The following is a 45,143-nucleotide window of genomic DNA, read 5'->3' as shown; positions in this document are numbered from 1 at the left end:
TCGGGCGGGATCATCGAGTTGTCGCAGCGGCCGATGATGACGCGCTTCAACGGATCCCAGTCGTTCCAAGAATTGACTATCTTCGCCATGACAGTCTCCTTTCTCCGGCAGCGCATCCTGCGTTGCCTAAAATGGGTGGCACACTATTGTGTACTGCAGCTCAGCCGGCAAAAGTGCCGCGGCTGCAGGAGAACTTTGGAGACAGATGGTTCATGAAAGCTCCTCGGAATCCTACCGTGGCGTGTTTGCCAGATTTGCCGATGAGCAAGTTATACCATCTTTTTTGTTCACCTGCAACATGAAATTTACGAATAGTTTTAACCATTTTGAAATCATTATTGTTCAACTGCACAATAATTGAGAACACGCCATTTCGGGCCATTATGCAATTTTTGCCCCTATATTGGATATTTCCCGATTATATTCAGAAGCGCTCGTATAAAACGTGAAAAAATCGAAGGGGCATGCACAACGATGCGGCTCTAAAATGCCCCTCAAACCGTCCCCGCCTGCACAATATCGAAGCAAAAAAATTATTGCCAGCTTTAAGCGGCGTGCAAGAAAAAACACGGCGTTGAGCACCTTGCCAAAACGAATCGGTTTTGGGCGCGCGGTTGAGCGCCACGCCGCACGGCGCAGCGCACCGCAAAATCCTCGAACAAAGGCGCGCCCTGCTGCAAGCACCGGGGCGCGCCCTTGCACGCTAGTAGTATCGGTAATAAGCGGCGCAGCTGCCTTCGCTTGAAACCATGCACGGACCCACAGGGTTTTCGGGCGTGCATACCGTACGAAACAACGGGCACTCGTCAGGCGCCATGATACCGCGCAGCACGTCGCCGCAACGACAGCCCTTCGGGTCCTGCGTGGGCTCCACGAGCGGCTGGAATCGCCTTACCGCGTCGAACCGCGCGAACTGCTCTCGAATGCGATACCCCGACCCGGGAATCTCCCCCAGCCCGCGCCACGTGGCAGGACAGGTTTCGAACACCTCGTCGATGGCCGCCAGCGCAACGGGGTTGCCCTGAGGCATCACGCCGCGCGCATACGCTATCTCGATGTCAGCGCGGCCCTCGTGAAGCTGGCGCATGATCATGGCGATACCTTGCAGCACGTCAACGGGCTCGAACCCGGTAATAACCCCCGGAATGCCATACTTCTCAGCCAGGAAGCGGTACGGCTCCACGCCGATGATGGTACTTACGTGGCCAGGAAGGATAAGCGCGTCCACCGAAAGGCGGGGATCGTTGATGATAGCCTCCAGAGCGCCCGGCATGTTTTTGTGCGCGGCGAATACGCTGAAGTTCTTTAGGTCCAGCGCAGCCGCTCGCTTGATGGCCATAGCCACCAAGGGCGTTGTGGTTTCAAAGCCCACTCCCACGAACACGATTTGACGCTCGGGTTGCTGCTGAGCCAATGCAATGGCATCAAGCGGCGAGTACACGATCTGCACGGAACGTCCCGACGCCTGCTCTTTGAGCAGGCTTGACGTTGAGCCAGGCACGCGCGTCATGTCGCCGAAAGTAGCAATGGTGACGTTCGGGACATGCGTGAGCGCGATCACCGTGTCGATATCCTTGTTCGAGGTCACGCACACCGGGCAACCGGGGCCTGATGCCAACCGCACGCTTTCGGGCATGAGATTTCGAATGCCGTTGCGCGCGATAGCCACCGTATGGGTGCCGCACACCTCCATAAGCGTGGCGCCCTGCACAGGCGCCAGCTTGCCTATGGAGTCGATCAAACCGCGCGCCAGTTTCGGATCCTTGAACGCTGCCAGCTCTTGTTCAAGATTGGCCATAACTCCCCCTAGGCAGGAATCTCGTCGCCAGCAAGATCAGGAAACTCCCTGATCAGGTCAATGGTTTCCTGAGCAAAATCGGGATCGACCACCTCGATGGAAAACCCTGCATGCACCAGCACGAAATCGCCGACGGCCGCCTGCGGCGTCAAATCAAGGGATATGTCGCGCGTCACGCCCAAGATGTCGACCGTTGCCAGACGATCGTCTTTGAGCTCGATCACTTTCGCGGGTATTGCCAAGCACATGGTCATGCCTTCTTTCTTGTATATGCGAGCGCTACGCTTGCCCGCCCTCGTCGTTCGAGGCCCATGCTACCACAGCCTGACCGAAGGAAACGCAGCCGTCGTTGGGCGGCAGATCGCGGTTGACGGCAACCGTGAAGCCGGCGGACTCCAAGGACGCCAGCGCATGCTCGGTCAGGTATCGGTTCATGAAAACGCCTCCCGACAAAGCCACGGCACCAATGCCGTACAGACCGCGCACCAGCTCGGCGGCAGCAAGGATGGCCTGCGCGAACGCATCGTGGAAGCGGCGCGCGATAAGCGCAACGGGCACGCCGGCGGCCTTATCGTCAAGCAACGCCTCGAACGTAGGGGCCGCGTCGAACAGGACGACCGACGTGTCCTGCGCCGTGCTGTTCTCGGTTGCCGTATTCTTGATCACCGCGATGGCGTAACGATCGCCCGCATCGGAATCGGATGCCTCGCCGTTCGCATCGCGCGAAGCCGGCGCAGAAAGGGCTCCTTCGAGCAAGATGGCCGGCTCACCCTCGTAGCGCGACTCCGCGCACACCCCCAAAAGAGCGCTCGCTGCATCGAACAAGCGGCCGACCGACGAGGTCATGGGCGTGTTTATCCCTTGCTCGATCATTTGCTCGCACAGGGCGGCCTGCGGCCCCAACGCCTCGATCATGCTTGCGGCCGCCGGATGTTCCAGCAGGTCGAACGCCCAAAGCACACCATAGGCCATGCGAAGCGGATGCTTCACCGCGGCCGCGCCGCCCGGCATGGGAACGTACGCGAAGTTCGCAAAGCGCTCGAACGCCTGCATGTTGGCCAGCAGGACCTCGCCGCCCCATATAGCCCCGTCAACGCCATAACCCGTGCCATCGAACGCGATGCCGCACACGGGACCGAACAGCCCGTGCTCGCCGAGCACCGATGCCACGTGCGCATGATGATGCTGGACCTCGAGAAGCGGCAGATCCCGCGTGCGGCTTTCTTCGTGCGCCCACTTCGACGTCAGGTATTCGGGGTGCAGATCGCAAGCCAAACGCGTAGGCTGCAATTCGAACAGCTGCTGGTAGCGATCCTTTGCCGCCAGCCAGGCATCGTAGGTTTCGGCGTTTTCCATGTCGCCGATATGCTGCGACACGAACGCTTCGGCGTCGCGCGTCAGGGTGAAGGTGTTCTTCTGCTCCGGGCCGACCGCTAGGATGGACGAGGCCGCACGGGATGCGGAGCCGTCGGCATCGAGATCCTCCGACTGCCGACCGGCAAGCGGGAGCGGCAAGGGGGCGAAGCCGCGGGCCCGGCGTATGAACTGGACGGCATCTCCCGAACTGCCAGCGCCGATGACGCGCACGACCGAATCGTCGTAGCGCGTGCGGATGGCGCGGTCGTGACCCAAAAACGCATCCGCGACCGAGAACAGCCTGTCGTACGCATCCTCGTCATCGGTGACGATAGGCTCGTCGTGAATGTTGCCCGATGTCATGACGAGCAGCGGAATGAGACATTGACCCCGTCCCTTTGTCTCATGCAGCAGCAGGTGCTGGAGGGGGGTGTAGGGCAGCATGACGCCCAGTTCGGAGAGGCCGTCAGCAAGACCGGACGCCAATTGCACGTCGGCGCGCTTGCGCAGCAAGACGATGGGGCGAGACGTCGATTCGAGCACGCCCGCCTCGGCCTCGTCGACCTCGCACAAAGCGCGCACGGATTCGACGCCGTCCGTCATCACCGCGAACGCCTTTCCTTCGCGGTGCTTGCGAGAGCGCAACAGCGCAACCGCGTCCGCGTTGTTGGCGTCGCACACCAAGTGAAACCCGCCCAGGCCCTTCACGGCGATGATCTTGCCTGCCAGCAGCAGCTCGACGGCACGCGCGAGAATCGCATCGCTCTGCTCGCGCGTCGATCCCCACAGCGTCTCGGTTAACGGAGCGTCGATAACCCCGCCGTCGTGCTCGCGCCAACTAATATGAGGGCCGCATTCGAAGCACGCGTCGGGCTGCGCGTGAAAACGACGATCGAGGGGATCGGCATATTCCGACGAGCAGCGCTCGCACATCGGGAAATCCTTCATGGACGTGCTCTTGCGATCGTAGGGAAGCTTCTCGATGATAGTGAAACGAGGCCCGCAGTTCGTGCAGTTTATAAAGGGATAGCGATAGCGGCGGTCGTTGGGGTTGAACAGCTCGCGCACGCAATCGTCGCACGTCGCAAGGTCGGGCGAGACAAGCGTGGTCCGCTCGACTTCGCCCGCATCGGAAAAGCGAATGTCGAACGACTCGAAATCCTCCAGCGGAACTTCCTTGAGTTCGATCTCGTTCACCTGCGACGCCGCCGGCGGATTCTCCGACAGCTCGATCACAAATTCGTCAAGCAGCTTCGATTCGCCTTCGGCATGGATGAAAACGCCGTCGGTGGCATTCAAAACCCAGCCGTTGATCAGATATTTTTTAGCCAAACGATAGACGAAGGGGCGGAAACCCACCCCTTGTACGATACCTTTGACTTGTATGTTGAGCGCTTCTTTCATGAATACGCCTCCCAAAGATTATCGCGCGTCAAGTTCCTCCAAGATGCTGGTGACCACTTCGGCCAACGCCCGCAAGGTAACGCCCGAGTTGTCGGGCAGATGCAGGTGCACCACGCGGCGGCCCCGATCGGCGAGCGTGAGCAGGTCGCCCGATGCCTGCGCCTTAGCCAACGAGCCCAAGCTCTCGGCTTCCTGGCCCAGAGGAATATCCTTGAGCTCGTCGGCCGAAAGAATCAGGAACACGCCGCAGTTCGGACCGCCCTTGTGAAGCTGACCTGTGGAATGCAAGTAACGAGGTCCCACTTCCAAGCACGATACCACGCCGCGCTTGTCGGCTACGCCATGACGAATGGTCTCGAGCGCTTCGCGCCGACCTTCGCCGGTAAACGGCAAAAACGCATTGAGGGCGAAGAAATCGCCCGGCTGGATGCTGCTCAGCAGCGCACGCAAAGCGCCGCGAATGTCGGTGCAGTCTTTGAAGCAGGGCGCCAAGCGCACCTCTGCTTCGCCCATGAGCACGTCCCCGATGAAGTCCTGTACGAAATCGGGCTCAGGCTGGCCGTCCCGCAGAATGTCGAGCACAACCGCCTTGGCCGATGCAACGTCGGGCTGATCGAAGGGACACACGCGCATCAGGTAGCCGCACATGGCGATGGCGCATTCCCACATCACGAAATGCTCGGCCAGCTCCTCGACGGAGTCGATCCGATAGTTCTGGCGGGGGATGGCGGGATCGATGTAGGACAGGCTCATCTCGAAGTTGCGACGCTCGTCCCATAGGTCGGTTTTAGTCAGGTACGTGATAACGCTGCGGTCGCCCGGATCCTTCTTGAGAAGCAGCGTGTCAACCTCGATGTTCGGCAGGATGCCCTGGCCTTCCTTGCCCAGGCTCTCGGCAACCAGCTGCTCGATCCACAAGCCAAGCACGCGGCCGCGCTTTTGCGTGAGGAACGAGAACTTGTTGCGGCCCTGCAGGTAGTTGTCGTACAAGAACGCCGCAAGCACGATGGCCGGATTGTCGATGGCGTCTTCGCTGCATTGATGCTCGGCTTCAACCGCGTGCCGCATGAACTCCTGGAGATCGATGCCCACAAGCGCTGCGGGAAGCAGGCCGAACACCGACAGCGCCGAGAAGCGCCCGCCCACCGTGGGTTCGCCGGAGAACACCGCAGCCCAACCCTCTTCGCGCGCTTGGCGCTCAAGCTGAGAGCCGGGATCGGTGATGGCAACCAGATGCTGCACCAGCTCTTCCTCGCCAATACGATCCGCCACGGCGTCGCGCACGGCGCGCAGAGCCAGGCGCGGCTCGATGGTGCCGCCGCTTTTCGAGGAGATGATGAACAGCGTGGTATGCGGGTCGGCTTCAGCGAGCATCGCGCGCACGCGCACCGGGGAATCGGAGTCGAGCGTGCGGAACGTGACCGCAGACGAGTCCGGCTTGTTGTACTTGGTAATGGTCATGGGAGCCTGCGTGGAACCGCCTTGCCCAATGAGCACGACCGTCTCGAGGCCCTGCGCGATGATCGAGTCGGCAAACGACTGGATCTCGGACAGGGGGCAAGGCGGATTGCTTGCAAGATCCGTCCACCCCATATAGTTCTCGGCGCATGCGCGCGCTTCTTCGGAAAAGCCGTACAGAGTAGCATCCTTCGCGTGCAGCCTGCTGGCTACGCACTCTTTCACGAGTATCTTTGCGGAAGGATACAGTTTTTCCATGTCACCGGACAGCATGATACCTTCTTTCACGTAAGTCTTTTCATTCTAGCAAACGCAGGAGGTCAGCGCGTATAAGAGGGGATCTCTTGTGGTGGACTTGTGAACGATCATCTAGTTCTTTTGTATCAATTTTATTGATTTTTATTTTTAATTAATATAAAGTATCGTTTAAGAAACGGGCGTTACGCCCGTTCAAAACAAGAGGGAGGAAGCACCATGTCCGAGATCACCAGACGAGATCTTTTGAAGGGCGCCGCTGTGGGAGCAGCATCGGTTTCGACGTTGGGACTGCTTGCGGCATGCGCCAACGAAAGCCAGCCCGCCAGCACGGATCAGCCCGCCGCCTCGACCGATTCAGCAGCCGAGCAGTACGTAGCCGAGGTGCTGGACCCCGCCTCGATCCCCGAGGCAAGCACTGCCAGCAACTTCAACATCGTGCCGGACAGCAAGACCGTCGTGGGCACCACCTACGAGAACCTGCTAGCCGCCATCGAAGGCGAAACCGGAGCCACCACAAAATATGAAGCGTATGCCGAAGTTGCTAAAAAAGAGGGCTTCGAGGTGCTGTCGCGCCTGTTCCAGTGCACGGCCGATGCCGAAAAAATTCACATTGATCTGGAATACAACCTTGCCAAAGAGCTGGATCCCAGCACGGAAAAGCCCCAACCTCCCACCGTGGAAGGCCACGAGAGCGACGTCAACCTGATCTCCGGCGCAAACGGCGAGATCTACGAAACCTCCGACATGTACCCTTCGTTCATCAAGAAGGCCCAAGAGGAGGGCAACAACAAGGCCGTGCAGGTGTTCACGCGCGCCAAGCTTGCGGAAGCCTACCATGCCAAGCTGTACATGGACGCTTACACCACCATCGACACGCCCTTCGACGGGAAATACTACCTGTGCCCCATCTGCGGCTATATCCACAAGGGCGAGAACTTCACCGCCTGCCCCATCTGCTTGGCACCGAAGAGCTCGTTCACGGCGTACTAGGCTGCTGCCGAGCGCGCTTGCAGCGGTCGCCTGTTAACAAGTGACAACGTGTGCATGCCGGGCACCCCTGCTGCATCACAGGAAAAAGCGCCTCCGTTCGTTTCATGCGAGCGGGGGCTCTCGCTTATTGCGCCTCACAATATGTTTCGAGTGAACATTTTCAGACGAGTGCGAGAAGGGGTTGTGGCTAAAGATGTTTTGCCCCATGGCAAGGGGCAAGCCGTGTCCCTTGAAACGCTTGCAAAGCTGAACGACAACGAGAGACTCGCTCTTCGGCTCGTTGCTGAGGAGGGTCGAATAACCACGTCGAACCTCGTTGAGAAGGCGGGAGTGTCCAAACCAACGGCATCTCGCGTGCTGAAGAGCTTAGTTGATGAGGGACTGCTGGTCTGGCATGGCAAAAACAGAACCGATCCTTTCCAATACTACGGCCCACCTGCCAAGCTGTAAAGAGCTGTAAAGAGTGTTGGGTTGACCCTGATTTCCCTAAACCCTTCCCACGCCCTGTCCAGGTCGACGGCGCAGGCTTCCACGATGCAGCGGACGACGACGCGAGGCAGCCGGCACAGATGGCAGATCGACGACCATGCGGCGACGATCCACGTGCTGTTGTTCGCAGGAGACGTGTGCTAGCAGCTCAGGACGTGCCAAGGCGCCGCCGTCAATCCACGCGGTTGTCGGCGACGCCTTGTTGAGTATAGCTAAAACACCTGCTCAAACGAGCATCGAGAGCGGCGCTATAGGCCGAGCGCCTTCTTGAGCGCCGAAACGCGGCGACGGGATACGGGAATCTTCTCCTCAACGGCGTTGAGCGTCAGCAGCAGCGTGCCGCCCGAAACCGATTCGATCTCTTCCACCATCGACAGGTTCACCAGATAGCCGCGATGCACGCGGAAGAAGCCATGCCCGTCCAGACGCTTCTCCAACTGGGCCAAGCTGACCGTCGAAAAGTAGCGATCCGTATCGGTCTGCAGGTACGCGTAGTCATCGCGTGCCATGACGAAGCGGATCTTATCGATGCCGATGAGAATCTTCTTGCCGCCCTTTTCAACCGGAATGCGCTCGGACTTCTGGGCCTGCAAATGCAGGGACACATGCTCGCGAACACGCGAGATAGCCTGAGACAGACGCTCGGTCTCAACCGGCTTCACCAGGTAGTCGATCGCGCTGACCTTGAACGCGTCCAACGCATATTCGCTGTACGCGGTCACGAACACGACCGCCGGGGGGAACTTGAGATGCTGCAAGGCCTCCGCCAACTGCAATCCCGTAGCCTCGGGCATGTTGACATCAAGAAACATCACGTCAACGGGATACTCCTTGAGCTTTTCAATGGCCTCGCGCACGCTGGCGGCTTCGGCCACGACCTCGGTCTGCCCAAGCTCGTCCAACAGGAACTTGAGTTCAGAACGTGCGGGGGCCTCGTCGTCGACAATCATGGCTTTCAACACTAATACCTCCTAGATTCCGAACAAATGCTTAAAGATTCCTTCATTATAAGTCATGGTAAGCCTAAACCACGCAAAAGCAGAAATATAGGGGCAACCAATTCAACAAGGGCCGCAATCGGCGGCGAAAGGCCTTTGCGCATGCACGCGCCTCGCGATGGGCGGTGGGCAACTGCGAATGCGCAGGGATGCCTTAGCCCTGCGGGCTGTCCGTCAGGTACCGGTGCCGCAAAGCGTCGCGCTGATCGTCCGCCACGCCAAGCGCAACGCGCACGTACTCATCCAGACTTCCGTACTCCCGATCCACCGCATCGAACGCCGCCTGCAAAAAACGAGGGTCGGCCGAGTTGAGCACTTTAAGGCTTGCATCTAGCTTGTCCGCCAAACCGTAGGCGGCCAGCGCGTCCATGATGTCTTGCGAGCGCGCCTCCACGTAACGGTTCGTGGCTTCGTAGTCTTTCACTATAACGTCGCGAGGCACGCCTAAAACGTGGAGCATCAGCATGGTGGCCAAACCGGCGCGATCCTTGCCGATAGTGCAATGCCACAACACCGCCCCCTGATCAGCAGTCAAAACGCCCTGGAAGAACTGGGAGAACCCGCGCTGACTCCGCTCGTCGAGCACCATGCGAGCGTACACGTCCATCATCATGCCGGCCGGGTTCTTCTGAACCGCCCGAAGCGCCTTGAGGGCCGAAAGAACCCCGCCTTCATGCGTCACCCCGAACGTTGCGGCCGAAAGGACCGGCGCGCAGAAAAACCGCACGCCAAGCAGGGCATCCTCGGGGTCCGGGTGCTCGCGGCGCTCTTCTTCGGTGCGCAGGTCCACAACCGTGCGCACGTCGAACTCGTCCGCAAGCGTTTCCAAATCGCGCTGGGTGGCGCGGTCGAGAGCACCCGAGCGAAGCAGGCGCGCATGCCTGACGAACAATCCGCCGGCCGCGGGGATGCCGCCCAGATCCCGCGTGTTCGGAAGACCCTCGAACTCGATGCGGCCATCGGAGGCGCTTTCGAAGCCCTCGGTGTCCACGATGTCGAGAGCCGGGTAAAAATCATTCGGAACCGTATCGACCATCGACCTTTCTCTCCCCTGCACACTAAAAGAGCCCCGACGCCTTCGAAGCGTCGGGGCTCGAACGACATTGCTACTCCAGATCGAGCTTCATGAGCTTGTCGAGCGTAAGCGCGTAAATCCTGAAAGACTGCTTGAGCAACTCTTCGCTGACACCCTCGTCGGGGCCGTGCATCATGCCCACCCATACGGGATCCTTGATCCACGGTTTTTCGGGACCGAAGCTCGCGCCGCTTTTGAACTCGCGCGCATAGGTGCCGCCGCCCATGGTGAACGGCTTGGCATCCTCTCCGGTCGCCTCGTTGTACGCATTGAGCAGCGCCTGGATGACCGGGGTGTCCGGCTTCACCAAAAACGGCTCCATGAGCAGGGTGTTCTCGAACGAACCGCCAATTTGATCGGTAAGTTGGCGCAGACGGGCGCTTATCTCGTCCGCCGTGATGGACGTGGGGAAACGGCTGTCCAGCGTCTGGACGAAGCAATCGCCCTCCAACTTGATGGTGCCGCCGACCACGGTGAGCGGGCCGAAGTACTCATCCGAGCTCTTGATGCCCACGCCGCTGCCATCGGTGTGGTTCAGAAGCTTTTGATCGAGCTCCAAGAAGGCACGCTCGTCCGCACCGCACAACCCGTGCTCCAGCAGATAGTCCACGATAAGGCCGATGGCGTTGATGCCTTCGTCGGGCATCGAGGCGTGGGCTCCCTTGCCCGATGCCTCAAGGCGCGCAAGCCCTTCTCCCGCTTCGCTCACCGTGATGCGATCGGTGCCCGGAAGCTCGTTCGCGTTGGCTTTCACGACCGCATGCGCGATGCCCGGCACCGCGTTCGTGGCCGCGCCGCCCTCGAACTCCACGATAACGCGCGCGCATTCTTCGATAGGCTTGCTCTTGATGGTTCCGTCAAAGCCGCCCTTTTCGCCATAGCACACGGGAAATTCGGCATCGGGCGTGAACAAGAACGCCGGATCCTCGTAATGCTTGTGGTAGTACGCCACGTCGGCCATGCCCGATTCTTCGTTCGCGCCGAACAGGAAGCGGACGGTGTAGGGAAACTCCACGCCCTGGTCTTTCCAGAACTTCACCGCATGCAGCGCGACCACGCTGGGCCCCTTATCGTCCAAAGTGCCGCGGCCGATCAGATAGCCCTCTTTGCGCGTCACGGCATAGGGCTCGAACGTCCAGCCGGGACCGGCGGGCACGACGTCCATGTGGCCGATGATTCCAATTTGGGTCGTGCTCTTACCGGGGAAATCAGCGAACCCGATATAGCCTTCGGCATCATGGGTTTCGAATCCCATGCCGGCAGCCAGGTCAAGCGCCGCAGCAAGGGCTTTTTTGGGACCAGGGCCGAACGGGGAGCCGTCGGCCTTCTTGTCCAGCTCCTCGAAACTGGGAATGCGCACGAGCGTTTCGATGTCGCCGACCATCGTTTCCCAGTTGTCTTCAAGATACGCGTCGATCTTCTTGATAAGCTCCGCTTGTTCCATAAGGACTCCGCCTCTCTGTCGAGTGCGCACGTTCAAGGCGTCGGCTACTGCAGCCATCCGCCTTGAGGGCAGTTGCCTTCATTATGCGCGTTGACAAGATGCCGCGCCAGACGGTCATCTATCTGTTAACCGATTTTCGCATGACGGCGTTTGGGCGCACAACTCCAGAACGCTGTTTTTTCTTCTCGACGGCGCGCTTTGCTTCGGGTATACTTTCGTGTTGCGCCCGAGTGGCGGAATGGCAGACGCGGCGGTCTCAAAAACCGTTGTCTAACGACGTGCGAGTTCGACTCTCGCCTCGGGCACCATCTCGCTCATCAAGTATCCCCGCAAAGCCTTGGGCTTCGCGGGGATACTTTCTTTCCGGCTGACCGCAGCGCGCATGCCGCGACCCTCGAATCGGGCTAGCGGCGCCTGCGATGGACGGTCGCAAGCGCACCGCAGGCGATTGCGACCGCGCCCAAAACCATGATCGACGCGAACGGCACGGCATCGCCCGTGCGAACGAGCGGCTTCGAATCCCCGGCATCGCTCGTGGGCGACGCGGACGGCATGGAGGGTGCAGGCGGCATGGGAGGCTGAGGCGCTGGAGCCGCATCAAGCACCAGGCGCTTGAACACGGTGGAGCCCGACAGCACGTCCTCGCCCACCACGTAGAGGGCGTTGTCCAGCACCGTGGCGCCGCCGTAGACCACCTTCCCCACCGAAAGACGCTCCCGAACCGTCTGCCACGACCCCGTCGCCGGGTCGAACACGTACGTGTCGGCGCCCGCGCTGCCTGCGCCTTCCGCGGCGCCCGCGCTGCCCGCATCGCCCGCCCCGATGAGCCCCGCAAGAACAAGCCGCTCGCCCTCGGTCGCGATGCCGTTCACGCCCACGCCGCCCGGAAGCACCGCCGAAGCAACGGCCCCGCTCTGCGAAGGATCGACGGCATCAGGGAGGCTCGCCCGCGTCCACTCGTCCGCGCGCAGCTGCTCGACCGAATTCACCGCTTCGCCGAACTCGACTGACGAATTGCCCGCCGCCACCGTCAACGTCCCGTCGAGCATCTGCACGGAGGGCGTCGCGCGCCCGTTCGCCAGAAGAGGCAGGGCGGTCGCTTCGCCCGTTCGCACGTCAACGCGCGCGGCGAGCGACGAGCCGGTGCCGTCCGACAGCGTTCCGCCGCACAGCCACAACGATGATCCGTCGCACGTTGCACCGCTGAACGAAAGATTGGTCTCCTCGTCCCCGCAGCCCGCCAACGAAGAGCAGTCGAGCGGGTCGCTCAACGTGCGGGAAGCCGTATCGTATCGATACAGCAGATACCTGCTCAGGTCGAACAGATAGAGCACGTCATCGTGCGCCGCCATAAGAAACGACGAATCGAACACGCCGTCGAGGGCGTGTTCGATCGACCACGCCCTGCTAGACGGATCGTAGGCCAACAACGCGTAGAACGCCCCGCCCGCTTGCTCCACGCGCGCTTTGTCGCTGGTCGCGTACACAGTCGCATGCGCGGACGCCACCTGCCACGATGCGCCCTGATCAACGTCCGCCATTCCCAGGCCCTGCAAGTCAGGAGCCGGCAGGCTCTCGTAGCAAGCGGGCGGCGCCTCCTGCCCCGTAAGAAAAAGGCGCCTTCCCGATTCGCCGTCGGCGCGCACCACCTGCACGTAACGCATCTTCGCCTCGAGTTGTTGGGGCAGCTCGACGACGATGCCCTGCGCGCTCCACGAGGCAACGGGAAGCTCTTCGCCGTCGAGAAGCACGCGCCCCGCAACGTCGCCGAACCAGCTTCCCCGAACGATCGCCGAAGAGCGCGCGCCCGCATCGGCCCTCGCAGCAGGCTCCAAGGCGTCCACAACGGGATACGGATCGCTTGCCGCCCGCGCCAGATCGAGCCGGCCGTCCGAAGTGCAGGTGCCGGCAAGCGCCTCGGTACGCTCGACACCGCCCAGCACGCGGGCGCGCAGCACCGATGCGTCCTCATGAGGGAACGCCCCGGCCAGCAAAGCGAGCGCGCCCGTCACCACCGGCGCGGCCATCGAAGTTCCGCTCAGGTAGGCATAGGGGATGGTCGAGGTTACCAGGGAGACGTTGTCGATATTAAACCGCAGGTCAAGCCCGTTATCGAACGGCACAAGATTGCGAGTGACCTTGATGGAAAGGTTCTGCCAATCCACCGATCCCCGCCGATCGTCGGGTATGGCCGCAACCACCGTCGACCACGAACCGTAGGTGGTGGCCGGGTTCTTGCCCGGCTCGTCCGACAACAGCTCTATCCACGGGTTGTTCGGATCGGTCGACGAGAGGAACAGGTGCAGAACGCGGCCGTAGCCCGATGCAGCGGAATCCGTCAGTTTCACATCGAAGCCCAGGAAGCGCACGTCATCAACTGACATGCCCGCCTGCTCGATTGCCGCCGCCGCATCAATGGGCGCCGAAACCAGGCTTGCCTCCTGGCCCTCCTTCGCCGCATGCACGCCCCATTGCAGGCTGTGCCCCGATGCAGCGGATCCGGCCCAGTCCTCGTCGGTGCGCGCAACCGATGCCGAGACGTCGCCGGCTGTGGCGAACTCAAAAGGACCCGCAGCCTGCTCGAAGTCATCCTGCAAGGCGACAAGGCTGGCGTTCTCGAGATCGACCATTCCCCCCGACGCCGGCACGGTTGACAAAATAGCGTCGCCAGGCGCGGCAAGATCGGTCGTCGCCGCACCGTAGCAGGAAAAGCCCGCCAGCGCACCCGTGCGGTCGGCGGCGTTCACGGCAATGACTCCTTCCGAAGGACCGTTGGAGGGATTGATGGGAGACAGGTCGTTGTCCAGGGAGCTGTTTCCCGATGCGCACACGGACACGACGTTGGCGCTGCGATACGCATCATCCATCACGCTGTTCAAAAGACCGGAGACTCCCATTCCGCCCCAAGAATTGTTCGCAGCCACAACCGGCACGCCGGCCAACGCCGCTCGCTTCAGATAATCGTAAGCTCCCACCCCGGAAGAATTGTACATCTGGCCTGCCTTATCGGCGATGCGCAGCGCCATGATCCGGACGTTGGGCGCCACTCCGGAGCCTCCCTCGGCGTTGTTGTTCGCAGCGGCGATGATGCCCGCCACGTGCGTGCCGTGCTCATCGAAATCCATGGGATCGTCGGTGCCTTCGCCGAAGTTGTAGCCAACGCTCCCTACGGCGCCGGGCAGCCCCAGATTTCCAGGGTTGCTCCACATGACGCCTTGAAGATCGGGGTGCGTGTAATCCACCCCGGAGTCGATCACGGCCACCACGACGCTTTTCAGTCCAGCCGATGCCTGGGGGATGCCCAGCTCCTGCCACAGTTCGCGCGCATTCGAGCCGCCCGCCGCCTCGGCGGTTGAGGACAGCTGCCATTGCTTGTCGAGCAGCGGGTCGTTCGTGGCGGCTTCAGCGGGAACGACCACGCGCGCCGCGGCGGCGGCGGCGGAAGCATCCTGCTCCGGTTCCAGCCCGACGGAGGGCTTTGCCTCGGGATCGCCGATCGTGCGCACGTAATCGGGCTCGGCAGCCACCACGCCGGGGGCGCCCGCCAGCTGGCGCAGAAGCTCTTCGGTGGTCATCGTGCTTGACTCGATCAGCAGTACCCGGTCGGCTACGGAATTATTACCCGACAACGAACGCGCGGCAGGCTCGGAGGCACTGGAAGCGTACGTGAACAGCGGCTCCATCGACCATGCAGCCGCGTCGTTCGAGAAGGGGGCGATGGGAGCGAACTCGTCCGTCACGCGCGCGAGCACCCGCCCCGGCGCGTAGTCGCCCGCCTGCAGCAGGCTGTCGATCGACCGCGCTTCGTCGCCAACGCCCACCACCGGATCGTCGCGCTGCGGAGGAAGGGGCTCGGCGAACGCGGGGACGGCCGCGAACGCGAGCGTCGCAGCCAAAACGAGTGAAAAAAGTCGTCTCATGGTTTCTCATTCCTCTGCGAACGGCATCGACCGACGATGCCATAGTAGCAAGAGAAACGAATGCCGGTAAGGGAATGTGCGCAAATGGCCGAAAGCTGCTTCGCGCGGGGCACGGCGCGCGCGGGAAGCGCCGCGAACAGGCGCATCCCCTTGGGTCAGGGGATGCGCCCTCGCGCTAAGCACGCGCCTCGCCGCCGATCTTTCGAGCCGGAACCTGTTGGCCGGTGGCGGCCATGCGCTCCTCGTGCGTCATCGCAGCCAGCTGGTGCACGTGCGCAGCATCCACGCCGAGCGCCTCGGCCAGGCGATCGCCGTACTCGGGATCGGCCTTGTAGCAGTGGGCGGCATGGCGCAGGCGGATGTTCTCGGTCACGCCCTGCATGTTCGCGGCCGTGTTCGCGATAAGCGCCGCACGCTGCGCCTCGTCCATCAGGCGATACAGGTCTCCCGGCTGATAGAAGGCGTCGTCGGTCGGATCATCGGCGGGATCCCATGCGTCCATCGGCCCGAACAGGTCCAGCGGCGGCTCGGCCGCATCCGCCTGCTGCTGCCACTGGCCGTAGCTGTTGGGCTCGTAGCCAATGGTTCCGCCGAAGTTGCCGTCCGTGCGCATGGCGCCGTCGCGATGGAACTCGGCGTACGGGCAGCGCGGCTTGTTCACCGGGATGTGATTGTGGTTGACGCCCAGGCGATAGCGCTGCGCATCGCCGTAGGCGAACAGGCGGCCCTGCAGCAGCTTGTCGGGCGACAGGCCGATGCCCGGCACTAAATGCGTCGGCGCGAACGCAGCCTGCTCCACCTCGGCAAAATAGTTCTGCGGGTTGCGGTTCAGCTCGAGCGTGCCCACCTCGATAAGCGGGAACTCCTTCTGGCTCCACGTCTTCGTGATGTCGAAGGGGTTCTCCTTGTAGCTCTTCGCCGTAGCCTCGTCCATGATCTGGACGCAGAAGCGCCAGCTGGGGAACTCGCCGCGCTCGATGGCGTTGAACAGATCGCGCTGGTGGCTCTCGCGATCCCCCGCGATGATCTGACCGGCTTCGGCATCGGTCAGATTCTTGATGCCCTGGTTGGTTTTGAGGTGAAACTTCACCCACACGCGTTCGTTCTGCTCGTTGATCAGGCTGAACGTATGGCTGCCAAAGCCGTGCATGTGACGATAGCTGGCCGGTATACCGCGATCGGACATGACGATGGTCACCTGATGCAACGCCTCGGGCAAGCTGGACCAGAAATCCCAATTGCTTTGCGCGGAGTGCATGTTGGTGCGCGGATCGCGCTTCACCACATGGTTGAGATCGATGAACTTTTTGGGGTCGCGCAGGAAGAACACCGGGGTGTTGTTGCCCACCAGATCCCAGTTGCCATCGGGCGTGTAGAACTTCATGGCAAAGCCGCGGATGTCGCGTTCGGCGTCGGCCGCGCCGCGCTCGCCGGCCACCGTGGAGAAGCGCACGAACACTTCGGTTTCAGCGCCGGGCTGAAGCACCTTGGCCTTCGTGTAGCGCGAGATGTCGCCGGTCACCTTGAACGTGCCGTACGCGCCCGATCCCTTCGCGTGCATGCGACGCTCGGGAATAACCTCGCGATCGAAGTGCGCCAACTTCTCGATCATCCAGTTGTCCTGGAGCATCATGGGGCCGCGCTCGCCTGCCGTGAGCGTATGGTTGTTGTCGGCAACGGGGTTGCCGACCTCGTTGGTAAGCCTGGTGGTATCGAACTGATCGGTCATGGGAGGGCTCCTTCTTGCGGTAGGGAATCGCCTTGTCTGCTGTGGCGATCATACCAAGAGGGACCCCTCCTTGGAGCATTATTGATACTTATTCTTATTTACTACACAGTATTGTTTATTTGGCACGCCTGCTCGCTACTTCGCTGCAGACGGATCTCCGCACACGCCTACGAACAAGACGACTCCTTGCTTCGAGCGGATCTCGTACAAAAACGGGCGGTTCAAGTTGAAGTCAAGCTCTCCCACCAACGCCGGATCAGGAAGAGCCGACATCTCCATGATGTCCACCTTCGTGTAAGCGCTCGCCTCCACCCCGTTCTCATCCAAGCCGATATGGCTTTCCTGCTTCACGCTGGATACGAACGCAGGAGTATCCGTCAGGTTAGAGAAATCGGCTCGATCGCTGAAAGCCGTGCGCACGCCCAGCTTCTCGAGCGAGGGGATCAGGTCGTAAGAGCTGTCGAAAGCAAACTTCGGCACGCGATACGTCACGAACGCCTCGCCCGTTGATTCGGCGGTAAACGCCTCTTTGAGCGCAGCCGAATCGCCAAGCAGGGCGGGCGCGCTCGAACCCTCGGAAGGAAGCACGAACGTCATCTTGCTGCCGTCTGCAAAATCCAGGCTCGCGCGCGTGTAGGCGTCGGTCACGCGAATCTCCTGCGGCTTGTCCAGGCGTTGGACCATGAAGTCCGCTGCGAGGTCGCCGGACTTCGCAGAGAAAGTGCCCGATTCCGTCGTTTTCTCGTCGAAAGCCTTGGCCCACTCGCTTTTGAAATACACCGTGTTGATGAGCGAGATCAATTGCTGCTCCTGCGTCTTGAATACAGGAGCGATCGTGCCCTGGGTGTTGTCAGCGATCCATTGCCCCATGGCCCGATCCGCTTCAGGGGTTCCGAAGTCGGTCTGGAACAGCGATGCGTAGAACTGATCCCGCATCGCATCGACGAACCCCTGCTTGAACTGCTCGTCCGGACGCATCCATACGGAATTCGCCAACGTTACGTTGGAGTGCTGATCTGCGGCGAACAGACGAAGCAGGTTGCCGCACTGACGGGCAGTCCCAGCGACGTCGGGCGAACCGAGCAAAGCCGCGATTTCATCCTGCGTGCTGCCCGCAGCGCCCGCCTGGGTCATCGCCAGGGCATAATAAAGGCTCACGGGGGAATAATTCTCGTTAGGCTTGGAGTCGTCCGCAAGCACGACCGGCGCGCTGTCATAGGAAAACGCGCTCAATCGATCAAGAAACGACTGGTCGAGCCTATTCTCATCAAGAACAGCATTCTGGGCTTCGTAATCGTCCACCGACGGCTTTTGCGGGAGCGAAGCTTGCAGGACCGTCGCCACGCCATCGTACGAAGCCACAACGTCGCCAGCCGGCTTCGCGCAAGCCGCCAACGTCATCCCCGCCGCCAGGGCCAGCGCCAACGCGCATGCGCCCCTGCGAAGCAGCCTGTCCTTCATCATGCAACCTCCTCGTATGCGAATTTCACACGCGACCTGCCGATGGCCGAGGCGCGTGGATGCCATCCCGCACCGTGCGCCCTTGAAAGGGCGGCGTATCGTCGCTTCGAACCATAACACGATCATGCATCGAACTATGTCGGCGTTCGGCCAAAGAAATGCATCTGGGGTTTCGACCGCCACGGTGGACGCAGGCGGACGGGGGCGGGCGGCGAACGCGCACCTGTTCGCAAAAAAGCAGCCGCGCACGATCTGCGTGCGCGGCTGCCCAGCAAAGAAGATCTGGAAAAGCAGACCTCTTCGCCAAAGGGAGGGAGGAGGGTAATTAGCTCTGAATATACGAAGCGGCACTCTGCCCGCCGATACGCCCCCAGGTAAAGCAATTGGAAAGCGTGAATCCCATGTAGGCGGAATTGCAGCTTGCCTCGCCACCTACGAACAATCCGGGAATAATCTGTTCGTCAGCACGCAGGACCTCGGCTTTTTCGCTTCGAGCAACGCCACCATATGTAATGATTTCGCACGGAACCACGGGAACAGCCACATACGGCGCAACCAGCTTAGTCGTGGGGAAGCCGCCAAACTCCTTGTCTACGCCAGCGTCAACCGCGGCATTGTATGCATCGATCGTAGCGGCAAGGGCAGTCGGATCGACGCCCATGCTCTTCGCAAGCTCTGCAGCATCGGAGCCCTTCACGTACTCAAGACCTTCGCCGCGAACCACCTTGCCACCAGCAGCTGCAACCGTGGCCTCGTCGGATATCTCCCACACATACCCCGCGCCGTCACGATGCATCTTGTCAAAAATAGGGCTGTTGAGATCTTGGCTCATGTACCCCTTGCTGGTCTCGTCAACAAATCGATTGCCGTCGGAGCCAACCAAAATCATGTTCGGGAGATTCGTGAACCCATTCAAGTTCGCACTGGCCGAGGTTCCCTCGTGTTCGCTCATGATAGTGTAATCCTTGAGGATGCACATCATATGGTTTATGTGCGACAGAAGTGCCCCGGAATTTGATGCCGCCACCAAGCCATCGCCTTCGCAGTTAGGATGCCCTATGCCGAAAGTGCCGGCTTTTTCGGGATCGAACCGAGCAGCCAGCTCGGCGTTGTGAGCAAACCCGCCCGTTGCCAGCATAACCGCCTTTGCCTTGATGCGCCGCTGCTTGCCCTTGGACTCCACAACCGCGCCTTCAACGCGTCCTTCGGCATCCAGAAGCACTTCCACCAGCTTCGTGCCCTTCTTAACCTGCACGCCCAAATCGTCAAGACAAGCCGAGAAGGCAATCGCGAAACCGCCGCCCGCGCCGTCCACGTTATGCATCATCTGCAACGGCCCGTAGTAAATGTCTATCCTGTCAAGGAAAGAGACGCCCACGCGATCCGCCAACCAGTCGATGGTCTTACCGCAATTCTCGACGGTGATTTTGGTCAACGCGGGATCCAGACGATACGACGCATTGTTCATCAGGTTCGCGTACATCTGGTCGAACGTCAACTCGATACCTTGTTCTTTCTGAAACTTGGTATCGTAGCCAGCGATCATGCCTTGAGACATGGCCGTAGTGCCGCCGATCATATCGCTCTTTTCGACAACAAGAACGTTTTCTACTCCGTTGTCCTTCGCCTCTACCGCACACGCCAATCCGCACCCACCGGCACCACACACCAAAAGATCAACCTCCTGATCCCAGGCAGCCGACGTGCTGGAACCTCCTTGATCCGCCTGTGGAGCGCAGCCGGCCAACGCCCCCAAAGCCAAGACCGCGCTTCCAACGGCAGCACTTCCAATGAAACTGCGTCGTGAAATCCCCTGCTGCATGATGCCCTCCATTCCGATCAAGACCAAGCGAGAAGCACTTCGTCTGCAAACCGCCGTCCTGACCACACCAATTCGTCTGTCGAAAACAAGCACGCACGGCCCTTCGACAAACTCAGGGTAAAGCGCCCTCGAAGCTCGCACATCTCCTATTCTGGGTCGAATACGCCGCTCAACCCCTCCCTCATTTTGGGTTGAATACGCCCTCGCCCAACCTTTTCGGCCAAAACAGGGTTGGCACGAGCTCGTTCCTGCCGCACAATGGATCGCGATCCAACAACACGACCAGGGAGGGGAGCGGTTGATGGACGACGTGCGTTCTAAACAGCGCCACCTTCTTGTCATGCAGTGCGCCCTTGGATTCTCGGCATTCAAAGCGGCCCAATCGGTCCTGTATTCAACGGCCGTGTTAACGTCCGACACAACCACCGTGCTTATTGCCGGCTTTGATTTCAGTGTTGCGTCGGCCCTGTTTGTGCTATTGGCCGATACTCTCATCGTCATAGCTGCGCTGCGCGGGAGGTTGTCCGCAATGTCTATACCGACCGTCGTTCCCTCGGCGATTCTCGCAGCCGCAGCATGCTTTTCGTTTGCCGGTAGTTTTTCCATGATGAATCCAACGATCTCTCTTCTGGTTCTTGCGCTGGCCCAAGGGGCCTCCACCGCCATGCTGACCCTGGCCTGGGCAGAACTGTTCACCACCATGAAACCCGCCGACAGCATGAAGGCGCTTGCTTTCGCCATGCTGCTTGCATCTTTGGTTTCCTACGCTCTCCGGCACGCCCCCTCTCCTGTCATCCTGATCGCTGTTCTTGTTTTGCTGCTAGCGAACGTGGCTCTTTGTCGAAAGGCGAAATGCGAAGCGAATACGGCGCCGCAAAACGAGCCTTCCCGCGGATCGGCGCCGCAGCTTGGAGCCAACGCGACGCGCTCGTACCTGAAGGGGTTTCTCTCGATCGGAGAGGGATTGCTGTCGCTTTTGGTGCTGGGATGCACCGTCGGAATCATCAACGGGTTCATGGTTGCGCAGCATTACAACTTCGAAGGATCGTCCCTTGCCTCCTCCTTGGGAGTCATCGCCGCATCGGTCGCTTTCTTTATCATGGCGTACGGATTCCCCAAGACGTTCAGCGCGTCGCGCGCGTACCGCGCGCTCTTCCCCCTTCTGACCGGAGTGCTGATTGCGTGGCCGTTCGCGAACTTCCAATACGGCTACTTCGTAAGCGCCACGTTCGTAGCCGGCCATAGCCTGATATCGACGAGCGTCATGTTCCTGATCGTCCGCGAGTCTCACGAAAGCCGGTTGAACCCGTACGTGTTTATGGGAACGTCGGTCGTGCTTATTCGACTGGCATCGATGCTGGGGATCGTGGGCGGCTCGGCCATAGCGGGACTGGACATAAACCCGCCGTTCAAGACCATGCTCGTATTCTGCATCGCCGTATATCTCCTTTCCCTTGCACTGTTATTCATGCTGCGCATCAGAAAACGCTCCGCCGCAACAACCAGCAGCAACGATACGGAAGGAAGCGCGCCCTCTTCTGCCGAGAACGGCTCGTTTTGCGCGACGGGACAAGAGATTTCCGTTCGCTGCAAGCTAACGGATAGAGAGTCGGAAATACTGCTGCTACTTGCTCGCGGAAGAAGCAGCACGTACATCGGCGAGGCTCTGTACTTGTCCCCCAACACCGTTCGCGGACATATCAAGAACATCTATGCGAAACTGGAAGTGCACTCGAAGCAAGAGATCATCGACCTGTTCACCGATCAGGCGGGGTGAGCCCATCCCCGCACGGACGCAGGCGGGACGGCGGATGCAGGCGGGACGGCGGATGCAGAGCGGGGTGGTAGTTGCGGGCCGCCTCGCAGCGGCTGCGCTGCGGAAGCGGGCGCGAATCGGGGCCCCTGTGACAATTTCACGAGCGCACGAAGCCGCCAATCGGCTGCATCCCAAAACGCGACCAGACCTTTTGCCGACAAGGCGCTGCCGAAACCTGCATTCGGCAACCCGTTCTCTGTCACGGGTCCCGATTCGCGCCCAAAAAATCGAGACGCTGCCGCAACCTGTCCGCAGAGGGCTCGAAGATGGCAGAGATTCCGAGGTTTGTGGCTTTCGGTTCGCGACGGCGCGCACGAAAAGGGAAGACGTAATCTGCGACCAGGCATTATGCGACCACTTGTTCGCTATAGGTGAAACCCCTCGCGTTCAGGAGCCACAAACCTCCCAATCTCTGCCAAAAAGCGTATGTCCGCTGTTAAACCGCGGCTTTTCCACGTTTAAAATTGTCACAGGTCCCGATTCGCGCCCAGATTTGGGGGGGGGGCTCCCCACGAGGTGCGCGGTCCACGCGAGCAAAGCGATGCCGCCGTGCGCCCCGCACGCCCCACACGCGATCCGCAACCTGCGCGTCCCGTACGCCAAGAGCGCCATGCCCGGCACACCAAAACGGGCCCCTCGAAAGGGGCCCGTCGGCATACTCTATGCAGTGAAACCTATAGCGAGAAATCCTCGTCGCCGTTGAAGACGTCGAGCGCATCCTCCACGGAGTAGTCAGCCAGCGTGATAGCGCTGATGGCCTTCGTCAAACGCACAGCCTCCGCCAGCGAGCGCTGGTGGATGTTGCGGCCGGTTGCGTTGCCGCAGGCACCGCCGATATGGATCTGGTCATGCAGCTGGGTCAGGAACGTCTCGGCGTCAACCGTCGAACCGCCCGCGCACACAAGGCCTGTGCGGCCAGCAGCCATGGCGGCGATCTTCAGAGCCTCGGCCGGCGTACGACCGTCCTCGGGCTTCGGCGGGTTCACCTTCACGAAGTCGGCACCCAGGCACAGCGCCACGCCAGCGGCGCCAGCGATGAGGTCCGGATCCTTCTCTGCCGCAACAGCCTTGCCGCGCGGGTAGATCCACAGCACCACCAGCAGGCCGTTCGCATGCGCCTGAGCGATGAGCTCGCCGGCCTCGGCCATCATGGTGGACTCGTACTCGCTGCCCAGATACAGCGTGTAGCCCAGACCCACGATGTTCACGCCAGCCTCGCGCATGGCCAGAACAGCGTCCAAATCGTACAGCTGCGGCGAATAGGGATCGTCCTGCTTGACGCCTACGATGTTGGTCTTGGAGTTCATCTTGACCAGATAGTTGATCTCGGGATAGTCGGCAGCATACTGCGCGATCAGGCCACGCTGGCCAGCCAGCACGCCGCACACGCCCTGACGACCGATCTCGAAGAGGTGCTCCGGCTGAGCGTCGGCGATGTCGATGCCCTCGCCGTAGAAGTCGGCATTGAGATGCTCGACCTTCTGATCGCACGCGAACAGCATGAGGCGACCCGTGCCACGGGTGGCCTTCATGTAGTTCTCAATGTACTCGTCACGGGATTCCGGCATGACGTCAGCCGGAACTCTCACCTGGTCACGAGTGATTTTGGGCATGATTTCCTCCTTATAGGATCCTTATTCGGGAAGGCTGCGCGCGAATTCCTGCGCTTAGGCCTTATCGATACCGCCATTCTAGCGAAAAAGAAAAGCCGCCCGCCCCTATTCATGGAAAAACCCCTGAACATTTGGACGAGCGGCGAAGCAATGCAACCGCGAGCAAACAGCTGGTTGCCGATGCGCTAAAACCACTCCTTCTTATTGAGGACGTAGATCTGCTCAAACTGGGATTGCGATTTCGTCAAGTAAATGATGCCCTCGATGATAGCGATGACCCAGATCACCCAGCACGCAAGCGACAGCGTAAGGATTCCGCCCAAAATAGAAACTCCCAGCATGACGAAACCGGAAGTGTTGTACCCCAGGTAGAACTTGTGAATGCCCAGCCATCCCAAGAAGATGGCCAGCAAACCGGCAGCCACATGATCCTTCGTAGCCACAACCGGCTGCGCGTACGGCTGCTGGTAGTACGGCTGCTGATACCCATAATAGGGCTGCTGCGGCGGCACGGCGCCAGGACCGGCATGCGGCGTCTGGGGCGCGGCGTAACTAGGCTGCTGAGATGTGGAGGGCCCACCATAAGAACCGCTCGCGGGCACCTGCGGTGCGGTTTGCGGCGCGCCGTAAGAAGGCTGCTGTGCGGGAGCCCCGTACGAGGGGACCTGCGCGCTCGAATACGGAACCCACTGGGGGTTCCCAGACGCCGAGGACGCAGGAGGCTCCGGAGCGAACGGGGCGCTCTCCCGCTCGGCCGTCCCTGTCGACTCGGCCGTCTCGGCTTCCTCGATCACCTCGACTTCCTCGGCTAAGACCACGGATTCGATATCGGCCGAACCGGTCGAAGTATCATCAGGGGCGCAGGCAGAAGCTTCCACTGCAACCACGTCCGCAATCTCGTCCACTTCGGCTTCCTGCTCAACAGGCTCTTCGACGAGCTCCCCGGTGGACTCCCCCACGGCATCCGCCGTTTCCGCGTCGTTCGCTTCGTTCGCTTCGGCAGCCAGCCTCGCTTTTGCCGCCTCGAGTTTTTCCTGGGCCGCCTTCAACTCGGCTTCCGCAGCAGCAACCGCGTCCTCGGCGCTGTTCAAAGGTTTTTTCTTGGTCATAGCGACCTCTTTCGTCCTGCGTTTCAACATCGTTGTTCTTCAGCGTCATAGTAGAGCGCGACGTAACGTCGCAGAGGGTTCCGTCATAATATCGTTAACGTCCTCATAGTTTCTTAAGGTATGCGAAGCAGCCCGCGCCGTAGACTCGAAAAGCGCCCGCAGCGCAGCGCAAGAGAACCGCTAGCGATTGCCCTTCGAATGCTTCTCCAGAAAACGCATGATGGGATCGCGCAAAACGATGCCCAGCACGGCGATGACGCCGGCCACCACAAAGATGATGGCGCTCTCCATGAAGCGCCCGTCCACCAGGCCGTCAGCCGCATACGTAGACACGATGATTCCGGGAATACGCCCTATATTCGAAAGAACGAGAAACGTGCGCATGCGCATATCCGTCAGCGGCACCAGATACGTGAACACGTCTTTCGGCAAACCGGGGATCAGGAACAGGATGAACACCACGATGTTCAATTTGCCGGTCAACTCGAACCTGCGAAACTTATCCAAATACTGCGTGGGCACCATGCTTTGCACGAACGGCGCACCCAGCTTGTGCACGAGCGAGAAAATGAAAGCGCTCGATATGACGCAGCCCGTCAGGATGATCAGCCCGCCAATCCAAGGGCCATACAGCATGCCAGCCGCAATCTGAACAACCTCGCCGGGGATGAACGCCACCACTATCTGAAGGAACTGCAGCCCCAGCAGGATAAGAAACCCGACCGGGCCCGCGCCGCGCACGTCGTTTATAATGCGATCGATGCCGCCGGGTTCGAACACATCGTGAACGTACGGCCACAGAAGCACGCAGATCAAAACCATGATCGCGAAGAACCCGATCAGGCCGACGAACTTGAAGATGTCGCCCTTCTCCATTTTGTGGCCGCGCACAGTAACTTCCTGCTCGGCCTTCTCATGCAGCTCCTGCTTGCGCTCGGCCGCTTTCTGCTTCAGCTTTCCCGTATCAAACCGAGAGTCGTGATCTTCTGTATGATTGCCCATTTAATCCTCGTGACGTGCTTTGTCGAATTCGTCCTTGAACGCCGCGAACATGTTCTTCTTGGACGCGGGCTTCTTCGCAGACTGCTTGGCCGGCTGCTTTTCGGCAGCTGACGAGGAGGGGCTTGCCGTCTTTTCGATGGCGTTCTCCTGCTTGCTCGGCTTCGGGCCGCGAGCCTTGTCGTATTCATCCTTGAAATCGGAGAACATCGTTTTGGATTTCGCAATTTGCTTCCCAGTGGCGTAGGCGCCCTTGTTCACGGCTTCGCCCGTTTTCTTAGCCGCCTCGGAAGCAACCGGCTTCACCTTGTCGACGGTCGTATGAACCTTGTCCATCGCAACAGCCGTAGCCTGACCTGCCTTTTCGGCCACCCCGCCCTCAGCTGCAAGGTCTTTCACCTCGTCGGAAACCATGATGGCCCCCAGCACGACGTCGTCGGAAGCCACGCCTTCCTGCCCAACCTGCGCAAGGGCTGCCCCCATGCCACGACGAAAGCCTTTGATAAGGTCCGCCGAAACGGTTCGCTTGCCCAAGAGCGCGTTTGCAGTAGCACCGGAATCGGTGTCGAACGAAACAACCTCTCCCGTAATGCGGTTGAACGTGACGTTGCCCACCGTTCCGAACGCGTCGCCGCCTTCAGTCATCACGGGCAGGCCAACCCAGAGCACGCATTCGTCCCAATCGACGCCAAGCGCCTTGCAAGCAGCGCGATCCGTCGCCTCGGGGACGTTGCGAATAGAAATACGGCCATCTACCAGGTCGTATCCCTCTATGGACACGAACTTGTCCTTCCGTCGGAACATCCATAGAAGGTCGGGGCGCTTCACGATGAAGCCGACGCAACGCTTTTCTTTCGGGTGAAACACGAAACGACGCACCTTGCCAATACGCTTCGTGCCGTTCTTCCCGCCAATAACGCGAACCCCCGTGAGTTCGTCGGTCGTGATAAGTTTGCTTGCCATAACCTTCTTCTCCGCAACGATCGGGCACACCGCACGGCTTCTCCTCCGCAGTCCCGGTGCCTTCACTACCACCTCTACGTAAAAAGCGGCGCGCGGCGCGACCGTTTCCGACCGCTTGAACCGCGCAACCGCTTCACCTCGCCTATATCTCGCGTCGCTTTATTCGCCGGCAACCTTGTCGGCAGCGTCCTGCGCCTTGTCAGCAGCGGCATCAACGGCCTCTTCTGCGGCGTCCTGCGCGGCGTCGACCACGTCATGGGCGGTATCCGCTGCAACCGGAATAGTCTCGGCGGCAGTTGCCTGAGCCTCTTCCGCATTCTTTGCTACCTGGGATGCAATGCGCTGACGAGCAGCTTCGATCTTGTCGCGAAGCTCGTCGTTTTTCTGAGAGAACGCGGGCTTGATGTTGTCGGCAGCCTCCTGCACGCGAGCGCTGGCCTGGCCGTACAGCTCCTGGCTTTTCGCCTGCGCGTCCTGAGCGAACTGCTGGCCCTTGCTGGCAACATCCTGGTACACATGCTGAACGTTGCCGGCAGCCTGGGTGCCGAACTCCTGAGCCTCGCCCCATGCGGCGTTCATCTTGTCAGTCACAAGAGCACGCGTCTCCTGACCCGAACGGGGAGCGTACAGCAGCGCGATCACAGCGCCGGCAAGTCCGCCAGCGAGAAAAACTCCGAATTTGTTGCCCATAACGGCCTCCTTTTGGACGTTTGTCTGTGCAACTATTATAGGCGCACCCTTACCCGCCCGGATAGGAAAACATCAGCGCTCTATTATTCGGTTGCCGGTTTGTTGAGTGACGAAGGCAGATGCAGCAAAAGAGCAGGCCGACAACCGGTGAGACAAAGGGACGGGGTCAATGACTCATTTTCTGGCCTGCAGCCGAAAATGAGTCATTGACCCCGTCCCTTTGTCTCACCTTGCTTGCGTGCCCTGTTCCGCGCTATCGAGCAAGCGCGTTGTTGACCAGCTCGTCAAGCACAGCCGGAAGCGAAAGCCCCGCTGCGGCGCACGCAGCAGGGAACAAAGAAGACTCCGCCATACCCGGAGACACGTTCACTTCGAATACGCGCGCCTGAGCACCGTCCCAGATGAGGTCGATGCGGGCAAGGTCGCGCACATTGTAGGCCCGATACACCTCGAGAGCCGCGCGCTCTATTTCCGCACGAATGGCATGAGCCTCCGCCTCGTCCTGCGAAAGAGAAGAGGGGCGCACGGGCGCGAAATATTCGACCGCACCGGGAGTCATGCGAGCTTCGGTGTCGAACATGCCGCTCTTCGCAACGATCTCGACCGGCGGCAAGGCGTACGCGTCCCAGCCGTTGCCCAGCACGGACACGGCCATCTCGACGCCTTCGACCCACTGCTCGATGACCACAGCTTCGTCAAACGACAACGCGTCCAAAATAGCCTCGCCAAGCTGATCCACCGAATTCACGCGATGCACGCCCATGGCAGACCCGCCGTGAGCGGGCTTGACCGCCACCGGATAGCCGCCGATCACGCGGTCCTCAACCAGGTCAAGGGCCGTTGCAGCGCCCATGCTCTTGAATGCGTCACGAGCGATGTAAAGACCCTGCGGCCACGAAGCAACCGGAGCATCGCCGGTGATAGCGCGATACGTGGCCATCTCCGAATGCAGCGAGTCCTTGTTCCAAGTGCGCTGGCACACGCTGGCCGGGGAGCCCACGAAGGGGATGCCCACAAATTCGAGCAAGCTTTGAATGGTGCCGTCCTCGCCGTGCTTTCCGTGCAACGCGCTGTAGCATACGTCGGGACGCTCGCTTCGAAGCGTGGGGACCAGGTCGGACGTGGTATCCAAAGGAACTACCTTGTGGCCGGCTTCCTCAAGGGCTGCGCACACATGCTTGCCGCTGGCCAGGGAAAACTCGCGCTCAAACGAGGCGCCGCCCATCAAAACTGCTACTTTCAGGCCCATGTTTGCTCCTACAATCGGTTCTCAAAATCACTGGTGCGCCAACGTTGCAAGGGCGTCAGTCCGTCGGCTGACTGGCGGACGGAGCCTGGATGGCGCCGGCCTCCAGGAATGCACGGTACAGCTCCAAACGATCCTCGATCACGTGAGCCAAGCGGCGGACAGCCTCCGCGATGTTCTCGGGACTCTCGAAGCTGAAGTTGATGCGCATGGAATTCTTGCCCGCAGCCGCGCCCGGGAAGAAGCTGTCCCCCGGCACGTACGTCACACCCGCTTCCAGCGCCTCGCTCAGCATGCTGCCGGTATCGAAATAATCGGGAAGCGTCACCCACACGAAAAAGCCGCCTTCGGGACGCGTCCACGAGGCCTCCGGTGGGAAATGCTCTTCAAGCGCAGACAGCATCGCGTCGCGACGCACATGGTACGTCTGCACGAACTTCTGCAGCGTTTTTTGCCACGGGGTATCGGTGAAGTAATGCTCCACGACCACCTGGTCGAACGAGCTTCCGCACAGATCGGTCCCTTGCTTGACCAGGTTGACTTTCGCCAGCACGTCCCGCGGCGCCACGATCCATCCCGTGCGCAACCCCGGAGCAAACACCTTGGAAATGGTTCCCAGGTACACCACGCGATCATCCATAGCCTTAAGCGGAACCATGTGGCCCCCGTCATAACGCAAGCGCCCGTACGGGTCGTCCTCAACCACCATGAAACCGTATTCGTCAGCTAATTCCAGCAAACGCTTGCGGCGCGTAGCCGACATGGTCACGCCGCCCGGGTTCTGGAAATTGGGGATGGTGTAGCAGAACTTAAGGCGCGGATTGCCCTTGCCGATACGCTTCAGCTCGGCTTCCAGCAGATCCGTGCGCATGCCCTCTTCGTCGAACGCGATGCAGCGCACGTCCGGCTCGTACGCACTGAACGCCTGAAGCGCGCCCAGGTACGTGGGGCCTTCGGCCAAAATGATGTCGCCCGGATTGATGAACGCTTTGGAAATGAGGTCAAGCGCCTCTTGCGCACCGGACGTGATCAGGATGTTCTCAGGCTTGGCTCGCACGCCTATATCGCGCATGAGATCGCAGAACACCTGCTTCGTCTCTTTGCGACCATCGGTTGCGCCGTACTGCAAGGCAACGGAGCGCTGGTCGTCGCATGCGGCGCGCACGGCCTTCTTGATGGAAGCCTGGGGCAGCAGGGATACGTCGGGCATGCCGCCCGACAGGCTGATGACATCGGGTCGCGTGGCGGCGGCAAACAGGTCGCGCACGGCGGACGATCGCATTTTCTTGACGCGATCGGCTATCTTGTCGTCAGTTTGGTCAAATGTCAGATGAGCTGTAGTCATGGGGTCAGGGTACCACCGTCTCGTTCAGAAAACGGGCCGCGTCGCGAAAAGCCCGCAAAGCAACCAAATCGTCGGTGAAGCTCACTTCGATCCGCGCTCGGCCCTCAAATTCGTCCGTCCACTCGGTTGTCCCGACAAACACCGGCCCGACATCGGCCGACGCATTGGATGACGCCTGAGAGGAAGCAGATCGAACCTGCTCGTCGATGACCAAATGCTCCAGAAGGTGCGGGATCGACGTGCGGTTCATGACATCCGCGAACGTATCGCCTGCATCGTTCACGCAGGCATGACGCGGAAGGTTCGGGTACGCTTGGCACACGCAAGCCATGAGCGCCGGCGAAGTCATGCGCGGCGATCCGGGCGCCAGCAGCACGTCGCACACAACGCGATCGGCCCGAACGGTCAAGCGTTCAAGAGAGAGTTTGGGAGCGCGAAAAGGGTCGGAAGACGACAGGGGCGCCGCATCGCGACCGCAATGAATCCGAGAACTAGACATCGCGCACATCGAAAAGCTGCGAAGGAGCAGCGGTTGCAGGATCAACCGGGTTCGAGGCGTCGGTCGAGTTTGCGCCTTCGGAAGCACCCGCTCCATCGGCGGATGCCGCCCCTTCGGCAGATCCCGCGTTCGCATCGGCGGATGCACCCTCGCCCTTGTTCGCACCTGCGTCCTGGCTTGCAGCAGAATCTTCGCCCGAAGCAACGGAAGCTCCTTCGCGCGGGGAAGCCGAAGCGTCGCCCGACAAACGATCGAGCACCGTCACGTTTTCGCCTGGCGTCGGATTCTCGGCAGGCTGGTTTTGCAACGAGCGCAACGCCTGGTCAAACATCCAACCGATATCGTCGATCAGCGTGGAAAACCACGTGTACTCTTTTCCGTCGGTGATGACCAGCTGGGACCGATCGAGCGAGAAGCGATAGCGGCCCTCGCCCTGCATGTTCCCGAAGGTAAACGAGATGGTCTTGGCACCCGTATCCAAAGCATAGGTGTACGACACATCGGGAGTAAGCTTAATGACCTGGCCGTCAATAACGACGACCGTTGTAGAGCCGGGCGTGCTCCATTCGCCCTGAAACTCGGCCGCATCGTTGTAACGCAGCCATCGATCCCACGAAAACACGCCAACGATCAGCACTAGCACTGTCAAAATAGACAACGCCACAACCGCTGGCCAGCGAAGCTTGAACGACTTCGTCGTCTTCGCCTTCTTGCGCCGGTTCCCAACCTGGTCGGAAGCGTCGACGGAATCGCCTTCGTTCGAAAGCTTGGCGCCCGGCTGGGCATACGCCTGCGCGCCGGACTTGTACACAGGCTTGGGAGCAGATTTGGGGACGCTTTGGGAAGCCGATGCCTGCGCGGGACGGCCGGCCTCCTTGGAAGCCGGCACGGCAGTCCGAGCATCTTGGGCGGACGCAGGCGTCGACGAAGATGCTGCAGGATCCGACGTCGGAACCGACGTCGGAGCAACTTTCGAAACCGGGGCGGCTTTCGGAGCCGAAACGGCCTGCGCGGCGGGCTTGGCAACCGGCTTTCCAGCAGCCTTGACCGAGGGCTTGCCCTTTACGCGCTTCGGCTTTCGCGGCGTAGGGGTTTTGGCCGCCGCGTCTTTTCCGGCGGGCTTCTTGGCGGGCGGCGTCTTCGGCGCCTGCTCTTTGGCGGATCGATCATCCGCCGCCTCAACTTTTTTCGGCGCAACGCGGCGCGCGGGTTCTTCAACCCGCGCGACCTTGCCGGTATCTCCCGGCTTTTTCTTCGATTCAACGGTGCGCTTGCGTTTCGTTACCACGCTTGCGTTACTCCTCTACAACGCCTGGAAATCGCTATTCCGGCGCAATGACCTCAACGCCGCCCATATAGGGAACCAGCACGTCGGGAACCTTGATGGTGCCGTCGGGCTGCTGATAGTTCTCGATGATGGCGGCCATGGTGCGGCCCACTGCCAAGCCGGAACCGTTCAGCGTGTGCAGGTAGCGCGTGCCCTTGAAGTTCTCGGGATCGCGGTACTTGATGTTCGCCCGGCGAGCCTGGAAATCAACGCAGTTCGAGCAGGAGGATATCTCCTTGTAGCCGTTGTAGCTGGGCAGCCACACCTCAAGGTCGTACGTCTTGGCAGCGGAGAAGCCGATGTCGCCCGTGCACAGGCTGATCACGCGATACGGCAGCTCCAGCTTCTGCAGGATACGCTCGGCATCGGCGACCATGCCCTCAAGCTCGTCGAAGCTTTCCTCGGGCTTCGCGAACTTCACCATTTCCACCTTGCTGAACTGATGCACGCGAATGATTCCGCGCGTATCGCGACCCGCGCTGCCAGCCTCTTCGCGGAAGCACGGCGTGAACGCGCAGTAGTGCAGGGGAAGCTGATCGGCGTCGAGCACTTCGCCCGCATGAATGTTGGTCAGCTGCACCTCGGCAGTAGGAATGAGATACAGGCCGTTCGTGGTCTTGAACAGGTCCTCTTCAAACTTCGGAAGCTGACCCGTGCCCGTAAGCGTGGTGCCGTTCGCCATAGCCGGGCACCACCATTCCTTGTAACCGCGGCTGGCATGAGTGTCGGCCATGAAGTTGATGAGCGAGCGCTCCAGACGAGCGCCCAGGCCGCCCAGCAGGTAGAAGCGGCTCTTGGCCAGCTTCACGCCACGCTCGAAGTCGATGATTCCCAATTCAGGGCCAAGATCCCAGTGCGGCTTCGCCTCGATGCCTTCAGCGGCGAAATCGCGGGGCGTGCCCCAGCGGCGCACCTCAGGATTGTCATCCTCGCTCTGGCCCACGGGCGTGGAGTCGGCCGGCATGTTGGGCGCGCTCATCATAAGCTCGCGCAGGTCGGCGTCGGCGGCTTCGCGCTCTTTGCCGATAGCGGCAATCTCTTCGTTGATGGCGCGCACGCGCTCTTTCGCGGCTTCAGCCTGGTCCTTCTGGCCTGCGGCCATCATGGCTCCGATAGATTTGGATGCGGCGTTACGCTCGGCCTGCAGCGCTTCTTCTTTCGCGATGGCCGCGCGGCGCGTTTCGTCAAGCTGAGAGAAGCGCGACGCGTCCCATGAAGCATTGCGGTTCTTCATCGCTTCAGCGACCGCTTCCTGGTTGTCGCGGACAAACTTGATGTCGAGCATGGTAGCGCTCCTTCTTGGTTGGATACGATAATTGAACCAGTATACCTCACGCCCGACGCAGCTTGCCGGTCCTTCACGCCGTTGGCATGTTCGGCCCGCCTTCGAGCCCGGGCATTCGAGCGCCCGGGCCGTGCGCCGCGGGTCCACGGGCTGCATGCCCACGCGCTTGCACGACCCGGCCGCATGTCCGAGGGCTTGCGCGACCCGGCCGCATGTCCGAGGGCCGTACACGCCCGCGAACTGCCTGCCCGCGCGACCCGGCTATGCCCGCGCGACCCGGCTGTGTCCGCGCGATCCGGCCGCGCCCGCAAACCGCACGCCCCGATGCGCTGTCAAAATGAGCGAGTTTTGCTGGTCCTCAAACCAGAATAAAAGCCCCTAGCAGCTTTGTGACCTGGTGCGATACAAAACGCCTTCGAGAAGAAGCCCTCTCGAAGGCGGAAAATCGCCGCAAAACTCGTTCATTTTGACAGCGCGTCGGGGCGCACGGCACCCGCGGCAGCGCGTCAGGGCGCACGGCACCCGCGGAAGCGCGTCGGAGCGCGCGGCGGAAAAGCGGGCTAGCGGCGCTTGCGCGTGTGCTCCACGATGGTGGACAGAACGCGGCGAACCTCGATGGGCTTGGAGAGATGCGCGTCCATGCCGCTGGCAAGCGACGCGTTCACGTCCTCGGAAAACGCATTCGCCGACATAGCCACAATAGCCACGGTGCGCGCATCCTCGCGATCAAGGGCACGAATGCAGCGCGTAGCATCGTAGCCGTTCATTCTGGGCATCTGCACATCCATAAGCACCACGTCGTAATACCCCACGTCAGACGCCTCGAACAGGGCGCATGCCTCCTCGCCGTCCCGTGCGCGTTCGATGGAAAGACCCTCTGTCGCCAAAAGCTCACAGGCTATTTCCGCATTCAGATCGTTGTCTTCGGCAATCAGCACGCGCAGCCCTTCGAGCTCGCTGCGCTCAATTGCGCGAGGGGCGGAAAGCGTCGCAAGGGAAAGCGAGCCTTCTTCGTCGGGCGCATTGCCGCGAGGGGTCGAAGGCCCGTTAGAGCCACGGTCGCGCGCGTCGTCTTCAAACGACTTGAGCTCAGCTTCGAACGCGATTCGCAAACTCAACGTAACCGTGAATGTCGTACCCTTCCCTATGGCGGAGTCAACCTCAATCGACCCGCCCATCATGGTTACGACATTCTTGACGATGGACATGCCCAGTCCCGTGCCCTGCTCGTGCGAACGGCCCTCCATGACGAACGGCTCGAACATGCGCTCGATGAATTCTTCCGACATGCCAATGCCGTCATCGGACACTACGAACACCACCTGGCGATACCCCATGACCGGAGCAGCGGCAGCGTTCGTCTCAAGCTTCACATGGCCGCCCTCGGGCGTGTACTTGACGGAGTTCGACAAAAGGTTGATCAGAAGCTGCTTCAAACGCACCGTGTCGCCCACGTACACGGCATCCGCACAAGCAGGCCCGCGCACCGTGAGCTCCTGGCTGCGCTGCTCGCACTGCGGGCGAATGACTTCCTCCACATGGTCAAGCAGGTCGGCCAGACGGAAAGGATCGCTGGCTAGGGTCATCTTCCCGTTTTCGATCTTCGAAAGGTCCAGAACGTCGTTGATCAAGCCCAGCAAATGATCCGATGCCGTGCCGATCTTGGCAAGGTTCACGCGCATTTTCTCAGGATCGTCCACGTTGCCGCGCGCAATCTGGAGCATGCCGATAATCACGTTCATAGGCGTGCGAATCTCATGCGACATGCGCGAAAGAAAATCAGATTTTGCCTGGTTGGCGGCTTCTGCAGCATTCATGGCATCCTTCATGGACAGCTGAATCTGCTTGTCGGGCGTGGAATCCCGCAAAACGATAAGCACCTGCTGCTTGCCCTCGAACACCAGAGGCCGAACCGAATAGGCAACCCAGCGGGAAGAGCCCGTGCGCGTACTGCGAAACGAGAATTCGCCGTGCTCGAATTCGTCGACCAGCCCTTTTCTGATCCGACTGAACAGATCGACTCCTTTTTCAGAAAGCCCCATCTCGCTTGCCAAGCGCTCGTTTTTCAGGAAATCGTCCAGCGCGTAGCCGATGATGTCCGCCGATTTCGCCACGATAGGCGTGACCTGACGATCCTCGGGATGGTACAGGTTAACGGCAAGGTCCACGCTGTCGGAAAGCGCGCGGTACAGCTGGGCCATCATGGCAACGTTTCGCTCGCGCACCCGGCGGCGATACGCGGCGAACACCATGAAGCCCGCCACGATAAGGCACACCATGACGATTCCGAATACCGCCTGGAACGTGGTGGTGACCACCGCTGCTTCGGCGCGCACGTTTTCGACCGGCACCACGCTGCACACGTACCAAGGGCCTTTGTTCACCGGGGCAACGCACACGTACGAGACCTTGCCGTCAACCGGCGCGGTAACCAAGCCGCTTGAGCGGTCGTACACGATGTTGAACAGGCCCTCCAGATCGCTTCCCTGCCGGGCCTGAAGCGACAAAAGAGCGTTGTTCAAACTCTCCGGGGATGCAAGAGACAAGGGCTCTTCGTACCGAGAAGCCTCATCCAGAAACTCGTACAGATTGACCTCGGAAGGCAGAACGGTTTTGGTTTTGTCGGCGGGAGGAACCAGGATCTCGCCCGTATCGGCTTCGAACAGAATAAAGTAGCCGCGCCCGTCAAACATGTCCAAATGCTCGGGCATGGCGAACAGGCTCAATGGAATCTGCGCATACAGCGCGCCCACCTGCTGGCCGTCGATGTACAGCGGGCGCTGCACCGTGCGCACGCGAACGCCGTCCTGAGTCGCGAAGGTTCCGGAATACGACGGGATGCCCTGGGACAAGGCCGTTTCAGGCCCTTCGATCTGATCGACGCTGAACGGCGATCCGTCGCTTTCCACGCCCGTGCCGTCCATGCCCGCAAAGGCGGCGCCCGCCAAGCCCAAGCGCTCCTGCAACGCCGAAAGAGCAGGAAGAAGATCCTGCGGATCGGACGACTGCACGGTAAACGCGCCGATCGCGTCCTCCATCATGACCGCGCGATCGGATACGTTTCCCGCAGCCTGCTCGGTAAAGGTGACCACTTGCTGCTCGGCGCTTTCGTTAAGCTTCTGATCAATGAACGCGGTCAAGCTGAACACGGCCACGATCACAAGGAGGACGGCCGCAGCGGAGACAGCCGTCGCAATTGCGCGGCGCTCTCCCTTCCCCCTGTTCACAGCCGACATGCACACGCCCTTCTTTGATGAGCGAAAAGAATAAAGGAATCTCGGAACCAACCCATATCGGAATCGGTTGGGCATAGTATACTCTAACGCTGGAGTGCAAACCTTCCGCGACGACAGCGGTCGCCACGGGCAGAACAACGAGGTAATCATGGATTTCGGTGCGTTGTACCACTTTCTTTTCGAAACGTACGCCGGCATTGGATGCCTGGTGGGCGCAGGACTTGTCATCAGCCTGATCGCATGCATCATCATGGAACGCCGTACGCGCAAAACGTTCGTCAACCGGGAGCCCGGTGAAGACGATTGGTCGTTTTTCGACGACGATGACGAGGGCGAAAGCAAGTAATCCGTCGTTTTCGACCCGTCAACCGATCCGCATAGCTTCACCATAGGCATGGAGGCTCAGCGGCTGCACGCGGCCGAAAAAGCTCCCGCCTGACGGCGAAACTCGAACAGGAAGGTTTACCCATGTCAGAATCTGATACGTATCTATATCGCCGCGAAGGCGACTACATCCCCCGCGTGGCGGCTGTTCACGATCTGTGCGGCTACGGAAAATGCTCGCTCGGCGTGGCCATCCCCGTGCTGTCTGCAGCAGGCTGCGACGTGTGCCCCGTCCCCACGGGGCTGTTCTCGTCCCACACGGCTTTCCCCGGTTGGTACATGCACGACACCACCGAGATGCTGGCCGACTACACGGCCGCATGGCAGAAGATCGGCGTGGAAATAGACGCCGTGTACTCGGGCTTCCTGGGAGCGCCCGAGCAGGTCGACCGCATCCGCGACCTGTACGACCAATATCCGAACGCGCTACGCGTGGTCGATCCCGTAATGGCAGACCACGGCAAAATCTACCCCACCTACACGCCCGAGCTGTGCGAAGCCATGGCCGAGCTGGCCTGCGGCGCGGACATCCTCACGCCCAACCTGACCGAAGCCGCCATCATCCTGGGCGAAGAATGGCAGGGCACCGACATATCCGACGACGAAGCGAAGCGCATGATCGACGCGTTGGCGGCCAAGGGCGCCAAGCACGTGGTGCTGAAGGGCATCCAGCGCGAAGGCGAAACGTGCATTCGCAATTTCGTGGGCGGCGTTGATTGCGAAACGGTCGAGGTGCGCAACGAGTACCTGCCCTACATGCTGCACGGTACGGGCGACCTGTACGCCTCCTGCCTGCTGGCGGCCATCATGGCCGGACGCAGCCTGGCCGAAGCGGTGGCGTTCGCGGGCGATTTCGTGCACGACGCCATGATCGTCAGCGCCAAGCAGCCCGACTTCGAGGACCGCGGCGTCAGCTTCGAGCCCCTGCTGGGCAAGGTGTGCAAGCTGCTGTAAGAGCCCCGAATGAGACAAAGGGACGGGGTCAATGACTCATTTTCTGGCCTGCGGCCGAAAATGAGTCATTGACCCCGTCCCTTTGTCTCACAACTCTTTGACGATGTTGCGGGTGCCGAGGAACGCAAGCGCGACGACACCGGCCAAGACGAGCATCGACACGCGAGCGGCATCCCTGCGCGCAAGGGCGAGCGATTCGACGATCGCCTCCGCTTGCTCGTCCTGGGCCCCAACCTGCAAGGCGGACTCGTAGTAATCCTCGTCGCCGGAAAACGAAACGCCCTGGCGAACCACTATGGCAGCAGGCTCCGCGGCCGCGTCCCCAAGCGAACCCAGCTGAGCCGCCGCGCCCACCTGCACTGCGCCCAGCAGCAGCGACCCGACGACCGCCGTGCCCAACGCCATGCCCACGTTGCGCGCCGTGCCCTGGATGCCGCCGGACTGCTGCGCCGCAAGAGGATCCACTACCGACGCCACTGCGTTGTTCGCCTGCGAGTTGACAACGCCCAAGCCGGCCCCGACCAAAGACGTGGCCAAGAACAGCAGCGGCGTCACGCCATGAGGCTCAAGGGACAAGGCCATGCAGCAGATGCCCGCAATCACCAATCCATAGCCGATGCGGATGACCAGCCGGGGGCGGGCGGTCTTCAAAAGCTTCGGGACCAACATGGCGCACAACAGCATGGGCATGCCCGAAAGCAACGACAGAAGGCCCGTTTGGAGCGCGCTGAAACCAGCCACCAACTGCAGATACGGCGTCATGAGAATCCCTTGGGCGCCCATGCAGAAAAACGGGACCGCCACGGCAAGCAGCCCGGCGCGAACGCGCGACGAGCCCACGAACGCGCGCGGCAGCAACGCCGCCTTGCCCCGCTCCTCTCGCCTGCGCTCGAACGCAAGCAGGCACGCAAGCAGCATCAAGCCCGCCGCCATGGCCGGAAGCGCAGGGGAAACGCCGAAAATCGTGAACGGGCAATCGGGCAGGGGCTCGATGCAGCCCCACGAGACCGCACGAGCGATGCCGAACAGCAAAAGCGCCAGCCCGCTTGCCGCCAAAACGATCCCCGGCACGTCAATGCCCGTAGACGCGCTGGATTTCGGAAGCTTCGGCAACAAGCGCGTGCATGCGAGCACGATGGCGAAATACGCGGCGAGCACGCCGAACGTCACTCGGAATCCCGCCGCATCGAGCAACAGCCCGAACGGAATGGGGACCAACGTGGAAAAAGCCGAGGCGGCCGCCACGAACCCAAAAGCGGTCGCGCGGGCATGCCCCTCGTAAAGCGCAGGGATCAAGCCGAGCACCGAAGGCGTGATGAAGCTTGCACCCAAGCCGACCACCAGGCGGCCGCCCCAGGTGAACACCTCCATGTCGGGGGCGCACACAACCACGATCTCGCCGAGCACGGCCAGAGCCAATCCGATGCGCAACGTCCTGCGCCATCCAATGACCATGCCCACCATGCCGCCGGCGATCATGCACGATCCGGCAATCAGCGAATACGCAAGGCTGGCCATCTGCACGTCGGCCACCGTAGCGCCGAGAGCGTACACCAGTTCCTGCACGGCGATGCCGAGCGCGGCGTTATCGCTCGACGTCCCAATCTGGGCAAGCACGATAACGATAAGAGGACCCAGAAGAAACGGGGTCTTTCTCGGTGTCTCCCGCACAGAAGACCCACTCTCTGAAGCCATTGCCGGCACCCCCCTGAAATTCGCAGGCTGAACGCTTCGCTCGCATCATTGTATCGACGCTTTTTCCCGCCTTTTGTAGAAGAATTACCGTATCTTCGGTAAAATACCCTTCGCTATGCCCCGCGCATCCTGCACATCCTGCTGAAGCCCAAGCCAACCCCGAAGGAAGGGCCCTTTCGTGAACGTACGCCAAAGCACGTTGCTGAACCATGTGCTGTACCTGGAGCACTACACCCCCGTAGGGGAGCTGGCCCGCATCATCGGCTGCTCCGAGAAAACGGTGCGCACCGATGCGAAAGTGGTCAACGAGCACCTGATCCACGCCGGATTCTCATCCCGCATCGGCAGCAAGCGCGGCAACGGCATTCGCATGGTGCTGGCGCATGGGGAACGGGGACGACTGGAGGCCATGGTGGCCGACAGCGCCATCGAGATGCGCCCGCGACTGGAGCGGTTCTATCGCGGCATGCTCCTGATAGCCTGCTCTCCGAAGGCCTATACCGTGGACACGCTGGCGCACGCGCTCTTCACCAACAAGCAGCAGCTGCAAATGGACATGAAGTGGTGGGGTTTCATGCTGAACCCCTTCCATCTTGCCCTGCGCAAAAAGGAACGCCTGGTCATCGAAGGACCCGAACTGTCGCTGCGCTTTTTCATCGAGTACTTCTTCTACAAGCTGGACCGGCGCATGATGCAGAACCACATCGAGCCCACGTTCATGAGCCAGGACACCCAGTTCCTGAAAACCATCGTCGACGAGGCCGAACAGGAAATGGGGCTGCAGCTTTCCAAAAACTCGCGCCAGCAAACGTCGTTCTACCTCAAGGTCATGTGCGCGCGGCTGAGGCTGGGCCACGCGCTTGAAGCCGATTTCAAGTTCGAGGCGGCCCATCCGGCTCTTGCCGGCAAGTTGAAGGCGCGATTCGAGCGCCATCTGGCAACGCCCGTGAACGATCACGAGATCGCGCTGGCATCCAACCTGTTCTCATGCGGCACATGGCAATGGAGCAATCGCAACATCGAGGAATACGAGCCCTCCGACTCCACCGTCAAGCTGGTAAAGCGCATCGAAGCGGTCTTGGAGCGGAAGTTCGGCCACGCGCCCGACACGAGCCTGCATCAGCGCCTGCTGGTGCTGGTCGACGGGGCGCTGCTCAGGAAGGCCTGCAACCTGTCCATTCCCGGGCCCATCGAACACGCCGTGAAATACGACAACATGGATGGGTTCCTGCTTTTGACCGAAGCCCTGCTGGAAGCCCCCGAACTGAGGGATTTCGACGTGTTCGGCGGAGACCATACCCGCATCGTCATGGCCATGCTCGAATACCTCGACCACGTGCGCGCCGAGCGCGTGTTTCGCGTGGGGCTGGTGGTGAACGCCGGCGTTGAGCAGGCGGCTTACGGAAAGTACCGCCTTGAGAAGCTGACGTCGAAGGTGCGCATCGTGGACGTCATCACCGAAAACGATGTGGAGCGCCCCGCCCCTTCGGCAACGCCTCTTTCCGATCGTTTCGATTTCCTTATCTCGTTCGAGCCGCTGAACAGCACGTTTCCAAGCGTGACCATTTCCGAGGCCATCGACGAACAGGACATCATGCGTCTGATGACGTCCATCCCGACGCTGGGCAACAGCCTTGAAATGCAGCTGCATCGCATGGACGTAGAAGACCCGGTCCAGGAGAAGGACCTGGCCAGCCTGGCGCACGCCGTGCATCGGGAGCTCGAGCGCAAAAACGTGCTGCACATGGAAAACGACCGGTTCGCGCGCGTGTTCGAAACCTCGTATTTCGTATCGGGAGGCACGCTGATCCTGCCCGTGTTCAGCCCGAGCGTCACCGGCACCTGCACGGTGTTCTTCCGAGCGGACGAGTTCAACATGATCGGCACGCTGATCAAAACCATCGCCGTCCTCCTGGTTTCCGAGGCGGACCGTCCGTCGGTCCCCTCCCTGACCGAGCAGTTCAAACGCGTGCTGGCCGAGCGCGCGGAACCCCAAGACGCGCTCACCGCGTACTTCTCGGCCTGATCGTCGAAACCCCCGCCATGCAACGAGCCCGCATGCTGCGCATGCGGGCTCCAGGAGGTCGAGCGGGCTTTGGGGCGAAAGCCCGCTTCTGGCACCGGGTGCCTTACGAGGTGCGCCGTTACGCGCGGCGGTAGACGGATTCGCCTTCCTTGACGGTTTCGAGCACGTTGATGGAGCGAATGTCCATCGGGTCCACCTTGAGCGGGTTCGCGTCAAGAATGGCCAGGTCGGCCAGCTTGCCTGCTTCGAGCGTGCCCTTGCGGTCCTCTTCGCCGTACTGGTAGGCGCCGTTGATGGTGATGGCCTTCAAGCCGTTGAAAACATCGATCTTCTGGTCTTCGTCCAGCTGGGCGCCGCCCTTCGTCACGCGGTTGACCGCGCACCAAACCGTTTCGAGCATCTTCGGCGCAATAACGGGCACGTCGGTATGGAACGTGAACGGCAGCCCCGCGTCCAAAGCGTCGCGCACGGCGCTGATGCGGCCTCCGCGAACCGGACCGAAGTTTTTAAGATGGATGTCTCCCCAATACCAGATGTGCGACGTGAACATGCTGGGGATCATGCCGATCTCGGCCATGGCCTGGTACTGGTCCCGGCGAATGGTCTGGCAGTGGATCATAACCGGGCGCAGCTTGTGCTTGTCCGGGTTCGGGGAGTCCTCCAGCGCGCGCTTGTACTGCGCGATCAGCTGATCGCCCGCGGCGTCGCCGTTGCAGTGGCACAGGACCTGGTGGTTCGTGTCGATGCCGCTGCGGATGAACGCGTACGCCTCGTCATCGGTCATGGTCCCGTACGCCACGTAGTCGGTGGCGCCGTCCTCGCCGGGCTCGTAAGGCTCGGTCATCCAGGCGGTGCGGCCCTGCGGAGAGCCGTCCAGGAACATCTTGATGCCCCCCAAGCGGAAGTGGCCGATGTAGTCCTGGCTGTCGAAATCGGCGTTGCGCTCGAGCATGCCCTCCACGCCGTGGCCGTCCATGGGGTAGCCCACGATGTCCAGCTTCATCTTCCCAGCACGGGCGAATGCCGCCATCATGTCCGCGAAGTCCGGCTGCGTTGCACCGTCTTGGGCGGTGGTCACGCCGTTCTCCACGTAGTAGTCCTGCATTTCCCCGAACATCGCAGGGACGTCCAGATTCATGCGGGGCTGGCACATGGCGTAGAAGTTGAACAGGGTCGCAGGCTCTTCGGCATAGCCGTTCGGCTCCGTGGTTCCCTCCACGCGCCCGTACAGGCCGCCTTCGGGATCGGGCGTTTCGGCCGTCACGCCCACCAGTTCGAGCGAACGGGAGTTGGCCACGCCCATGTGCCCCGACGCATGAACGATGAAGATGGGGATTTCGCGGGAAGCGCGATCGAGCACGTCCTTCGTCGGATGCTGGCCTTCAACCAGGAAGTTCTGGTCGTAGCCCGTGCCCATGACCACGCCCTCGGCCGTGATCCCGCGCTTCTCGATGAAAGCGGTCAGCGCGTCCACGATGTCGTCGAACGACGTGCAGTCCGACAAGCTGGCCGTGGAGATGTACTGGGTGGTGCCCGTCAGGTGGCTGTGCGGGTCGATGAATCCGGGCAGCACGGCCTTGCCTTCAAGGTCGATCTCCTGCGCGCCGGCCGCACGGCACCGCGCCTCGTCCAACGAACCCGTGAACGCAATCGTGCCGTCATCTGCGACAAGCAGCGCCTCGAACGTGGCATCCTCTTGCGTCATGGGAACGAAATCGCCATTGTAATACAGTGTCTTCATAGCGTGTGCTCTCCTTGCTTCCGTGGATTTCGCTGCTTATCGAGCTGTTTCAAGCTGGTCGGACACGGCGCCGGCGGCCTGGACCGCAGCCTCTGCCTCCTCGTCCTTGCGAAGGACCGTGATGAAGGGCGTGGTCAGCAAGCCAGAAGCCATGATGATGGCGGCCACGATAAAGGCGGTCTTCGTGGAATCGACGCGCGCCGTCGCGTTGATGGCGGCCAGGCTCTCGCGCTCGGCATCGCTCATCTTGATGTCTTCGATGGTGGCCAGGAAGCTGTCGTCGCTCATGAGCGTGATGGAGCGCTGCGACACGGCCTGACGGACCTCGGGGGAAATGGCGGGATCGGCCTTCATGGCAGAATCGATATTGGACGTGATGCCGAACAGCAGCACGGCGCCCAGCGCGGCAACGCCGATGGCCTGGCCCACGTTGCGCATGGTGGTCTGGATGCCGCCCGACTGCGCCGCATCGCGATCATTGAGCGCCAGCGCAACCACGTTGTTCGTGTGCGAGCTGGAGATGCCGGCGCCAACGCCCACCAGGAAGAACCCGACGTACATGCCGAAGCCAACGCCCTCTTCGGAAATCGAGAAGCACATGAGCACGAGCGAACCCGCCATGACAAGGTAGCCGAGCTGCAGCACGCGACGCGGGTTGGCGTTCGGGAACAGCTTCGGGATGCCCAGCGAAAGCAGGAAGGTGGGGATGCCCACCATGAGGGACATGGCGCCCATGGTGACCGGCGACCAACCGGCGACCAGCATCAGGTACGGAGCCAACAGGATGGACTGGATGCCCATGAAGAAGAAGGTCAAGGCCGAAGCCACCAGGCCGGCAAGCACCTGCGGCGTCTTGAGGAACACCTGCGGAAGCAGCGCGCTGCCGTTCTTCTTCTCGATGCGCTTCTCAACGAACACCAACGCGACCAGCATCAACAGGCCGAGCAGCGTCATCGGCAGGGCCGGGGACATGCCGAAGATGGTGAACGGAGCAGCATCGAAGGGCTCGAACAGACCCCAAACCGAGATGCGGGAAAGGCCGACGAGGAACAGGAACAGACCGCCCGCGGCAATACCGGTGCCCACGCCGTCGAACTTGGCGCGCTCGCCGCCTTCTTCGATGGCGGGAAGCTTGAAGGAAAGCAGGAACACGACCAGGAAGTAGCAGCCCAGCACCACATAGGTGATGCGGAAGCCGGCCATTTCCATGAGCACGCCCAAGAGCAGCGGCAGCACGGCGGCCAAACCGGAGGCGGCGCCGATGCAGCCGTATGCCTGCACGCGGTTCTTGCCCTGGTAGATTTTTGGGATCAGGCCCAGGACCGACGGGATCATGAAGCTGGCGCCGAAGCCCACCAGGACGCGGCCGCCCCAGATGAACACGAGCATGTTCGGAGAGAACGCCATCAGGATCTCGCCGGCGGCGCACAAAAGCGCGCCCATGCGGAAGTTGCGCTTCCAGCCGATGACGGTGCCCAGCAGGCCGCCGGCGATCATCAGCGCGCCGGCCATGAGCGAATAGACCATGTTAGCCAGCTGGATATCGGGAACCGTGGCGCCCAGCTGGTTCACGAGCTCCGTGTTCGCCAAGCTGAGAGCGCTGTTCTCGCCCGATGTGCCCATTTGGGCCATGATGAGAATGATGATGGGAAGAACGAGGAACTTCGAAGCCCCGTCTTTCGCCTGAGCCGCGGATGCGGCCGTTTTCGCTGCCATGTACATACCCCCTTGTGTTGTGATAGATCGTTCAGCATCATGCATTGTAGGAAGCAACGGGGGGTACACGACGCAGAACAATTACCGTTGTAACGGTAATCGCTAAAGGAGCACCAGCGAAAGATGAGACAAAGGGACGGGGTCAATGACTCATTTCTGGCCTGCGGCCAAAAATGAGTCATTGACCCCATTACAGTAGACGCCAGCCCGATCAGGCCGTGTTCGCGGGGCTCGGCGGCCCCGGCCAGGCGCTCGCCCAGCCAGCTTTCGCCTATCATGGACACGGCCCCATGGGCC

At 61.0% G+C, this 45,143-nt stretch carries 32 protein-coding genes and 1 tRNA gene; 7 read left to right on the top strand and 26 right to left on the bottom strand.

All coding sequences use genetic code 11. The annotated features are described in order from the left end of the window. Window positions 1-381 precede the first annotated feature (381 nt). From DMP08_RS12385 to DMP08_RS09055, 5 genes are read right to left on the bottom strand one after another with little or no spacing between them, the layout of a single operon-like run. Entirely contained in the window at window positions 382-684 is a 303-nt protein-coding gene (locus DMP08_RS12385; protein WP_148042350.1) for a hypothetical protein, read from the bottom strand. Between the two features lie 19 nt (window positions 685-703). After that, a complete protein-coding gene (gene hypD, locus DMP08_RS09070; protein ID WP_123192587.1) occupies window positions 704-1,798 on the bottom strand; it encodes a hydrogenase formation protein HypD in 1,095 nt (364 codons plus the stop codon). 8 nt (window positions 1,799-1,806) lie between these two features. Then, the gene (locus DMP08_RS09065; RefSeq protein ID WP_114566454.1) at window positions 1,807-2,046 is read right to left on the bottom strand and encodes a HypC/HybG/HupF family hydrogenase formation chaperone; all 240 of its coding nucleotides are present in this window, start codon (window positions 2,044-2,046) and stop codon (window positions 1,807-1,809) included. Between the two features lie 31 nt (window positions 2,047-2,077). After that, window positions 2,078-4,558, bottom strand: a complete 2,481-nt coding sequence (hypF, locus tag DMP08_RS09060) for a carbamoyltransferase HypF (RefSeq protein WP_123192586.1) — start codon at window positions 4,556-4,558, stop codon at window positions 2,078-2,080. An 18-nt stretch (window positions 4,559-4,576) separates the two neighbouring features. Then, window positions 4,577-6,289, bottom strand: coding sequence for a glucose-6-phosphate isomerase (locus tag DMP08_RS09055; RefSeq protein ID WP_123192585.1), 1,713 nt, complete (start codon window positions 6,287-6,289; stop codon window positions 4,577-4,579). A 201-nt stretch (window positions 6,290-6,490) separates the two neighbouring features. On the opposite strand from DMP08_RS09055, the gene ngr reads away from it, so the two are divergent. Further along, window positions 6,491-7,264 (top strand): nigerythrin, encoded by a 774-nt coding sequence (gene ngr, locus DMP08_RS09050; RefSeq protein WP_123192584.1) that lies wholly within the window; start codon window positions 6,491-6,493, stop codon window positions 7,262-7,264. A gap of 183 nt (window positions 7,265-7,447) precedes the next feature. Continuing rightward, window positions 7,448-7,714: a helix-turn-helix transcriptional regulator gene (locus tag DMP08_RS09045; RefSeq protein ID WP_161555454.1), complete on the top strand. Its 267-nt coding sequence runs from the start codon at window positions 7,448-7,450 to the stop codon at window positions 7,712-7,714. A gap of 287 nt (window positions 7,715-8,001) precedes the next feature. On the opposite strand, the gene DMP08_RS09040 is transcribed toward DMP08_RS09045, so the two are convergent. The 3 genes from DMP08_RS09040 to DMP08_RS09030 all read right to left on the bottom strand — a co-directional run bounded on the left by DMP08_RS09040 (window position 8,002) and on the right by DMP08_RS09030 (window position 11,270). Next, entirely contained in the window at window positions 8,002-8,715 is a 714-nt protein-coding gene (locus DMP08_RS09040; RefSeq protein WP_114566437.1) for a LytR/AlgR family response regulator transcription factor, read from the bottom strand. Between the two features lie 190 nt (window positions 8,716-8,905). After that, a complete protein-coding gene (locus tag DMP08_RS09035) occupies window positions 8,906-9,787 on the bottom strand; it encodes a tyrosine-protein phosphatase (protein ID WP_123192582.1) in 882 nt (293 codons plus the stop codon). Window positions 9,788-9,857: 70 nt separating this feature from the next. After that, window positions 9,858-11,270 carry a Sapep family Mn(2+)-dependent dipeptidase gene (locus DMP08_RS09030; RefSeq protein ID WP_123192581.1) on the bottom strand — a complete coding sequence of 471 codons (1,413 nt, stop codon included), beginning with the start codon at window positions 11,268-11,270 and terminating at the stop codon, window positions 9,858-9,860. A gap of 224 nt (window positions 11,271-11,494) precedes the next feature. On the opposite strand from DMP08_RS09030, the gene DMP08_RS09025 reads away from it, so the two are divergent. Then, window positions 11,495-11,578 (top strand) — tRNA-Leu (locus DMP08_RS09025). Between the two features lie 96 nt (window positions 11,579-11,674). Here DMP08_RS09025 and DMP08_RS09020 read toward each other — a convergent pair. The 4 genes from DMP08_RS09020 to DMP08_RS09005 all read right to left on the bottom strand — a co-directional run bounded on the left by DMP08_RS09020 (window position 11,675) and on the right by DMP08_RS09005 (window position 20,229). Further along, window positions 11,675-15,190, bottom strand: a complete 3,516-nt coding sequence (locus DMP08_RS09020) for a S8 family serine peptidase (protein WP_123192580.1) — start codon at window positions 15,188-15,190, stop codon at window positions 11,675-11,677. 175 nt (window positions 15,191-15,365) lie between these two features. After that, the gene (locus DMP08_RS09015) at window positions 15,366-16,919 is read right to left on the bottom strand and encodes a catalase (protein WP_123192579.1); all 1,554 of its coding nucleotides are present in this window, start codon (window positions 16,917-16,919) and stop codon (window positions 15,366-15,368) included. Window positions 16,920-17,054: 135 nt separating this feature from the next. After that, entirely contained in the window at window positions 17,055-18,383 is a 1,329-nt protein-coding gene (locus tag DMP08_RS09010; protein WP_161555453.1) for a serpin family protein, read from the bottom strand. A 322-nt stretch (window positions 18,384-18,705) separates the two neighbouring features. Further along, the gene (locus tag DMP08_RS09005; protein ID WP_244596900.1) at window positions 18,706-20,229 is read right to left on the bottom strand and encodes an FAD-dependent oxidoreductase; all 1,524 of its coding nucleotides are present in this window, start codon (window positions 20,227-20,229) and stop codon (window positions 18,706-18,708) included. Between the two features lie 502 nt (window positions 20,230-20,731). Here DMP08_RS09005 and DMP08_RS09000 point away from each other — a divergent pair. Next, window positions 20,732-21,979, top strand: coding sequence for a response regulator transcription factor (locus DMP08_RS09000; RefSeq protein WP_244596899.1), 1,248 nt, complete (start codon window positions 20,732-20,734; stop codon window positions 21,977-21,979). A 713-nt stretch (window positions 21,980-22,692) separates the two neighbouring features. Here DMP08_RS09000 and DMP08_RS08995 read toward each other — a convergent pair. From DMP08_RS08995 to DMP08_RS08945, 11 genes are all read right to left on the bottom strand, one after another. Beyond that, a complete protein-coding gene (locus DMP08_RS08995) occupies window positions 22,693-23,631 on the bottom strand; it encodes a beta/alpha barrel domain-containing protein (protein ID WP_123192576.1) in 939 nt (312 codons plus the stop codon). Between the two features lie 185 nt (window positions 23,632-23,816). Further along, a complete protein-coding gene (locus DMP08_RS08990) occupies window positions 23,817-24,740 on the bottom strand; it encodes an NINE protein (protein ID WP_123192575.1) in 924 nt (307 codons plus the stop codon). 180 nt (window positions 24,741-24,920) lie between these two features. Further along, a complete protein-coding gene (locus DMP08_RS08985; RefSeq protein WP_123192574.1) occupies window positions 24,921-25,742 on the bottom strand; it encodes a TVP38/TMEM64 family protein in 822 nt (273 codons plus the stop codon). Further along, entirely contained in the window at window positions 25,743-26,702 is a 960-nt protein-coding gene (locus tag DMP08_RS08980; protein ID WP_123192591.1) for a PRC-barrel domain-containing protein, read from the bottom strand. Window positions 26,703-26,861: 159 nt separating this feature from the next. Continuing rightward, a complete protein-coding gene (locus DMP08_RS08975; protein WP_211328421.1) occupies window positions 26,862-27,392 on the bottom strand; it encodes a YtxH domain-containing protein in 531 nt (176 codons plus the stop codon). A 253-nt stretch (window positions 27,393-27,645) separates the two neighbouring features. Further along, on the bottom strand, window positions 27,646-28,641 hold the full coding sequence (locus tag DMP08_RS08970; RefSeq protein ID WP_211328420.1) for a D-alanine--D-alanine ligase family protein: 996 nt from the start codon (window positions 28,639-28,641) through the stop codon (window positions 27,646-27,648). A 55-nt stretch (window positions 28,642-28,696) separates the two neighbouring features. After that, on the bottom strand, window positions 28,697-29,983 hold the full coding sequence (locus DMP08_RS08965; RefSeq protein WP_123192572.1) for an aminotransferase-like domain-containing protein: 1,287 nt from the start codon (window positions 29,981-29,983) through the stop codon (window positions 28,697-28,699). A gap of 4 nt (window positions 29,984-29,987) precedes the next feature. Continuing rightward, complete coding sequence (locus DMP08_RS08960) at window positions 29,988-30,482, bottom strand: hypothetical protein (protein ID WP_244596898.1); 495 nt, start codon at window positions 30,480-30,482, stop codon at window positions 29,988-29,990. Beyond that, entirely contained in the window at window positions 30,475-31,770 is a 1,296-nt protein-coding gene (locus tag DMP08_RS08955; RefSeq protein ID WP_123192571.1) for a hypothetical protein, read from the bottom strand. Before DMP08_RS08955 ends, DMP08_RS08960 begins: the two co-directional genes overlap by 8 nt. Window positions 31,771-31,804: 34 nt before the next feature. Then, on the bottom strand, window positions 31,805-33,094 hold the full coding sequence (gene serS / locus DMP08_RS08950; RefSeq protein WP_123192570.1) for a serine--tRNA ligase: 1,290 nt from the start codon (window positions 33,092-33,094) through the stop codon (window positions 31,805-31,807). Between the two features lie 560 nt (window positions 33,095-33,654). Beyond that, window positions 33,655-36,330 carry an ATP-binding response regulator gene (locus DMP08_RS08945; RefSeq protein ID WP_123192569.1) on the bottom strand — a complete coding sequence of 892 codons (2,676 nt, stop codon included), beginning with the start codon at window positions 36,328-36,330 and terminating at the stop codon, window positions 33,655-33,657. Window positions 36,331-36,478: 148 nt separating this feature from the next. Between DMP08_RS08945 and DMP08_RS08940 the strand changes: the two genes are divergently transcribed. Continuing rightward, window positions 36,479-36,676, top strand: coding sequence for a DUF6724 family protein (locus DMP08_RS08940; RefSeq protein WP_123192568.1), 198 nt, complete (start codon window positions 36,479-36,481; stop codon window positions 36,674-36,676). Window positions 36,677-36,798: 122 nt separating this feature from the next. Continuing rightward, complete coding sequence (locus DMP08_RS08935) at window positions 36,799-37,668, top strand: pyridoxamine kinase (RefSeq protein ID WP_123192567.1); 870 nt, start codon at window positions 36,799-36,801, stop codon at window positions 37,666-37,668. A gap of 87 nt (window positions 37,669-37,755) precedes the next feature. On the opposite strand, the gene DMP08_RS08930 is transcribed toward DMP08_RS08935, so the two are convergent. Continuing rightward, on the bottom strand, window positions 37,756-39,363 hold the full coding sequence (locus DMP08_RS08930) for an MFS transporter (protein ID WP_123192566.1): 1,608 nt from the start codon (window positions 39,361-39,363) through the stop codon (window positions 37,756-37,758). Window positions 39,364-39,541: 178 nt separating this feature from the next. Between DMP08_RS08930 and DMP08_RS08925 the strand changes: the two genes are divergently transcribed. After that, window positions 39,542-41,389 (top strand): BglG family transcription antiterminator, encoded by a 1,848-nt coding sequence (locus tag DMP08_RS08925; protein WP_123192565.1) that lies wholly within the window; start codon window positions 39,542-39,544, stop codon window positions 41,387-41,389. 118 nt (window positions 41,390-41,507) lie between these two features. Here DMP08_RS08925 and DMP08_RS08920 read toward each other — a convergent pair whose 3' ends face one another. Further along, a complete protein-coding gene (locus DMP08_RS08920) occupies window positions 41,508-43,130 on the bottom strand; it encodes an amidohydrolase (RefSeq protein WP_123192564.1) in 1,623 nt (540 codons plus the stop codon). Window positions 43,131-43,166: 36 nt separating this feature from the next. Further along, complete coding sequence (locus DMP08_RS08915) at window positions 43,167-44,846, bottom strand: MFS transporter (protein ID WP_123192588.1); 1,680 nt, start codon at window positions 44,844-44,846, stop codon at window positions 43,167-43,169. Window positions 44,847-45,143 lie beyond the last annotated feature (297 nt).

Source organism: Paraeggerthella hongkongensis (assembly GCF_003726035.1).
In the GTDB taxonomy this organism is placed as follows: domain Bacteria; phylum Actinomycetota; class Coriobacteriia; order Coriobacteriales; family Eggerthellaceae; genus Paraeggerthella; species Paraeggerthella hongkongensis.
Note: the sequence above shows the minus strand (reverse complement) of the source record. Positions and strands in the feature narration are given on the sequence as shown.

What these genes read in the sequence shown, in the direction of transcription:
- hypD (WP_123192587.1), bottom strand. Translation starts at nt 1,798, where the DNA reads ATGGCCAATCTTGAACAAGAGCTGGCAGCGTTCAAGGATCCGAAACTG.
- DMP08_RS09065 (WP_114566454.1), bottom strand. Translation starts at nt 2,046, where the DNA reads ATGTGCTTGGCAATACCCGCGAAAGTGATCGAGCTCAAAGACGATCGT.
- hypF (WP_123192586.1), bottom strand. Translation starts at nt 4,558, where the DNA reads ATGAAAGAAGCGCTCAACATACAAGTCAAAGGTATCGTACAAGGGGTG.
- DMP08_RS09055 (WP_123192585.1), bottom strand. Translation starts at nt 6,289, where the DNA reads ATGCTGTCCGGTGACATGGAAAAACTGTATCCTTCCGCAAAGATACTC.
- ngr (WP_123192584.1), top strand. Translation starts at nt 6,491, where the DNA reads ATGTCCGAGATCACCAGACGAGATCTTTTGAAGGGCGCCGCTGTGGGA.
- DMP08_RS09035 (WP_123192582.1), bottom strand. Translation starts at nt 9,787, where the DNA reads ATGGTCGATACGGTTCCGAATGATTTTTACCCGGCTCTCGACATCGTG.
- DMP08_RS09030 (WP_123192581.1), bottom strand. Translation starts at nt 11,270, where the DNA reads ATGGAACAAGCGGAGCTTATCAAGAAGATCGACGCGTATCTTGAAGAC.
- DMP08_RS09020 (WP_123192580.1), bottom strand. Translation starts at nt 15,190, where the DNA reads ATGAGACGACTTTTTTCACTCGTTTTGGCTGCGACGCTCGCGTTCGCG.
- DMP08_RS09015 (WP_123192579.1), bottom strand. Translation starts at nt 16,919, where the DNA reads ATGACCGATCAGTTCGATACCACCAGGCTTACCAACGAGGTCGGCAAC.
- DMP08_RS09010 (WP_161555453.1), bottom strand. Translation starts at nt 18,383, where the DNA reads ATGATGAAGGACAGGCTGCTTCGCAGGGGCGCATGCGCGTTGGCGCTG.
- DMP08_RS09000 (WP_244596899.1), top strand. Translation starts at nt 20,732, where the DNA reads ATGTCTATACCGACCGTCGTTCCCTCGGCGATTCTCGCAGCCGCAGCA.
- DMP08_RS08995 (WP_123192576.1), bottom strand. Translation starts at nt 23,631, where the DNA reads ATGCCCAAAATCACTCGTGACCAGGTGAGAGTTCCGGCTGACGTCATG.
- DMP08_RS08990 (WP_123192575.1), bottom strand. Translation starts at nt 24,740, where the DNA reads ATGACCAAGAAAAAACCTTTGAACAGCGCCGAGGACGCGGTTGCTGCT.
- DMP08_RS08985 (WP_123192574.1), bottom strand. Translation starts at nt 25,742, where the DNA reads ATGGGCAATCATACAGAAGATCACGACTCTCGGTTTGATACGGGAAAG.
- DMP08_RS08980 (WP_123192591.1), bottom strand. Translation starts at nt 26,702, where the DNA reads ATGGCAAGCAAACTTATCACGACCGACGAACTCACGGGGGTTCGCGTT.
- DMP08_RS08975 (WP_211328421.1), bottom strand. Translation starts at nt 27,392, where the DNA reads ATGGGCAACAAATTCGGAGTTTTTCTCGCTGGCGGACTTGCCGGCGCT.
- DMP08_RS08970 (WP_211328420.1), bottom strand. Translation starts at nt 28,641, where the DNA reads ATGGGCCTGAAAGTAGCAGTTTTGATGGGCGGCGCCTCGTTTGAGCGC.
- DMP08_RS08965 (WP_123192572.1), bottom strand. Translation starts at nt 29,983, where the DNA reads ATGACTACAGCTCATCTGACATTTGACCAAACTGACGACAAGATAGCC.
- DMP08_RS08960 (WP_244596898.1), bottom strand. Translation starts at nt 30,482, where the DNA reads ATGTCTAGTTCTCGGATTCATTGCGGTCGCGATGCGGCGCCCCTGTCG.
- serS (WP_123192570.1), bottom strand. Translation starts at nt 33,094, where the DNA reads ATGCTCGACATCAAGTTTGTCCGCGACAACCAGGAAGCGGTCGCTGAA.
- DMP08_RS08945 (WP_123192569.1), bottom strand. Translation starts at nt 36,330, where the DNA reads ATGTCGGCTGTGAACAGGGGGAAGGGAGAGCGCCGCGCAATTGCGACG.
- DMP08_RS08940 (WP_123192568.1), top strand. Translation starts at nt 36,479, where the DNA reads ATGGATTTCGGTGCGTTGTACCACTTTCTTTTCGAAACGTACGCCGGC.
- DMP08_RS08935 (WP_123192567.1), top strand. Translation starts at nt 36,799, where the DNA reads ATGTCAGAATCTGATACGTATCTATATCGCCGCGAAGGCGACTACATC.
- DMP08_RS08930 (WP_123192566.1), bottom strand. Translation starts at nt 39,363, where the DNA reads ATGGCTTCAGAGAGTGGGTCTTCTGTGCGGGAGACACCGAGAAAGACC.
- DMP08_RS08920 (WP_123192564.1), bottom strand. Translation starts at nt 43,130, where the DNA reads ATGAAGACACTGTATTACAATGGCGATTTCGTTCCCATGACGCAAGAG.
- DMP08_RS08915 (WP_123192588.1), bottom strand. Translation starts at nt 44,846, where the DNA reads ATGGCAGCGAAAACGGCCGCATCCGCGGCTCAGGCGAAAGACGGGGCT.